The 57,671-nt window shown below is 70.7% G+C and carries 45 protein-coding genes and 3 pseudogenes (2 of these 48 only partly in view); 35 read left to right on the forward strand and 13 right to left on the reverse strand.

Annotation, left to right across the window (positions count from 1 at the left end; genetic code table 11):
• The 11 genes from rpsB to ACWD4G_RS13490 all read left to right on the forward strand — a co-directional run.
• Nucleotides 1-57, forward strand: the end of a protein-coding gene (gene rpsB, locus ACWD4G_RS13440) for a 30S ribosomal protein S2 (protein ID WP_451292818.1). The gene continues 846 nt to the left of window position 1, outside the view; 57 of the gene's 903 nt are visible here — the last part of the coding sequence; its start codon lies beyond the left edge, outside the window; the stop codon is at nt 55-57.
• Nucleotides 58-216: 159 nt separating this feature from the next.
• Nucleotides 217-1,053 carry a translation elongation factor Ts gene (gene tsf, locus ACWD4G_RS13445; RefSeq protein WP_451292819.1) on the forward strand — a complete coding sequence of 279 codons (837 nt, stop codon included), beginning with the start codon at nt 217-219 and terminating at the stop codon, nt 1,051-1,053.
• A gap of 194 nt (nt 1,054-1,247) precedes the next feature.
• The gene (pyrH, locus tag ACWD4G_RS13450) at nt 1,248-2,006 is read left to right on the forward strand and encodes a UMP kinase (protein ID WP_451292820.1); all 759 of its coding nucleotides are present in this window, start codon (nt 1,248-1,250) and stop codon (nt 2,004-2,006) included.
• Nucleotides 2,007-2,162: 156 nt separating this feature from the next.
• Nucleotides 2,163-2,720, forward strand: coding sequence for a ribosome recycling factor (gene frr / locus ACWD4G_RS13455; protein ID WP_149825702.1), 558 nt, complete (start codon nt 2,163-2,165; stop codon nt 2,718-2,720).
• The gene (locus ACWD4G_RS13460; RefSeq protein WP_451292821.1) at nt 2,720-3,868 is read left to right on the forward strand and encodes a phosphatidate cytidylyltransferase; all 1,149 of its coding nucleotides are present in this window, start codon (nt 2,720-2,722) and stop codon (nt 3,866-3,868) included. Before frr ends, ACWD4G_RS13460 begins: the two co-directional genes overlap by 1 nt.
• A 183-nt stretch (nt 3,869-4,051) precedes the next feature.
• On the forward strand, nt 4,052-4,501 hold the full coding sequence (locus tag ACWD4G_RS13465; RefSeq protein ID WP_451292822.1) for an SRPBCC family protein: 450 nt from the start codon (nt 4,052-4,054) through the stop codon (nt 4,499-4,501).
• Between the two features lie 192 nt (nt 4,502-4,693).
• The gene (gene rlmN / locus ACWD4G_RS13470; RefSeq protein ID WP_451292823.1) at nt 4,694-5,800 is read left to right on the forward strand and encodes a 23S rRNA (adenine(2503)-C(2))-methyltransferase RlmN; all 1,107 of its coding nucleotides are present in this window, start codon (nt 4,694-4,696) and stop codon (nt 5,798-5,800) included.
• Between the two features lie 279 nt (nt 5,801-6,079).
• Nucleotides 6,080-7,186 carry a thiamine ABC transporter substrate-binding protein gene (locus tag ACWD4G_RS13475; RefSeq protein ID WP_451292824.1) on the forward strand — a complete coding sequence of 369 codons (1,107 nt, stop codon included), beginning with the start codon at nt 6,080-6,082 and terminating at the stop codon, nt 7,184-7,186.
• 53 nt (nt 7,187-7,239) lie between these two features.
• Complete coding sequence (locus ACWD4G_RS13480) at nt 7,240-8,844, forward strand: ABC transporter permease (RefSeq protein ID WP_451292825.1); 1,605 nt, start codon at nt 7,240-7,242, stop codon at nt 8,842-8,844.
• Nucleotides 8,845-9,894 (forward strand): ABC transporter ATP-binding protein, encoded by a 1,050-nt coding sequence (locus ACWD4G_RS13485; protein ID WP_451292826.1) that lies wholly within the window; start codon nt 8,845-8,847, stop codon nt 9,892-9,894. It begins immediately after the preceding gene.
• Between the two features lie 11 nt (nt 9,895-9,905).
• Nucleotides 9,906-10,718 carry a maleylpyruvate isomerase family mycothiol-dependent enzyme gene (locus ACWD4G_RS13490; RefSeq protein WP_451292827.1) on the forward strand — a complete coding sequence of 271 codons (813 nt, stop codon included), beginning with the start codon at nt 9,906-9,908 and terminating at the stop codon, nt 10,716-10,718.
• Nucleotides 10,719-10,814: 96 nt separating this feature from the next.
• Here ACWD4G_RS13490 and ACWD4G_RS13495 read toward each other — a convergent pair whose 3' ends face one another.
• The 7 genes and pseudogenes from ACWD4G_RS13495 to ACWD4G_RS13525 form a co-directional block, all read right to left on the reverse strand.
• On the reverse strand, nt 10,815-11,519 hold the full coding sequence (locus ACWD4G_RS13495; protein WP_451292828.1) for an LAETG motif-containing sortase-dependent surface protein: 705 nt from the start codon (nt 11,517-11,519) through the stop codon (nt 10,815-10,817).
• Between the two features lie 218 nt (nt 11,520-11,737).
• A pseudogene (locus tag ACWD4G_RS13500) lies at nt 11,738-12,899 on the reverse strand (LOG family protein).
• A gap of 176 nt (nt 12,900-13,075) precedes the next feature.
• Nucleotides 13,076-13,483, reverse strand: coding sequence for a VOC family protein (locus ACWD4G_RS13505; RefSeq protein ID WP_451292829.1), 408 nt, complete (start codon nt 13,481-13,483; stop codon nt 13,076-13,078).
• 159 nt (nt 13,484-13,642) lie between these two features.
• Nucleotides 13,643-14,923: a hypothetical protein gene (locus ACWD4G_RS13510; RefSeq protein ID WP_451292830.1), complete on the reverse strand. Its 1,281-nt coding sequence runs from the start codon at nt 14,921-14,923 to the stop codon at nt 13,643-13,645.
• A gap of 575 nt (nt 14,924-15,498) precedes the next feature.
• Nucleotides 15,499-16,227, reverse strand: a pseudogene (locus tag ACWD4G_RS13515) (ABC transporter ATP-binding protein); the annotation flags it as partial.
• Nucleotides 16,228-16,427: 200 nt separating this feature from the next.
• Nucleotides 16,428-17,792: an aspartate aminotransferase family protein gene (locus tag ACWD4G_RS13520; protein WP_451292831.1), complete on the reverse strand. Its 1,365-nt coding sequence runs from the start codon at nt 17,790-17,792 to the stop codon at nt 16,428-16,430.
• 102 nt (nt 17,793-17,894) lie between these two features.
• Nucleotides 17,895-18,392, reverse strand: a complete 498-nt coding sequence (locus ACWD4G_RS13525) for an Lrp/AsnC family transcriptional regulator (protein WP_451292832.1) — start codon at nt 18,390-18,392, stop codon at nt 17,895-17,897.
• Nucleotides 18,393-18,558: 166 nt separating this feature from the next.
• Between ACWD4G_RS13525 and ACWD4G_RS13530 the strand changes: the two genes are divergently transcribed.
• The 13 genes from ACWD4G_RS13530 to ACWD4G_RS13590 all read left to right on the forward strand — a co-directional run bounded on the left by ACWD4G_RS13530 (nt 18,559) and on the right by ACWD4G_RS13590 (nt 34,361).
• Nucleotides 18,559-19,998: a gamma-aminobutyraldehyde dehydrogenase gene (locus tag ACWD4G_RS13530; protein WP_451292833.1), complete on the forward strand. Its 1,440-nt coding sequence runs from the start codon at nt 18,559-18,561 to the stop codon at nt 19,996-19,998.
• Nucleotides 19,999-20,021: 23 nt separating this feature from the next.
• The gene (locus ACWD4G_RS13535; RefSeq protein ID WP_451292834.1) at nt 20,022-21,563 is read left to right on the forward strand and encodes a glycoside hydrolase family 43 protein; all 1,542 of its coding nucleotides are present in this window, start codon (nt 20,022-20,024) and stop codon (nt 21,561-21,563) included.
• Nucleotides 21,564-21,978: 415 nt separating this feature from the next.
• Complete coding sequence (locus ACWD4G_RS13540) at nt 21,979-23,070, forward strand: substrate-binding domain-containing protein (protein ID WP_451292835.1); 1,092 nt, start codon at nt 21,979-21,981, stop codon at nt 23,068-23,070.
• Nucleotides 23,067-24,737 (forward strand): sugar ABC transporter ATP-binding protein, encoded by a 1,671-nt coding sequence (locus ACWD4G_RS13545; protein ID WP_451292836.1) that lies wholly within the window; start codon nt 23,067-23,069, stop codon nt 24,735-24,737. The genes ACWD4G_RS13540 and ACWD4G_RS13545 overlap by 4 nt, the downstream gene beginning before the upstream one ends.
• Nucleotides 24,730-25,683, forward strand: a complete 954-nt coding sequence (locus ACWD4G_RS13550) for an ABC transporter permease (RefSeq protein WP_451292837.1) — start codon at nt 24,730-24,732, stop codon at nt 25,681-25,683. Before ACWD4G_RS13545 ends, ACWD4G_RS13550 begins: the two co-directional genes overlap by 8 nt.
• Nucleotides 25,680-26,627 carry an ABC transporter permease gene (locus tag ACWD4G_RS13555; protein WP_451292838.1) on the forward strand — a complete coding sequence of 316 codons (948 nt, stop codon included), beginning with the start codon at nt 25,680-25,682 and terminating at the stop codon, nt 26,625-26,627. Before ACWD4G_RS13550 ends, ACWD4G_RS13555 begins: the two co-directional genes overlap by 4 nt.
• Nucleotides 26,624-27,847, forward strand: coding sequence for a M20 family metallopeptidase (locus ACWD4G_RS13560; protein WP_451292839.1), 1,224 nt, complete (start codon nt 26,624-26,626; stop codon nt 27,845-27,847). Before ACWD4G_RS13555 ends, ACWD4G_RS13560 begins: the two co-directional genes overlap by 4 nt.
• Nucleotides 27,848-28,013: 166 nt before the next feature.
• A complete protein-coding gene (locus tag ACWD4G_RS13565) occupies nt 28,014-28,751 on the forward strand; it encodes an MBL fold metallo-hydrolase (RefSeq protein WP_451292840.1) in 738 nt (245 codons plus the stop codon).
• A complete protein-coding gene (locus ACWD4G_RS13570) occupies nt 28,748-29,656 on the forward strand; it encodes an IclR family transcriptional regulator (RefSeq protein WP_451292841.1) in 909 nt (302 codons plus the stop codon). The genes ACWD4G_RS13565 and ACWD4G_RS13570 overlap by 4 nt, the downstream gene beginning before the upstream one ends.
• Nucleotides 29,656-30,885, forward strand: a complete 1,230-nt coding sequence (locus tag ACWD4G_RS13575) for a hypothetical protein (RefSeq protein ID WP_451292842.1) — start codon at nt 29,656-29,658, stop codon at nt 30,883-30,885. Before ACWD4G_RS13570 ends, ACWD4G_RS13575 begins: the two co-directional genes overlap by 1 nt.
• A 229-nt stretch (nt 30,886-31,114) precedes the next feature.
• Complete coding sequence (locus tag ACWD4G_RS13580; protein WP_451292843.1) at nt 31,115-31,777, forward strand: YceI family protein; 663 nt, start codon at nt 31,115-31,117, stop codon at nt 31,775-31,777.
• Nucleotides 31,778-31,860: 83 nt separating this feature from the next.
• Nucleotides 31,861-32,409: a hypothetical protein gene (locus tag ACWD4G_RS13585; RefSeq protein WP_451292844.1), complete on the forward strand. Its 549-nt coding sequence runs from the start codon at nt 31,861-31,863 to the stop codon at nt 32,407-32,409.
• A gap of 242 nt (nt 32,410-32,651) precedes the next feature.
• Complete coding sequence (locus ACWD4G_RS13590) at nt 32,652-34,361, forward strand: RNA polymerase sigma factor (protein ID WP_451292845.1); 1,710 nt, start codon at nt 32,652-32,654, stop codon at nt 34,359-34,361.
• Between the two features lie 141 nt (nt 34,362-34,502).
• Here the strand turns inward: ACWD4G_RS13590 and ACWD4G_RS13595 are convergent, their stop codons facing one another.
• Nucleotides 34,503-35,198 carry a glycerophosphodiester phosphodiesterase gene (locus tag ACWD4G_RS13595; protein WP_451292935.1) on the reverse strand — a complete coding sequence of 232 codons (696 nt, stop codon included), beginning with the start codon at nt 35,196-35,198 and terminating at the stop codon, nt 34,503-34,505.
• Between the two features lie 77 nt (nt 35,199-35,275).
• Nucleotides 35,276-36,501: pseudogene (locus ACWD4G_RS13600) on the reverse strand (adenosine deaminase).
• Between the two features lie 630 nt (nt 36,502-37,131).
• Here ACWD4G_RS13600 and ACWD4G_RS13605 point away from each other — a divergent pair.
• Nucleotides 37,132-37,839: a DUF4190 domain-containing protein gene (locus ACWD4G_RS13605; protein ID WP_451292846.1), complete on the forward strand. Its 708-nt coding sequence runs from the start codon at nt 37,132-37,134 to the stop codon at nt 37,837-37,839.
• 6 nt (nt 37,840-37,845) lie between these two features.
• On the opposite strand, the gene ACWD4G_RS13610 is transcribed toward ACWD4G_RS13605, so the two are convergent.
• A complete protein-coding gene (locus ACWD4G_RS13610; protein ID WP_451292847.1) occupies nt 37,846-38,424 on the reverse strand; it encodes an NADAR family protein in 579 nt (192 codons plus the stop codon).
• A gap of 225 nt (nt 38,425-38,649) precedes the next feature.
• On the opposite strand from ACWD4G_RS13610, the gene ACWD4G_RS13615 reads away from it, so the two are divergent.
• From ACWD4G_RS13615 to ACWD4G_RS13645, 7 genes are all read left to right on the forward strand, one after another.
• Nucleotides 38,650-40,242, forward strand: a complete 1,593-nt coding sequence (locus ACWD4G_RS13615; protein WP_451292848.1) for a gamma-aminobutyraldehyde dehydrogenase — start codon at nt 38,650-38,652, stop codon at nt 40,240-40,242.
• Nucleotides 40,243-40,468: 226 nt separating this feature from the next.
• The gene (locus ACWD4G_RS13620; protein ID WP_451292849.1) at nt 40,469-41,713 is read left to right on the forward strand and encodes an ABC transporter substrate-binding protein; all 1,245 of its coding nucleotides are present in this window, start codon (nt 40,469-40,471) and stop codon (nt 41,711-41,713) included.
• A gap of 8 nt (nt 41,714-41,721) precedes the next feature.
• Nucleotides 41,722-42,921 carry an ABC transporter ATP-binding protein gene (locus ACWD4G_RS13625; RefSeq protein ID WP_451292850.1) on the forward strand — a complete coding sequence of 400 codons (1,200 nt, stop codon included), beginning with the start codon at nt 41,722-41,724 and terminating at the stop codon, nt 42,919-42,921.
• Nucleotides 42,921-43,859 carry an ABC transporter permease gene (locus tag ACWD4G_RS13630; protein ID WP_451292851.1) on the forward strand — a complete coding sequence of 313 codons (939 nt, stop codon included), beginning with the start codon at nt 42,921-42,923 and terminating at the stop codon, nt 43,857-43,859. The genes ACWD4G_RS13625 and ACWD4G_RS13630 overlap by 1 nt, the downstream gene beginning before the upstream one ends.
• Complete coding sequence (locus ACWD4G_RS13635; RefSeq protein ID WP_451292852.1) at nt 43,860-44,660, forward strand: ABC transporter permease; 801 nt, start codon at nt 43,860-43,862, stop codon at nt 44,658-44,660.
• 46 nt (nt 44,661-44,706) lie between these two features.
• Complete coding sequence (locus ACWD4G_RS13640) at nt 44,707-46,134, forward strand: NAD(P)/FAD-dependent oxidoreductase (RefSeq protein WP_451292853.1); 1,428 nt, start codon at nt 44,707-44,709, stop codon at nt 46,132-46,134.
• 205 nt (nt 46,135-46,339) lie between these two features.
• Nucleotides 46,340-46,792 (forward strand): hypothetical protein, encoded by a 453-nt coding sequence (locus ACWD4G_RS13645; protein ID WP_451292854.1) that lies wholly within the window; start codon nt 46,340-46,342, stop codon nt 46,790-46,792.
• A gap of 111 nt (nt 46,793-46,903) precedes the next feature.
• Here the strand turns inward: ACWD4G_RS13645 and ACWD4G_RS13650 are convergent, their stop codons facing one another.
• Together ACWD4G_RS13650 and gabT are read right to left on the reverse strand one after the other, a co-directional pair.
• Entirely contained in the window at nt 46,904-47,614 is a 711-nt protein-coding gene (locus tag ACWD4G_RS13650; protein ID WP_451292855.1) for a phosphatase PAP2 family protein, read from the reverse strand.
• A gap of 374 nt (nt 47,615-47,988) precedes the next feature.
• Nucleotides 47,989-49,338: a 4-aminobutyrate--2-oxoglutarate transaminase gene (gene gabT, locus ACWD4G_RS13655; protein ID WP_451292856.1), complete on the reverse strand. Its 1,350-nt coding sequence runs from the start codon at nt 49,336-49,338 to the stop codon at nt 47,989-47,991.
• A 283-nt stretch (nt 49,339-49,621) separates the two neighbouring features.
• On the opposite strand from gabT, the gene ACWD4G_RS13660 reads away from it, so the two are divergent.
• From ACWD4G_RS13660 to ACWD4G_RS13670, 3 genes are all read left to right on the forward strand, one after another.
• On the forward strand, nt 49,622-52,048 hold the full coding sequence (locus ACWD4G_RS13660) for an ATP/GTP-binding protein (protein WP_451292857.1): 2,427 nt from the start codon (nt 49,622-49,624) through the stop codon (nt 52,046-52,048).
• Between the two features lie 176 nt (nt 52,049-52,224).
• Nucleotides 52,225-53,901, forward strand: a complete 1,677-nt coding sequence (locus tag ACWD4G_RS13665) for a PucR family transcriptional regulator (protein WP_451292858.1) — start codon at nt 52,225-52,227, stop codon at nt 53,899-53,901.
• A 426-nt stretch (nt 53,902-54,327) separates the two neighbouring features.
• On the forward strand, nt 54,328-55,791 hold the full coding sequence (locus tag ACWD4G_RS13670) for an aldehyde dehydrogenase family protein (RefSeq protein WP_451292859.1): 1,464 nt from the start codon (nt 54,328-54,330) through the stop codon (nt 55,789-55,791).
• A gap of 144 nt (nt 55,792-55,935) precedes the next feature.
• Here ACWD4G_RS13670 and ACWD4G_RS13675 read toward each other — a convergent pair whose 3' ends face one another.
• A protein-coding gene (locus ACWD4G_RS13675; protein WP_451292860.1) for a glycoside hydrolase family 3 C-terminal domain-containing protein crosses the window boundary here: on the reverse strand, nt 55,936-57,671 show its 3' portion. 1,183 nt of this gene lie beyond the right edge of the window; 1,736 of the gene's 2,919 nt are visible here — the last part of the coding sequence; its start codon lies off the right edge, out of view; its stop codon occupies nt 55,936-55,938.

Below are 57,671 nucleotides of genomic sequence, written 5' to 3' on the forward strand. Positions count from 1 at the left end.
GCTCCTGCCGAGGCTCCCGCCACCGAGGCTCCGGCCGCGGACGCCGAGCAGGCCTGACCTTCAGGGTCGTAGGGCTGTCGACATGACGGCGGGTGGCGCCGAGCGCGCTACCCGCCGTTCACCCACAGCCCGTAGATCTTCGGCGGGCGCCCGCCCTACGCGCGGCGGCGGACGCCGACTTCGAGACTTCGAACTCCGAGAAGAGATTCACAGATCATGGCGAACTACACCGCCGCCGACGTCAAGAAGCTCCGCGAGCTCACCGGCGCCGGCATGATGGACTGCAAGAAGGCGCTGGACGAGGCCGAGGGCAACGTCGACAAGGCCGTCGAGGCCCTGCGCATCAAGGGCCAGAAGGGCGTCGCCAAGCGCGAGGGCCGCTCCGCCGAGAACGGCGCCGTGGTCTCCATCATCGCCGACGACAACTCCTCCGGCGTCCTCGTCGAGCTGAAGTGCGAGACGGACTTCGTCGCCAAGGGCGAGAAGTTCCAGGCCGTCGCCAACAAGATCGCCGAGCATGTCGCCGCCACCTCCCCGGCCGACATCGAGGCCCTGCTCGCCTCCGAGATCGAGGCCGGCAAGACCGTCCAGGCGTTCGTCGACGAGGCCAACGCCAACCTCGGCGAGAAGATCGTCCTCGACCGCTTCGCGCAGTTCGCCGACGGCTTCGTCCTCGCGTACATGCACCGCACGATGCCCGACCTGCCCCCGCAGATCGGTGTCCTCGTCGAGTTCGACAAGCCGAACGCCGATGTGGCCAAGGGCATCGCCCAGCACATCGCCGCCTTCGCGCCGAAGTACCTCGCCAAGGAGGACGTGCCGGCCGAGGTCGTCGAGTCCGAGCGCCGTGTCGCCGAGGAGACCACCCGCGCCGAGGGCAAGCCCGAGGCCGCCCTGCCGAAGATCGTCGAGGGTCGCCTCAACGGCTTCTTCAAGGACGCCACGCTGCTCGGCCAGCCGTACGCGCTCGACAACAAGAAGTCCGTCCAGAAGATCCTGGACGAGGCCGGTGTCACCCTGAAGCGCTTCACGCGCATCAAGGTCGGCATCTGAGTCCGTTACGCGACGGGCGCCCGGCCCCGATAGGGTCGAGTGCAGTCGTCCGCGCACGCCGCCACGCGCGCGCGTGACGCGCGACGGACGACAGCAGATCTGACGAGGAGGCCATTGCCGCGCATGGGATGCGAACACCACCCATCGGCAATGGCCTTCTTCGTATGTGCGACACGTAAAGAGGCGAGATCTCCATGACCACCAAGCCCGAGAAGAGCGACGACGGCAAAGTACGCGGCCGGTTTCTGCTGAAGCTGTCCGGAGAGGCGTTCTCCGGGGGCGGTGGCCTCGGCGTCGACCCCGACGTGGTGCACGCCATCGCCCGGGAGATCGCCGCGGTCGTGCGCGACGGCGCCGAGATCGCGGTCGTCATCGGCGGCGGAAACTTCTTCCGCGGCGCCGAACTCCAGCAGCGCGGCATGGACCGGGCCCGCTCGGACTACATGGGCATGCTCGGCACGGTCATGAACTGCCTCGCCCTCCAGGACTTCCTGGAGAAGGAAGGCATCGACAGCCGGGTCCAGACCGCCATCACCATGGGCCAGGTCGCCGAGCCCTACATCCCGCTGCGTGCCGTCCGCCATCTGGAGAAGGGCCGGGTCGTCATCTTCGGCGCCGGTATGGGCATGCCGTACTTCTCCACCGACACCACCGCCGCGCAGCGCGCCCTGGAGATCGACGCCGAGGCGCTGCTGATGGGCAAGAACGGCGTGGACGGGGTCTATGACTCCGACCCCAAGACCAACCCCGACGCGGTCAAGTTCGACGCCCTCGGCTACGGCGAGGTCATCACCCGGGACCTCAAGGTCGCCGACGCCACCGCCATCACCCTCTGCCGTGACAACAAGCTGCCCATCCTCGTGTTCGAGCTTCTCAAGGAGGGCAATATCGCGCGGGCCGTCAAGGGTGAGAAGATCGGCACACTCGTGGGTGATCAGGGAAGCCGGGCCTGACCGGGTCCTTCCCCTGCCCGGGGGACGGAGCCTGACCGGGGGATGGACAATGTCCTGCCGGTCGGGAACCGTGCAGGTACAAGACGCGACGCAGCCGGCCGCCGACGTGACCAGAAGACAGCAGCCGGGCCTACTCAAGACACGCAGGAGCAAGTGGTGATCGAAGAGACCCTCCTCGAGGCCGAGGAGAAGATGGAGAAGGCCGTCGTGGTCGCCAAGGACGACTTCGCCGCGATCCGCACCGGTCGTGCGCACCCGGCGATGTTCAACAAGATCGTGGCCGACTACTACGGCGCGCTGACGCCGATCAACCAGCTGGCCTCGTTCTCGGTGCCGGAGCCGCGCATGGCCGTGGTGACGCCGTTCGACAAGACCGCCCTGCGCAACATCGAGCAGGCGATCCGCGACTCCGACCTCGGCGTCAACCCGAGCAACGACGGCAACATCATCCGGGTGGTGTTCCCCGAGCTGACCGAGGAGCGCCGCCGCGACTACATCAAGGTCGCCAAGACCAAGGGCGAGGACGCCAAGGTCTCGATCCGTTCCGTGCGCCGCAAGGCCAAGGACGCCATCGACAAGCTCGTCAAGGACGGCGAGGTCGGCGAGGACGAGGGCCGCCGCGCGGAGAAGGAGCTCGACGACACCACCGCGAAGTACGTCGCGCAGGTGGACGAGCTGCTCAAGCACAAGGAAGCCGAGCTGCTCGAAGTCTGATGAACGACTCTTCCTGGGGGGCGCCGTCACAAGCCGGGTACTGGGCGCCGACCGACCGGGGGCCCGTCCACGGCGACCGGGGACCTGTCCAGGGGCATGCCCCGGCGGGTCCCTCGTACGATGCGCCGCCCGCCGGGCATCCGATGCAGACTCAGCCCATGCCCATCGTGCCCGACGTACCCGCGCATGGCGGGAACCAGGACGACGACCGGGGGGCCGTTCGGCAGGCCGGCCCCCCGTTCCGCGACGAGAGCCCGTCGGCGCACCCCTACGGGGAGGCGTCGCAGAAGCCGGAGCCCATGGCCGACGCCCCGCAGCCCGCCCCGCAGAAGAAGAGCGCGGGGCGTGATCTGGGTGCCGCCATAGGGGTCGGGGTCGGGCTCGGCGCGATCATCGTGGCGTCGCTGTTCATCGTCAAGGCCGTCTTCGTCGGCGTCATAGCGGTCGCCGTGGTCGTCGGTCTGTGGGAGCTCACCTCGCGCCTGCAGGAACGCAAGGGCATCAGGGCGCCCCTCGTGCCGCTGGCCGTCGGTGGGGCCGCGATGGTCGTCGCCGGGTATGTGCGCGGACCGTCGGGGGCCTGGGTGGCCATGGCGCTCACCGCGCTCGCCGTCCTGGTGTGGCGGATGACGGAACCACCGGAGAACTACCTCAAGGACGTCACCGCGGGCGTCTTCGCGGCGTTCTACGTGCCGTTCCTGGCCACGTTCGTCGCACTGATGCTCACCGCCGACGACGGCCCGCAGCGCGTTCTCGTCTTCCTGGTGCTCACCGTCGTCAGCGACACCGGGGCGTACGCCGTCGGGTGGCGCTTCGGCACGCACAAGCTCGCGCCGCGCATCAGCCCCGGGAAGACCCGTGAGGGGCTGCTCGGCGCGATCGCCTTCGCCATGGTCGCGGGCGCCCTGCTCATGCAGTTCGTCATCGACGGCGGCAGTTGGTGGCAGGGACTGCTCCTCGGTCTCGCCGTCGCCGCCAGCGCCACCCTCGGTGACCTGGGCGAGTCGATGATCAAGCGGGACCTGGGCATCAAGGACATGGGCACCTTGCTGCCGGGCCATGGCGGGATCATGGACAGATTGGACTCCTTGCTGCCGACCGCGCCGGTGGTCTGGCTGTTGCTGGTGTTGTTCGTGGGGTCCGGCTGAGCGGTCGAGTGCGTGATGTGAGCGGGCCCCCGCCCCTGGAGTACAGGGCGGGGGCCCGCTGTCGTCGTTCTCGGGGTCGGCCCGGTTCTCGGGTCGGTCTGCCGTGGACCTTCGGGCGGACGGGTGGGACGATTTTCGTGGAGGCCCTGACAGGGGGGATCACCCTGAAAGGGGGCGGGCTTCATGTCCGACTTCCGTGAATCGATCGTCATCGACCGCAGCCCGGAGGAGGTCTGGGCGTACATCACCGAGTTCTCACACGTCCCGGAATGGCAGGAGAGCGCGGTCGCGACGGAGCAGCTGGACCCCGGCCCGGTGGGCGTCGGCTCCCGCGTGCGCATCACCCGGCACATCGGCGGACGGGACATGCCGATGACGCTGCAGCTCACCGAGTTCGAGCCGCCGAGGGTCTGGGGGCTCCAGGGCATCGACGGCCCCGTGCGCCCCCATGTGCACGGCGAGATCACCCCGCTCGACGACGGCCGCCGCTCCCGCGTGACCATGGAGGTCGGCTTCGACGGCAAGGGCGTCGGCAAGGCCCTCGTCCCGCTCGTCGTCCGCCCCAAGATGCGCAAGGAACTGCCCCGCAACGAACAACACCTCAAGGAACGCCTGGAACACCCGGTCGCCTAGCGCCTCCGGCACGCGCGGTCGCTCGGAGCCTGGCGGTTCGCGTGCCGCCCGGAGCCTGGCGGTTCGTGCGTCGCCGGGAGTCTGGCGGTACGCGCGTCGCCCGGAGCCTCTGGAACACCCGGTCGCGCGGCGCCCGTGGGGCATGGCCGTGGCCGTAGGTCACCCCAAATGATCTGCGACACTTGATGGGCCATGCCTAAGCCCGGAGAACTCACATTTGTCGCGCCGCGCGGAGCCAAGAAGCCGCCGCGGCATCTTGCCGATCTTTCGCCCGCGGAGCGGAAGGAAGCCGTCGCCGCGATCGGGGAGAAGCCGTTTCGTGCGAAGCAGCTGTCGCAGCACTACTTCGCGCGGTACGCGCACGCTCCCGAGGAGTGGACCGACATCCCCGCGGCGGCGCGCGGCAAGCTTCAGGAGGCGCTGCTTCCGGAGCTGATGACGGTCGTACGGCATCTGTCGACCGACGAGGACACCACGCGCAAGACGCTGTGGCGGCTGTTCGACGGGACGCTCGTCGAGTCCGTGCTGATGCGGTACCCGGACCGGGTCACCATGTGCATCAGCTCGCAGGCGGGGTGCGGGATGAACTGCCCGTTCTGCGCGACCGGGCAGGCGGGGCTGGACCGGAACCTGTCCACCGCCGAGATCGTCCATCAGATCGTCGATGGCATGCGGGCCCTGCGGGACGGCGAGATTCCGGGTGGGCCCGCCCGGCTCTCCAACATCGTCTTCATGGGGATGGGCGAGCCGCTCGCCAACTACAACCGGGTCGTCGGCGCCATCCGCCGGCTCACCGATCCCGAGCCGGACGGGCTCGGGCTGTCGCAGCGCGGGATCACCGTGTCGACGGTCGGGCTGGTGCCGGCCATCCACCGGTTCGCCGACGAGGGCTTCAAGTGCCGGCTCGCCATCTCCCTGCACGCCCCCGACGACGAGCTGCGCGACACCCTCGTACCGGTCAACACCCGGTGGAAGGTGCGCGAGGTGCTGGACGCCGGATGGGAGTACGTCGCCAGGTCCGGGCGGCGGCTGTCCATCGAGTACGCGCTGATCCGGGACATCAACGACCAGGCGTGGCGCGGTGACCGGCTGGGGCGGCTGCTCAAGGGCAAGCCCGTGCATGTGAATCTGATCCCGCTCAACCCGACGCCGGGATCGAAGTGGACCGCGTCGCGGCCCGAGGACGAGAAGGCGTTCGTCGAGGCCATCGCCGCTCATGGGGTGCCGGTGACCATCCGGGACACCCGGGGGCAGGAGATCGACGGGGCCTGCGGTCAGCTCGCGGCTACCGAGAGGTAGTCCGAGAGAGACCGAGGTCGTCCGGGAGACACCGGGCAGGGGTCAGGAACCGGCCACGGGGTACTCTGACCTCCGTACGCATATCTTCATATTCCGACAGGGGAGCGCCACAGCGCTGAGAGTGCGGCAATCGGGCCGCAGACCCTCTGAACCTCGCCCAGGTCATTCTGGGTAGGAAGTTCGGTCATCACTCAAGCTGTTGCGCCCTGCCCGGGAAGCCTCGGTTCGTCCGACGGTCCCAGGCAGGGCCGCGTCTCTTCCTGGTCACCTCCAGGAGGAATGAATTCAGTGGGCATCACCAAGAGAGCAACGGTGAGAGCGACGGTTCTCGTCGTCGGCCTCGGACTCGTCTCGTTGTCCGCCTGCGGTTCGTCGTCCGACGACAGCGCCGGGTCGGGCGGCGGCTCCAAGACCGTCACCGTCGTCAGCCATGGGTCCTTCACCTACTCCAAGGACGTCATGCGGGCGTTCGAGAAGGAGTCCGGCTACAAGGTCAAGGTCCTCAAGAGCGGGGACGCCGGGCAGGCCGTCAACCAGGCCATCCTGACCAAGGACAACCCCCAGGGCGACGTCTTCTTCGGCGTCGACAACACCCTGCTCTCCCGCGCCCTCGACAACGGCCTCTTCCAGCCGTACGAGGCGAAGGGGCTCGACAAGGTCGGCGCCGAGTACCAGCTGGACAAGGACGAGCACCGGGTCACGCCCGTCGACACCGGTGACATCTGCGTCAACTACGACAAGGCGTACTTCAGTGAGAAGAAGATCGATCCGCCGACGTCGTACGACGATCTGATCAAGCCCGAGTACAAGGATCTGCTCGTCACCGAGAACGCCTCCACCTCCTCGCCGGGGCTCGGGTTCCTGCTCGGTTCGGCCGCCGAGTACGGGGACGACGGCTGGGAGAGCTACTGGGAGAAGCTCAAGGCCAACGGTGTGAAGGTCGTCGATGGCTGGGAGCAGGCCTACTACCAGGAGTTCTCGGGGTCCACCGACGGCAAGAAGGCCGGGGGCGACCGGCCGCTCGTCGTGTCGTACGCCTCCTCGCCGCCCGCCGAGGTCGTCTTCGCCGATCCGAAGCCGGAGACCGCGCCCACCGGGGTCGCGGAGGGCACCTGCTTCCGGCAGATCGAGTTCGCCGGGCTGCTCGGCAACGCGAAGAACACCGAGGGCGGCAAGGCGTTCATCGACTTCCTGATCTCGAAGGAGTTCCAGGAGGACATGCCGCTCAACATGTTCGTGTACCCGGTGGCCGAAGGGGCGTCCGTGCCCGCGGAGTTCACCGAGTACGGGCCGGCGGCGAAGGACCCCGAGACCATGGCCCCGGAGAAGATCGCCGAGAACCGTGACGACTGGGTCAAGTCGTGGACGTCGCTCGTACTGAAGTAACCAAGGGGCCGCACTCCCGAACCCGTACGGGGAACGCGGCCCGGCTGGGGCTGATGGTCCTGCCGGTCGCGTTCTTCGGTGTCTTCTTCGCCTACCCCGTCGTCGCGATCGTCGAGCGGGGGCTGCATGTCGGCGGGGCCTGGCAACTCGGGCGGATCGCGGAGGTGTTGGGGGACTCCGGGATTCGGCATGTGCTGTGGTTCACCACCTGGCAGGCGCTTGTCTCGACCGCGCTCACGCTGCTGATCGCGCTCCCCGGCGCGTATGTCTTCGCGCGCTTCGATTTCAGGGGCAAGCAGGTTCTGCGGGCGGTCGTCACCGTGCCGTTCGTGCTGCCGACCGTCGTCGTCGGTACGGCCTTCCTGGCGCTCGTCGGGCGGGGCGGGTTGCTGGACGAGCTGTGGGGCGTACGGCTGGACACGACGGTGTGGGCGATTCTGCTCGCGCACGTGTTCTTCAACTACGCGGTGGTCGTACGGACCGTGGGCGGGCTGTGGGCGCAGCTCGACCCTCGGCAGGAGGAGGCCGCCCGGATGCTGGGGGCGTCCCGGCCGAGGGCCTGGCGGACGGTGACCCTGCCCGCGCTCGCGCCCGCCGTGGCGGCCGCCGCGCTCATGGTCTTCCTCTTCACCTTCACCTCATTCGGTGTGGTGCAGATCCTCGGGGGTCCCACCTTCTCCACGCTCGAAGTGGAGATCTACCGGCAGACCTCGGAGATCTTCGATCTGGCCACGGCCGCCGTGCTGACGATCGTGCAGTTCGTCGCGGTCGGGCTGATCCTCGCCGTGCACGCCTGGACCGTACGGCGGCGGGAGACCGCGCTACGGCTGGTGGACGCCTCGCTCACGGCGCGAAGGCCGCGTGGGGCGGGACAGTGGGCGCTGCTCGCCGGGGTCCTCGTCACCGTCGTCGTGCTGATCCTGCTGCCGCTGGGTGTGCTGGCGGAACGGTCGTTCGACGCGTCGGGTTCCGCCTTCGGCTACTACGAGGCGTTGACCAGCGACGACAGCGGGGTCTTCCTGGTCGCGCCGATCGAGGCCGTCGGCAACTCGCTCACCTACGCGCTCGCCGCGACCGGCAGCGCCGTGCTCGTCGGAGGGCTCGCCGCGGCCGCTCTCACCCGGAGGGCCGGTCGGCTCGTACGAGGGTTCGACGCGCTGCTGATGCTGCCGCTCGGGGTCTCCGCGGTGACCGTCGGCTTCGGCTTCTTGATCGCGCTGGACGAGCCGCCGCTCGACCTGCGCAGTTCCTGGATTCTGGTGCCGCTGGCCCAGGCCCTGGTGGGCGTGCCCTTCGTCGTACGGACCATGCTGCCGGTGCTGCGGGCGGTGGACGAGCGGCTGCGGGAGGCGGCGGCCGTGCTCGGGGCGTCGCCGTGGCGGGTGTGGCGCGAGGTCGATCTGCCGATGGTGCGACGGGCGCTGCTCGTCGCCGCCGGGTTCGCCTTCGCCGTGTCGCTCGGGGAGTTCGGGGCGACCGTGTTCATCGCGCGGGCCGACAATCCGACGCTCCCCGTCGCCGTCGCCCGGCTGCTCGGGCGGCCCGGCGACCTCAACTACGGCCAGGCGATGGCCCTTTCGACGATTCTGATGGTGGTGTGCGCCGTGGCCCTGCTGGTGCTGGAGCGCCTTCGCACCGATCGCACGGGGGAGTTCTAGATGTCGGCGAACGGGCTGCTGAGGCTTGAGGGCGCGACCGTACGGTTCGGTGCGCGGCCCGTGCTCGACTCGGTCGATCTGGAGGTCGCCGAGCACGAGATCGTGTGTGTGCTGGGGCCGAGCGGAAGCGGGAAGTCCACACTGCTGCGAGCGGTGGCGGGGCTCCAACCCCTCGACGCCGGGCGGGTGTTCCTCGACGGGCACGATCAGTCCGGTGTGCCCGCGCACAAACGTGGTGTCGGACTGATGTTCCAGGACCATCAGCTGTTCCCGCAGCGGGACGTGGGCGGCAATGTGGCCTTCGGGCTGCGGATGCGCGGCGCCTCCAAAGCCGAACAGGGCGTACGGGTGGAGGAGTTGCTGGAGCTGGTCGGGCTGCCGGGGGCCGCGCGCCGGGCGGTCGCCGCGCTCTCCGGGGGTGAACAGCAGCGTGTCGCGCTGGCCCGCGCGCTCGCTCCGCGCCCCCGGCTGCTGATGCTCGACGAACCCCTCGGCCAGCTGGACCGCTCGCTGCGGGAGCGGCTGGTCGTCGAACTCCGGGAACTCTTCGACGAGTTGGGGACGACCGCGCTCGCGGTCACGCACGACCAGGGGGAGGCGTTCGCGCTCGCCGACCGGGTCGTGGTGATGCGGGACGGACGGATCGCCCAGTCGGGGACGCCGTTGGAGGTCTGGCAGCGGCCGGCGGACGAGTTCGTGGCGCGCTTCCTGGGCTTCGACAACGTGGTCGAGGCGACGGTCACCGGCCGGGCCGCCGACACCCCGTGGGGCAAGGTGGCGGTTCCGGAGGGGGCGGTACAGGGGCCGGGTGCGCTGTTGGTGCGGCCGGCCGGGGTACGGCTCGTGGACGCGGCCGAGGGGCTGCTGCGCTGCACGGTGGCCGGGCGCACCTTCCGGGGCACCCATGTCGCCGTACACCTCCAACCGGAGGGCGCCCCGCGCCTGGAGGCGGCGTGCGCGCTACGGGACGCGCCGGAGCCCGGGGACGAGGTCGGCGTGCTCTTCGACGCGGCCGAAATCGTGGTGCTGGGAGACGTTTCGGGCGTCTAAGGTGCGCAGCCATGACGATGCGTACCCAGGAACCCCAGGCCCGGCACGACCGCTACTGCGCCGAGATCGAGGTCCAGGTCCGACAGCTGAGGGACGTCGTGACCTCCGGCGCCGACCTGTCCACGACCGTGCCGACCTGCCCCGACTGGTCGCTGGAGGAACTCGTACGGCACACCGGCGGCGCCCTGCGCTGGGTCGAGACGAACGTACGGACCCGGGCGAAGGAGGAGGTGCCGGAGGAGAGGGTCCCGTCGTACGAGGGGCCCGGGGCGAAGGGGGACCCGGCCGCCCTGGACGCCTGGCTCGCGGAGACCGGGGAGCTGCTGGTCACCACCCTGCGTGAGGCGGGGCCCGGGGCGCCGGTGTGGTCGTGGGGCTGGGAGGGGACCGCCGGGTTCTGGGCCCGCCGGATGACCCATGAGCTGGTCGTCCACCGGGCCGACGCCACGCTCGCCGCCGGGCTGCCGTACCAGGTGGCGCCGGACATCGCCGCCGACGCGATCGACGAGTGGCTGGAGATCCTGGAGTACGGGCAGCGGATCGGGCGCCCCGAACTGGTGGAACTGCGGGGGCCCGGGCGCAGCCTTCACCTCCACGCGACCGACACCCCGGCCGAGCTGAACGCCGACTGGTTCGTCGAGCTGACCGACGATGTCGTGCGCTGGAGCCGGGGCCACGAGAAGGCGACGGTCGCCCTGCGCGGCCCGCTCACCGAGGTGTTGCTCGCCTTCTACCGCCGACTCCCGCCGGGGGAGGGACAGTTGGAGGTGCTGGGCGACCGGGGGCTGCTGGACTTCTGGCTGGAGCGGGCGACATTCGGGTGAGCCGGTGGTGAAGGGCCTTTGAGTGAGCCGGTGGTGAGGACCCGCGGCCCGCGCCTCTCTCCGGAGGCGCGGGCCGCGGTCGTGCTCAGGAGCCGGTCAGCGGGAGGCTCCGCGGCGGCGCATGCTGTAGTGGACGGCGCCGGCGCCCAGGAAGACCAGGGCGGCCGCGATCGCGGCGATGGGGCCGGTGTGGGAGTCGGCACCGGTGTCGGCGAGGTTCGACCTGCCCTCCGGGGAGGGGATGTTGTTGTCGTCCGATCCGGCGGGGACGGCGTTGCCGGTGGGTGACGGGCTCGGGGAGTTCTTGGTCTCGGACGGCTCGTCCTCGCCCTGGTAGTCGCCCTTGCCCTGGTTCTCCTCGGGTTCCGCCGGGCTCGCCGCGTCCGCGGGCGGGGTCTCCGTCTGCGCGCAGGCCGTGTCGGGGGCGACCAGGATGGGGAGGTCCTCGTCGACGTACTCCTCGGCCGTGATGTGGATGCGGTACTCGGCGTTGGGTTCCCAGTCCTCCTCGAAGGTGATGGTGACACCCTCGGCGGTGGAGTTCTCGATGGACTGTTCGCCGACCATGCGCAGGTCGGCGCCGTTGTTCTCCAGGTAGACGCTCACCTGGGCGGTGACGCCCAGCGGGTCGACATCGGTGACGCGGATGACGCCCTTGTCGCCGTCGCACTCGGCCACGGCGGAGAAGTCCTTGATGCTGCAGGCCATGGCGTTGCCCGCGACGCCCAGGACGAGGGCGGCGGAAGCGGTGGCGATGCCGAGGCCACGCGCCGTACGCGTGATACGGGGGGTTATGGACACGTTTGCCCTTCAAAAGAGGCACATGGGTCAGGGGTGACGGAGGCGCACGCTGAAACAGCGGCTTCCCCATGTGCCTCACAGGTTTATAAGCGCGCGATAAGTACTGTCAATCCGAAGACATGTCCGAGCAGTTGGCTTTGCCCACTGATTAACCACGTGTGCGTTTGACGCCTGTTCAGCAATCTGTTCAGGGATCTGATCGGGAATCCGCGCGGCCGTCACTTCCCCAGTCGTTCCAGGGCCTCCGGAGCCTCCTCGATACGGTCGACGAGCGCGATCCGCGGCTCCATCGAGCGGCCTCGCGCCAGGGACCGGAGGAGGGGCCAGGCCGGCAGCTTCTCCGTCCAGTGGGCGCGGTCGACGAGGACCATGGGGGTCGGCTCGCCCCGGAACTCGTAGTAGTTGGGCGTGGCGTTGTCGAAGATCTCCTGGACCGTGCCCGCCGCGCCCGGCAGGAAGACGACACCGGCGTCGCAGCGGGCGAGGAGGCCGTCCTCGCGGGTGGCGTTGGCGAAGTACTTGGCGATGTGGGAGGCGAAGGGGTTCGGGGGTTCATGACCGTAGAACCAGGTGGGGATGCCCACGGAGGTGCCGCCCTTCGGCCAGCGGGAGCGGACCTCGAACGCCGCGGAGGCCCACTCGGTGATCGACGGGGTGAACTTCGGTGCCGAGGCGAGGAGTTGGAGCGACTCCGCGAGCATCTCGTCGTCGTAGGGGGCCGCGTACGCGCCGAGATTGGCCGCCTCCATCGCGCCGGGGCGGCCGCCGGTGGCGACCGTGAGACCGGCGCGCGCCAGCTCACGCCCCAGGCGCGCGGCACCGGCGTACTCCTCCGTGCCGCGTGCCATCGCGTGGCCGCCCTCCCCCACGCTCGAATCAACTCGCGCGGGAGGTACCCCCATCCCCCACCACCCGTGCGCCGGAGAGCAGTTCGTCGAGGGCGTCGGAGATCGAGTCGTCGTGGACGGCACGCAGCATCGAGGCGTGGATGTCGCGGTCCGCCTTGGTGCGCTGGAACCAGTCGTACGCGAGCGCGTCCGGCGTCGCCTCGTAGCCGCCGTCCGCCAGCGACGCGAACAACTCGTCCGGCGAGTAGACCAGACCGCGGTACGGGTCGAACGGCAGGCCCGGTATGGGTGGGAAGACCAGGGCGCCGTCGGTGCGGAGCTTCGTCGCCGCCCGCTCGCGCATCGGGCAGCCCAGGAAGACGGCGCCGGCCGTGTCGGTGGCGAGCAACTCGCGTGTGCGGTCCGTCAGATCGACGGCCTGGACGCGGTACCCGGCGAGGGAGCGGGGGGTCGCGACGGTCGCGTCGAACTCCTCCAGGGTCTCGATCTCGTGGTCGCCGTGGTGGGCCGCGTGGGCGGGCATGGTGTGCAGGGTGCCTATGCTAGGGCTGGCCGGACTCTGGACCGTGGGTCCACTGGATTGTCTGTTTGCGCGCGTGCGTTGTGGCTGGTCGCGTAGTTCCCCGCGCCCCTGAAAGGGGCTTGGAGCTGTGCCCCGCCCTTTCAGGGGCGCGGAGGGCCGGGGGAATTTGAGTGAGCCCCCAGGCCTCAACCCTGGATCGCCTTCGGGTCCATCCATACGACCTCCCAGGTGTGGCCGTCGAGGTCGTCGAAGGAGCGGTTGTACATGAAGCCGTGGTCCATGGTGTCGGCCGCGGGGGAGCCGCCCGAGGCGAAGGCCTTCTCGACCAGCTCGTCGACCTTCTCGCGGCTCTCGGCGCTCAGGCCCAGCATCACCTGGCTGGTCTTCGTCGCGTCGCCGATGTCCTTCTTGGTGAACTCCGCGTACCGCTGCTTGGTGTGCAGCATCGCGACGATCGCGTCGCTGATCACGAAGGAGGCCGTGGTCTCGTCGCTGAACTGCGTGTTGAGCGTGAAGCCGAGGTCCGCGTAGAACTTCTTCGAGGCTTCGAGGTCGTTCACGGGCAGGCTTACGAAGATCATCTGCTGGTACATGGGGTCACTCCCGTAGCCATCGGTCCGTCGTCGGTCGCGGTCCGTTCGGAGGGGTGGACCGGGGGCGGCCGCGGAACTCATCGCCGTCCGCCGATTTTTCGCGCGATTTTTTTCGTACGAGTTCTCCGGCGCCCTGGGAACGGGCCTCCCGTACGGCCGTCAGGCGCCCAGCGGCAGCGCCGCCAGCTGGGCGACCGTCCAGGTCAGTGGGCCGAAGACGGCGAGCAGGGCGCCCACGCGGAGTGCCGCGGCCCGGCGGGGCAGCGCGCTGGGCGCCCCCATCCGCAGCAGCGCGGCCGTGGTGTCCACGCGCGACCGCCGGGCCTCGACGGCGGCCGTGGCGAGCGTGAGGACCGCGCAGCCGGCCACCACGAGCGCGCCCAGCAGGGTGAGCGGGCCGACCGTGGGGCGTGCGCCGGAGGACAGCGTCACCATGGCGTACGCCCCCGACGCGACGGCGCACACCACCCCGAGGGGGCGCCCGATGCGCCGGGCCTCCTCCTGGAGGACCCGCCCGGCGAGCAGCCGTAGCGCGCCCGGCCGTACGGACTGCAGGAGCCGTCCGGTGAGATGGGTGAGCCCCGGGCCGGTGAGGGCCAGGCCCAGCGCGGTGAGCAGCCAGCCGCCGAGCACCCCGGCGGGGCTGTCCGCGAAACCGCCGGGGAGCGCGAGCCCCGAGCCGGAGTCGGAGCGTCCGGCGTAGGTCTCCACAGCGAGGCCCATGGCCAGGACGGCGACACCCCAGGGCAGGCCACCGGGGGCGGGGCGCGGGGCCGGGGGTTCCGCCGGCTCGGCCGGGTCGGGCTCCTCGTCGTAGGGCCCGTCCTCCTCGAAGCGCGTCGCGCCCGCCGGGGACGCGGCCCGCCGGCGGATGTCGAAGGTGTCGTACGCCATGAAGCGCGACCCGGGTCCGGCCGGTCGGGGCCGGGTGCTCTTGGGGCGCAGGAGCAGCGCGGTCGTGACCGAGGCGACGACCGGGACGACGGCGAGCAGGGTGAGGGCGGCCGGGAGGGGGAGGGTCCGGTCGGCGGCGAGGATGTCGGTGGCGGCGCCGTCGAACGGCATACCGGTCAGGTCGCCGCGCAGATGGAGGAAGAAGAGCAGGGCGAGGAGGGAGCCGAGGACGGTGGACAGGGCCGTCGTCGTCGCGGAGATGGCCATCAGCCGGGCGGGGCCGAGGCCGATGGCGGCGAGGCCGGGGCGGGGGCGGGTGCCGGGGTCGGTGCGGGCGACGGACACCGCGAAGTAGACGGTCGCGGCGGCGGGCGGGACGCACCAGGCCAGCCGGAGCACCGAGCCGGCCGGGGCGGACGGGTGGGAGAGGGCGTGGCCCAGGGCGCAGAGCAGCAGGAAACCGGTGCCGCCCGAGGCCGCGGCGACCAGCAGCCGGCGCAACTGGACGATCGGGTGGGCCCGACGGGCTAGACGGAGAGCGAGCACGCGGCCCGGCCTCCCCCCTCGGCACCCCGGCCTTCCCCGGCGGCGGCCCGGCCCTCCGCGTGACCACTTCGGCCCTCTTCGGTGGCGGACCGGCCTCCTGCCGGAGCACGCAGGCCTTCTCCGGAGGCGCCCCCGCGTGCTCCGGCAACGGCCCGGCTGTCTCCCTCACCCGCCCGGCCTTCCCCGTCGGCACCCGGGCCTTCCCTGGTGGTGCCCCGGCCTTCTCCGGCGGTGACCCGGCTTCCTGCCTCGGTGCCCGGGCCTTCTCCGGCGGTGGCCCGGCGTCGTGTCTCGGCTCCCCGGCCTCCTGCGCGGGCGCCTTGGTCCTCTCCGGTGGCCCGGGCGCCTGGTTCGGGGCCCTGGTCTCCTGCCTGGGTGGTCCGGCCTTCTGTGGCAGGGGTTCGGTTCTCTGTGGTGGTGGCGAGGCGTCGTCCCTGGGTGCCCGGGCCTTCTCCGGTGGTGGTCCGGCGTCGTGCCCCGGCTGCCCGGCTTCCTGCGCGGGCGCCCCGGCCCTCTCCGGTGGTGGCGCGGCCTCCTGCCTCGGTGTCTCGGACTGCTCCGGGGGCCCGGCCCCCTGCCTCGACGGTGGAGCGGGCCCCCCTGCCGGCGGCGGAGGGCAGATGGACCGTCTTCACGCAGCGGCCGTCGAGCAGGGCCACCGTGCGGTCGGCCAGGGCGGCGATCTCGCTGTCGTGGGTGGCGAGGACCACGGTGATCTCGTGCGAGCGGGCGGCCGTGGTGAGGGTGCGCAGGACATGGGCGTGCTCGGCGCGGTGGAGGGCGGCCGTCGGCTCGTCCGCGAACAGCACGGTCGGCTCGGCGACCAGCGCGCGGGCCACGACCACGCGCTGGCGCTCGGACTGCGCGAGGGCGTACGGGCGCTTGCGGGCTGCGTCACGGATGTCCAGGCGCTCCAGCCACTCCAGGGCGGAGGCCTTGGCGGCCCGGCGGCCAGTGCCGCGCAGCATCAGCGGCAGCGCGGTGTTCTCCCAGGCGTTCAGCTCGGGGACGAGGACCGGCTCCGGGTCGATCCAGCCGAAGCGGTCGAGACGCAGCCGCTCCCGGGTGAGCGGGCCCATGGTGTGCACCGGGGTGCTGTTGAACCACACCTCGCCCCGGCGCGGCACCAACTGCCCCGACAGACAGCGCAGGAGCGTGGTCTTGCCGCTGCCGCGCGGGCCGGTGACGGCGAGGATCTCGCCCTCCCGCACGCCCATCGACACGCCTTGCAGCGCGGGCGAGCCGTCGTGCGCGTAGGTCAGACCACGTGCCCAGAGCACGTCGTTGTCCGGCGGGGCCACCATGGGCGTACACCTCGGTTCGGATCAGGAATTGCCGTGGGGAGTCCCCCGTCCGGGGGAACGAAGGCAGGGCCGATCGGTTACAGGGCACGCTAGGCAGGCAGGGTGGCACGGGTCGGACAGCACACGGCCCGGAACGCACCCATCTCACTCGAACGGGTGCATCCCGGGCCGTTTCAAACGTCGGCTGCGGCAGAGGTTGGCTACAGCAGAGTCCATGCCTCCGTGAGGGTCGCGCGGAGGATCTGTTCGATCTCGTCGAAGGTCGACTGGTCGGAGATCAGCGGCGGGGCGAGCTGGACGACCGGGTCGCCGCGGTCGTCGGCACGGCAGTACAGGCCGTTCTCGTAGAGCTTCTTCGACAGGAAGCCGTAGAGGATTCGCTCGGTCTCCTCCTCGTCGAAGGACTCCTTGGTGGCCTTGTCCTTGACGAGTTCTATGCCGTAGAAGAAGCCGTTGCCGCGGACGTCGCCGACGATCGGCAGGTCGTGCAGCTTCTCCAGGGTCGCGCGGAACGCGGTCTCGTGGCCGAGGACGTGCTGGTTGAGCTTCTCGCGTTCGAACAGGTCGAGGTTGGCGAGGGCGACGGCCGCGGAGACCGGGTGGCCGCCGAAGGTGTAGCCGTGCAGGAAGGTGTTGCCGCCCCGGTAGAAGGGCTCGGCGACGCGGTCGGAGACGATGCAGGCGCCTATCGGGGAGTAGCCCGAGGTCATGCCCTTGGCGCAGGTGATCATGTCGGGTACGTAGCCGAACTTGTCGCAGGCGAACATCGTGCCGAGCCGGCCGAAGGCGCAGATCACCTCGTCGGAGACCAGCAGTACGTCGTACTGGTCGCAGATCTCGCGCACCCGCTGGAAGTAGCCGGGCGGCGGCGGGAAGCAGCCGCCCGCGTTCTGCACCGGCTCCAGGAAGACGGCGGCTACGGTGTCGGCGCCCTCGAAGAGGATCTGCTGCTCGATCTGGTCGGCGGCCCAGCGGCCGAACGCCTCCGGGTCGTCGCCGTGGATCGGGGCCCGGTAGATGTTGGTGTTCGGCACCTTGTGCGCGCCCGGCACGAGCGGCTCGAAGGGGGCCCGCAGTGCCGGTACGCCGGTGATGGCAAGGGCGCCCTGCGGGGTGCCGTGGTAGGCGACCGCGCGGGAGACGACCTTGTGCTTGGCCGGCTTGCCCCGGAGCTTGAAGTACTGCTTGGCGAGCTTCCACGCGGTCTCGACGGCCTCGCCGCCGCCGGTGGTGAAGAAGACCTTGTTCAGATCGCCGGGCGCGTAGTCGGCCAAACGTTCCGCCAGTTCGACGGCCTTCGGGTGGGCGTAGGACCACACCGGGAAGAAGGCCAGCTCCTGCGCCTGCTTGAACGCGGTCTCCGCGAGTTCGACGCGGCCGTGGCCCGCCTGGACCACGAAGAGTCCCGCGAGTCCGTCGAGGTACCGCTTGCCCTTGTCGTCGTAGATGGAGGTGCCCTCTCCCCGGACGATGGTGGGGACCGGGGCGTTCTCGTACGAGGACATGCGGGTGAAGTGCATCCACAGGTGGTCGTACGCGGTCTTGCTGAGGTCCTTGGGGCTCACGGCTTTTCCGTCCTCACGGTTGTCGGGTCCGCATGGTCATCGGGTCCTCGCGGTCGGCGGGTCGGCCGTTGTCGGGTCGGCCGGTGGCCGGGGGTCTCGCGGTCATCGCGTTCCCCACATGTACGTCTGCTTCTTGAGCTTGAGGTAGACGAAGCTCTCGGTGGACCGCACGCCGGGGAGGGTGCGGATGCGTTTGTTGATCAGCTCCAGCAGGTGGTCGTCGTCCTCGCAGACCACCTCGGCCATCAGGTCGAAGGAGCCGGCCGTGATGACGATGTACTCCACCTCCTGCATGGCGTCGAGCGCGTCCGCCACGGGGTCGAGGTCCCCTTCGACGTTGATGCCGAGCATCGCCTGGCGCCTGAAGCCCACGGTGAGCGGGTCGGTGACGGCGACGATCTGCATCACGCCCTGGTCGAGCAGCTTCTGCACGCGCTGGCGCACGGCCGCCTCGGAGAGGCCGACCGCCTTGCCGATCGCGGCGTACGGCCGCCGGCCGTCCTCCTGGAGCTGTTCGACGATGGCGAGGGAGACGGCGTCCAACTGCGGGGTGCCGCTCTTCTGGTCTGTGTTTCGACTGGCCACCAGCTCACTGTGCACGACGTCTCGATAGTTCCGCAAGGCTGAATCGATGAAATTCGTTGTCTATGGCATTGTGATCTGCGGATTTCGCAGCACACGGGGTGTCGGGGGTGTTGAAAACGTGGAGGGGCGGATTAGGGTGGGTGTCTCAGGTACTGGACACCCAACATCTGGAGGGCCGGCAGTGAGCACCGAGCTTCGTCGTCTGCGCAACTACATCGCGGGCGAGTTCCGGGACGCCGCCGACGGACGGACCACGGAGGTGGTCAACCCCGCGACCGGCGAGGCGTACGCGACGGCGCCGCTGTCCGGTCAGGCGGACGTCGACGCCGCGATGGCGGCGGCCGCCGAGGCCTTCCCCGGCTGGCGTGACACCACGCCGGCCGAGCGCCAGAAGGCCCTGCTGAAGATCGCCGACGCGTTCGAGGAGCGCGCCGAGGACTTGATCGCCGCCGAGGTGGAGAACACGGGGAAGCCGGTGGGCCTCACCCGCTCCGAGGAGATCCCTCCCATGGTCGACCAGATCCGCTTCTTCGCGGGCGCGGCGCGGATGCTGGAGGGGCGTTCGGCCGGGGAGTACATGGAGGGGATGACGTCGATCGTCCGCCGTGAGCCGGTCGGGGTCTGCGCCCAGGTCGCGCCGTGGAACTACCCGATGATGATGGCGGTGTGGAAGTTCGCCCCCGCCATCGCCGCCGGTAACACGGTGGTGCTGAAGCCCTCCGACACGACTCCCGCGTCGACGGTCCTCATCGCCGAGATCCTCGGCGCGATCCTCCCGAAGGGCGTCTTCAACGTCATCACCGGTGACCGGGAGACCGGGCGCATGATGGTCGAGCACCCGACCCCGGCGATGGCGTCGATCACCGGCTCGGTACGGGCGGGTACGCAGGTCGCCGGGTCCGCCGCCAAGGATGTCAAGCGGGTCCATCTGGAGTTGGGCGGGAAGGCGCCGGTCGTCGTGTTCGAGGACACCGATATCGCCAAGGCCGTCGAGGACATCTCGGTGGCCGGGTTCTTCAACGCCGGGCAGGACTGTACGGCCGCCTGCCGCGTCCTCGTCCACGAGGCCATCCACGACGAGTTCGTCACCGCGCTCGCCAAGGCCGCCGCCGACACCAGGACCGGGCTGCCGGACGACGAGGACGTGCTGTTCGGGCCGCTGAACAACCCCAACCAGCTCAAGCAGGTCCAGGGCTTCATCGAGCGGCTGCCGGCGCACGCGCGCGTGGAGGCCGGGGGCAAGCGGGTCGGGGACAAGGGTTACTTCTTCGCGCCGACTGTCGTCTCCGGGGTCAGGCAGGACGACGAGATCATCCAGAACGAGGTCTTCGGACCGGTCATCACCGTGCAGTCCTTCTCGGACGAGGACGAGGCCGTCCAGTGGGCCAACGGCGTCGAGTACGCGCTGGCCTCTTCCGTGTGGACCAAGGACCACAGCCGGGCCATGCGGATGTCCAAGGCCCTTGACTTCGGGTGCGTCTGGATCAACACGCACATTCCACTGGTCGCGGAGATGCCGCACGGCGGATTCAAGAAGTCGGGGTACGGGAAGGATCTTTCGGCCTACGGGTTCGACGACTACACGCGGATCAAGCATGTGATGACGTCGTTGGACGGCTGACGGTTCGAGAGGGGCTGGAGCAGGTGTCGAGTGTGCCCGGCGCGGGGGCGGCCTTCAGCAATCCGGTGATACCGGGGTTCCATCCCGATCCGAGTGTCTGCCAGGTGGGCGAGGACTACTACGTCGTCTGTTCCAGCTTCGAGTACTTCCCCGGCGTGCCCGTCTTCCACAGCCGGGACCTGGTGCACTGGACCCAGATCGGCAACGCGCTGGACCGGCCGGAACAACTGCGCCTGCCCCTCGACTCCCGCTCCTCGGGAGGGATCTACGCGCCGACGCTGCGCCACCACGACGGCCGGTTCTGGCTGATCGTCACCAATGTGAGCGGGGACGGCAATCTGCTGTTCACGGCCACCGACGCGGCGGGCCCCTGGTCCGATCCGATCCGGCTGCCCGGGGTCCACGGCATCGACCCGGATCTCGCCTGGGACGACGACGGCACCTGCTGGTGCACGGTCGCCGGTGTGAGCCAGGTCCCCATCGACCCCCACACCGGGCGGACGCTCGGTGCGCCGCGCCGGCTCTGGTCCGGCTCGGCGGGGGCCAAGGCTCCGGAGGCGCCGCATCTGTACCGGATCGGCGACTGGTGGTACCTGCTCATCGCCGAGGGCGGCACCGAACGCTGCCACGGTGTCTCGATCGCCCGGAGCCGCACACCCGGGGGACCGTTCGAGCCGTGCCCCGGCAATCCGATCCTCACCCACCGCGGCACCGACCACCCCGTCCAGAACACCGGTCACGCGGATCTCGTACGGGGACCCGACGGCTCGTGGTGGATGGTGCTGCTCGGGGTGCGGCCGGGCGGCGGCAGCCCCGGCTGGCACGTACTCGGCCGGGAGACTTTCCTGGTGCCGGTCGAGTGGGTGGACGGCTGGCCGGTCGTGGGCGAACTGTCCCTCACCATGCCCGCACCCCCTTGGCCGTTGCGGCCCGGCGCCGTCGTGCCGGGCCGGGACGACTTCGACGCGGACGAGTTGGCCCCCTGCTGGATCTCACCGCGCCGGCGAGTGCCGGAGGACTGCGGGACCACGAAGCGGCCGGGCTGGCTCACCCTGCGGGCGTGCGGCGGGTCGCTCGACGATGCCGATGTGACGTTCGCGGGGCGCCGGCAGCAGCATCTGTCCTGCCGGGTGCGGGCCCTGGTCGATGTGGCGGAGGGAAGCGGCGGGCTGGCCGTACGACTCGACGAGCGGCACCACTACGACATCGAGGCCGGCTCCGGCGCAGTGCGGGTGCGGGCCCGTGTCGGTGACCTGAGCACGGTCGTGGCGACCCGGCCGACACCGCCCGGGCCTGTGGTGCTGTGCATCGAGTCGGCCGCCGTGCCGACCGTGGACGACCCCCGCACCGGGCCCGACACCGTCTCGCTCGGCGTCGAGGAGGAGGACGGCACCTTCGTCCCGCTCGCCTCACTCGACGGCCGGTATCTCTCCACAGAGGTCGCCGGCGGCTTCACCGGCAGGGTCCTCGGCATGTACGCCGCGACCGGCACGGTCCACTTCGACTGGTTCGATTACGAGCCGTTGGAAGCCGCGCGAACCGTGGACTCCGCTGGAAACCATTGAAGGCGCCGGAGGCATAGCTCCGTTCGCTGACGCCGAGGCCGACTCGGTGCCGGTTCCGTTCGTATGCCCGTGTCGGGTAGCGCACCCTCTTCCGCCGGTCCGGTGACCGGGGCGGGCTGCCGCGCGCTCCGACGGCCTTCGGCCACGCCCCGCTCGGCCTCGGAGCGGGTGTGTTGTGCAATGCGAAATTTTGTGTTGCAGACGTGGTGCGCGGGCTCGCGGACCTCCTACGTTCCCCTCTCAACAGACCGGTCCTCACCGGGCGAAGCGTCCTCCCACGCCGGAACAGTGATGTTCCGGGATGTTCCGGCGCGCGATCCCGGCGTACACCCCCTCCCCACCCCCCTCCCCAACTCACCCGTCATCCGGGCCGCTTCGACGACCCGGACACCGTTCGAGGGATTGAGGAACTTCGATGGGTACTCCGATGAACGCACGCTCCGTACGCGGTGCCATACGTGGTGCCGTGGCGGTCGCCGCCTCCCTCTGCGCACTGACCGCGCTCACCGCATGCAATGTCGAGTCCGGCGCCGGCAGCGCCGCCGCCGACAAGAGCGCTTCGCCCGCGCGGGCCAAGGACCTCAAGGTCGGCTGGTCCACGATCTATCTGACCCCGTCCTGGATGCAGCAGACCCTGAAGATGCTTCAGACCGACGTCGACAAGCTGAAGTCGGCGGGCAAGGTCTCCTCGTTCAAGACGTTCAACGCCAACGGCGACACCTCGCAGCAGATCGCCCAGATCCGCGCGATGATCCAGCAGAAGTACGACGTCATCCTCGTCGACGCGGGCTCCTCCACCGCCCTCAACCCGGCCCTGGAGCAGGCCGTCGCCGCCGGGATCACCGTCGTCGCCTTCGACTCCCTGCCCACCAGTACCAAGGTGATCCGGGTCGGCACCGACCAGAAGGCCTGGGGATCGATGATGGCCGAGTGGCTGGCGAAGAAGCTGGACGGCAAGGGCAGCGTCATCGCCATGAACGGCCCGGCCGGAGTCGCCGTCAGCGAGGAGCGCTGGTCCGGCGCCGAGACCGTGTTCAAGAAGTACCCGGACATCGAGATCGTCAGCAATGTCCACAGCGAGTACAACCTCGCGCCCGCCGCCCAGGCCTTCGCCTCCGCCTACTCCGCCCACCCCGACATCGACGGCGTCTTCTCGCAAGGCGGCGCCCTCTCCGCCGCCGCGCTGCAGACCCTCGTCAAACAGGACAAGAAGCTCGTCCCGATCACCGGTGAGAACTACAACGGCTTCCTCAAGCTGTGGCAGAGCAAGCAGAAGGAGGGCTTCTCCTCCCTGGCCACCGCCCAGCCCAACTACCTCTCCGTGATCGCCCTGGAGGCCGCCGTCGCCGAACGCGAGGGCGTCGACGTACCCCAGGACATCACCGTCCCGCTGCCCGAGATCACCGACGACAACCTCGCCGAGTACGCCAAGGCCGACCAGCCGGACGACTCGTACCCGATCAACGACATGCCCCAGTCCGAGATCGACAAGCTCATCGGCAAGTGAGGGGGAAGACGACCGTGGCGCCGCTGCTGAGCGTGGAGAAGGTGTCGAAGTCGTTCGCGGGCAACCGGGTGCTCACGGATGTGAGTTTCGAGGTGGAGCCGGGGGAGGTGCTGGCCCTGGTCGGTGAGAACGGGGCCGGGAAGTCCACCGTGCTCTCCCTCGTCACCGGGCTGCTGGCGCCCGACACCGGTCGCGTCGTCTTCGACGGCGCCCCCGTCGCCCGGGCGTGGTCTCCCCACCGCGCCCGGGCCGCCGGGATCGGCTCCGTCCACCAGGAACTCAGCCTCAACCCGCACCAGAGCGTCGCGGAGAACGTCTTCCTCGGCGCCTGGCCCAGCCGTCGCGGTCTGGTCCGGGCCGGTGAACTCGCCGCCCGGGCCCGGCCGTTGCTCGCGCGCGTCGGCCTCGACGTCGACCCGCGCACCCCGGTGGGCCGGCTTCCGCTCGGCAGCCGCCAACTCGTCGAACTGGCCAAGGCGCTCGCCGGTGAACCCCGGCTCCTCATCCTCGACGAGGCCACCTCCGCGCTGGACGAGGACCAGGTCGCCGCCGTCTTCCGCGTCGTCCGCGCACTCCGAGACCAGGGCGGTTCGGTGGTCCTCGTGACCCACCGCATGGCCGAACTCCTCGCCATCAGCGACCGGTTGACGGTCCTGAAGGACGGGGCCGTGATGGCGACGAGGGAGCGGCGGCGGACGGATCACGACGACATCGTGCGGTTGATGGTGGGGCGAGAGCTGTCGGATCTGTTTCCGGAGAAGAGGCGCGGTGAGGCGCGGGCGACGGCCGGCTCGGAGGGGGCGCGTGTGGAGGGGGCGCTTGCGGCGGGCGTGGCCGCCTATTCCGGTGCCGCCGATTCCGGGCCCCTCCTCCGCGTACGGAATCTCACCGTCCCCCGCGCCTGTTCCGGTATCGACCTCGATCTCCTCCCCGGGCGGATCACTGGGCTCGGCGGGCTCCAGGGGCAGGGCCAACGGGAGGTGCTGCGGGCCCTGTTCGGGCTGGTCCGGCACAGCGGGGAGGTGCTGCTCGACGGCCGTCCGGTCCGCCTCTCCTCACCCCGGGACGCGATCCGGCACCGTATCGCGTACGTCCCCGAGGACCGCAAGACGGAGGGCGTTCACACGGTGCGCAGCGTCCGCGCCAATCTCGCGCTGCCCAACATGCGTACCCTCGCCCCGGCGAGCCGCCTCACCACCGTCTCCCGCACCGCCGAGACAGCCCTGGTCGAGGACCTGATCCAACGGCTGCGGATCAAGGCGGCCTCCCCGGCGCAGGAGGCCCGCCGGCTCTCCGGTGGCAACCAGCAGAAGGTCGCGCTGGCCAAGTGGCTGCCCACCGAACCCCGTGTACTGCTGCTCGCCGAGCCCACCCGGGGCATCGACATCGGCACCAAACGGGAGATCTACCACCTCCTGCGCCGCCTCGCCGACAACGGCCTCGCGGTACTCGTCACCTCCGGAGACACCATGGAACTGGTCGGTCTGTGCGACGAGGTGGCCGTCCTCTACGAGGGCAGGGTCGTCGATCGGCTCGACGGCGCCGATCTCACGGAGGAGCGGCTGGTGCGGGCGTCCGTGATGGGAACGGCCGGCAGCGAAGAGACACGCACCGCCGGCCCCGGCGACGCAGGCACCCCCGGCCCCGGGAGTGTGATCCATGCGTGAGCGTCTCGTGGTCGTCGCGCGCGGCAACGCCGATCTGCTCTCCCTCGCCGCCCTTCTGCTGCTCCTCCTCGTCGCCTATCAGCACTACGACTCCAGCCTGCTCACCCCGGCGTCCGTCACCATCCTGTCGGCCCAGTTCCTGCCGCTGATCCTGGCGGCGGCCGGACAGACGACGGTGATGCTGCTCGGCGGGATCGACCTGTCGCTCGGGGCGGTGCTCGCGCTCGCGATGGCCGTGTTCGCGACGTACGACGCCCAGGGCGCGGGCGGGGTCATGGCGGCGATGGCGCTCGCGCTGTGCGTGGCCGTCGCGGCGGGCGCGGTCAACGGGGCGCTGGTGGCGTACGCCGGGCTGCCGCCGATCGTGGTGACGCTGGCCGCGTCCTTCCTGTGGGGCGGCGTCACCCTGGTCGTGCTGCCGCAGCCCGGCGGCCATGTCCCCGCCGGGCTCGTGGACGCGTACAACAACGGCTGGTACGGCATCGCCCTCCCGGCGGTCGCCCTCGCCGTCGTCCTCGGTGGGTGGAAACTGCTGCGCACCACCCGGCACGGGCTCGCCCTCTACGCCGTCGGCGGCAACGAACACGGCGCCTACGCCAGCGGGTTGCCCACCCGGGGCGTGAAGATCGCGGGGTACGCGCTCGCGGGCGCGTTCACCGGGCTCGCCGGGATCGGGCTGGCGATCCAGACGGGTTCGGCGGACCCGACGATCGGCGCCCCGTACACGCTCAACGCCATCGCGGCGGCCGTGCTCGGCGGCATCAGCTTCTTCGGCGGGGTCGGGCGGATGCGGGGCACGGTCCTCGGCGCGCTCGTCATCGGCCTGCTCACCAATCTGCTGCTGTTCACCGGGATCTCGCCGTTCTACCAGCTCATCCTCCAGGGCGTGATCCTCGTCGTGGCGCTCGCCCTGAAGACATATCTGACGAGGGAGGCGGCCGTATGAGCGGCCTTGTGTCCGTGGCCGTGCTGCGGAGCAGCCGGGCGGCCTGGGCGTTCGCGGTGCTCGCGGTCACCTGGCTCGCGGCGGTCCTCTTCGCGGACGGCTTCGACAGTGTCTCCAACGTCCGCTATCTGGTGCAGACGGCGTCGTTCCTCGGCATCGTCGCGGTCGGCCAGACCCTGGTCGTGATGATGAGCGGCATCGATCTGTCGGTGTCCGGGGTGGTCGCCCTGTCGGCGGTGGTGTGCGCCCAGGTCGCCTCCGGGACCGGCGGCGGCGCGACCGGTGTCGCGGTGGCGCTGCTGCTGAGCGCGCTGGTGGGCGCCGTCAACGCGGCCGGGATCGTCTGGCTGAGCGTGCCGCCCATGGTGATGACCCTCGCCACCGGCACCATCCTCGCCGGGGCCCTGCTCGTCTACACCGACGGTTCCCCCAGCTCGGCCCACCTCCCGCTGCTGGACACGCTCGCAGGCGGCCGTCTGCTGGGCGTCCCTTGGGCGTTCGTGCTGTGGCTGGCCGTCACGGCCGTCGCGTTCTGGCTGCTGCACCTGTCCCGCACCGGCCGTCACGCCTTCGCGCTCGGCGCCGGCGAGGACGCGGCCCGCGCCTCCGGCGTACCGGTCGTCAGCACGGCGTTCACCGCGTACGTCGGCTGCGCGCTGCTCGCCGGGGTCGCGGGCCTGGTCCTGCTCGGCTTCACCGGGACCAGCTCCCTGACCATGGGCAACCCCTACCAACTCCTCTCCATCGCCTCCGTCGTCCTCGGCGGCACCTCCATCCTCGGCGGTCGTGGCCATCTCCTCGGCACGGTCGGCGGCGCCCTCCTCCTCACCCTTCTCACCGCCCTGCTGACCTCCTGGAACCTCTCGGAGGGCATACGCCAGGTCGTCCTCGGCGTACTGATCATCGGCCTGCTGCTCGTCTACGCGAGGGAGCGACGGGCATGACGGGGGAGGAGGGGACCGCCGACGAGGCCGGCCGCGACGCCGTACGCGACCTGCTCCGTGACCTCGTGCGCATCCCCAGCGTCAATCCCCGTGACCGGGACGGGGGCGGCGACGGGGGAGACGGTGGGGGAGGCGATGGGGGCGAGACGGCCGTCGCCGAGTACGTACGGGACTGGCTCGCGCGGCACGGCGTACGGGCCGAGCTGCACGAGGTGCTGCCCGGCCGCCGCAATGTCGTCGCCGTCGTACCGGGGCGGAGCGAGTCCGTCGTGCTGCTGGAGTCGCACCTCGACACCGTCGAGACGGAGGGGATGACCGTCGGGCCGTACGAGGGGGAGGTGCGGGGCGGCCGGCTGTACGGGCGGGGCGCGTGTGACGCCAAGGGGCCGTTGACCGCGTTCCTGCTGGCCGTCGCCGAACTCGCGGCCTCGCCTGAACCGCCGGAGCACACGGTCGTGCTGGCCGGGGTGTGCGACGAGGAGCACGCCTATCGGGGTGTACTGCACCTCGTGGACGCGCTGGCGGACCGGGACGTCGTCGGGGCGGTCGTGGGGGAGCCGACCGGGCTGGTCCCGGCGGTCGCGCACAAGGGGGTCGTGCGGTACACCGTGCGCACCAACGGCCGGGCCGGACACAGTTCGCGGCCGGAGGAGGCCGTCAACGCGATCACCTTGATGGCACCGGTCATCGCCCATCTCGCCGCCACCCCGCCGACCGTCGCCCCGCATCCGCTGCTCGGCCCCGCCACCCGTACGGTGACCCGGGTCCGGGGCGGCACCGGGCCCAACACCGTTCCCGGTGTCTGCGAGGTGGACGTCGACCGGCGCACGCTGCCCGGCGAGGACCCCGAGGGCGTCTGGCGGCGGGACCGGGCCGAACTGTCCGCGCTGGACGCGGAGGTGGACCCTCCGTTCACCGTCGATCCGGCCCTGGACACCTCGCCCGACGCCCCGATCGTCACCGCCCTCTGCCAAGCCCTCGCCGACCACGGCCGCCCTTCCACCGCCCGGGGCATGCCGTTCGGCACGGACGCCAGCAAACTCGCCCGCGCCGGCATCCCGTCCGTCGTCCTCGGCCCGGGCTCGGTGACCGACGCCCACGCGGCGGAGGAGTCCGTGGACCTGGCGGAAGTGGCGCTGGCGGCGCGGGTGGTGGTGGCCGCGGTACGGGCGATGGGGGCCGTGGGGGAGAGGGCCGAGGCGCGGGGGTGGACGCGGTGACGCGGGGCGGGGCGACCCGGGGCGTGGACGCTGCCGGCCGGCTCGCGTCCGACCGGTCACCTCGCGCTCACCGGCGGCGTTGTGGAGGGCGGGGCCGAGTCGTCGTGTCGTCGGTCGGTCTCCCCACCCCCGTCGTCGGCAGTACCGGAAGACCAGGAGGGCCGTCATGCGGCTGACCGAACATGTGACGCTCGTCGCCAGTGGTGCGTACGGGTTCGATCTGAGCGACCCGTTGGACTGTCACGTCTATCTCGTGCGGGGCGCCCGGCACAGCGCGCTGGTGGACGCGGGAGCCGGCCGGTCCGCCCACGCCATCGTGCGGGCCGTACGCGCCGAGGGCGCCGAACCCGCTCATCTGCTCCTCACCCACGGTCACGCCGACCACTCGGGCGGGGCCGCGGCGCTCGTCGAGCAGGTGCCCGAACTGCGTGTGCTGGCCGGGGCCGCCGCCGTCCCGTGGATCGCGGCGGGGGACGAGCGGGGCGTCAGCCTGGACCGGGGCAAGGCGGCCGGGTTCTATCCCGCCGACTACACCCTCACGCCCTGCCCCCGCGTCGAGGCCGTCGACGACGGCGAGGAGATCGACCTCGGCGGCGGTGTCGTCCTGAGGGCCGTCGCCACCCCCGGGCACGCCGACGGCCACACCTGCTACCACCTGCGCACCCCCGACTACCGGGCCCTCTTCTCCGGGGACTGCGTCTTCACCGGCGGCCGTGTCTCGCTGCAGAATCTGCACGACTGCCGGGTACCGGAGTACGCGGCCAGTCTGACCAGGCTGGCCGAACTCGATGTGGACGCCCTGTTCCCCGGCCACCACGAGGTGTCGCTCGCCCGCGCCGGGCGGCATCTGGCCGCCGCCCGCGACACCGTGGCCCGCGGACTGCTCCCGAGGAGTACGACATGACCGACGCCCAGGGAACCCCGGTCACGCACGACACCCCGGCCGTGCCGGAAACCCCGGCCGTGAAGGGGACTTCGGCCGCGAACGGGACTTCGGCCACCCCGTCGTCGGGCCCGGCCTCCCGCCGCAACCAGTCCTCCTCCCTGCGCCGCGCCCTCACCGTCCTGGACCACATCCGCGACCACGCGGGCACCGGCCGGGGCATCTCGCTGACCCGGCTCGCCGACGAACTCGGCATCAACAAGAGCACCGTGCTCCGGCTGACCGCACCGCTGATGGAGGCCGATCTGCTGGCCCGCGACCGGGAGACGGGCTGGTTCCGGCTCGGCCACGGCACCCTGCGGCTCGGCCAGGCCTACCTCTCCTCCCTGGACCTGCGGACCGTGGCCACGGAACCGCTCAGGCTGCTCCAGCACGCTGTGGGGGAGACCTGCCACCTCGTCGTCTACGAGGCACCGGACATCGTCTACATCGACAAGGTGGAGAACGAGACCAACGTCCGTATGGCCTCGCGTGTCGGCAGCCGGGTCCCCGCCTATCGCACCGCCGTCGGCAAGGCCATCCTCGCCTGGCAGGACGAGGAGGCGTTCAAGGTGGTGGTGGCCGCCGGGATGCCGCCGGTCACCGCCCACACGGTCACCGACGCCCAGCGGCTGCGGGCCGAACTCGACCGGGTCCGCCGCCTCGGCTACGCCATCGACGACCGCGAGAACGAACCCGAGGTCCGCTGTGTCGCCGCACCCGTCTTCGACCACACCGACGCGGCCGTCGGCGCGGTCAGCGTCTCCGGCCTCACCACCCGGATGACGCCCGCCCGCGTCCGCGAGGTCGGCCCCATGGTCGTCCGCACCGGCCTGGAGATCTCCCACGTCCTCGGCTCCTCCAGGGGCCGGGACAGGGGGCACTGATGGAGACGTCCACGTACACCTTCGTCGAGGATCTGCGCGCCGAGGGCGTCGACGCCGTGCTCGACCGGGTCCTCGGGGCGTACGGCTGCGACACGCTCACCGTCGCCGCCGCGTACCACCGCGCCCGTGATGTCACCCCGCACGGCCCGGCGCGGGTGACCCTGCGCCGCGACGGCGTCCACCTCGTGCCCCCGGCCGACCTCTTCGACGGGCTGCGGCTGGTCCCGCCCGTGCAACCGGGCGCCGGGGACGAGCCGTTGAGGGAGGTGCGGCGGCGTACGGCGGAGCGGGGCGCGGCATTGCACGGCTGGACCGTCTTCCTGCACAACACCACCCTCGGCCTCGCCCACCCCGACGTCACCCAGCGGAACTGCTTCGGCGACCGGGCCGCCCCCGCCGACCTCTGCCCGGCCCACCCCGACGTCCGCGCGTACGCCGTGGCGCTGGCCCGCTCGGTGGCCCGGACCGGTGTGGACGCGGTGGTCGCCGAGTCCCTGCACTACGGCACCTTCGGCCATGGCTACCACCACGAGCGCGACTTCGTGGGGCTGGGCCCACTGGAGGACTTCCTGCTGGGCCTGTGCTTCTGCCGGCACTGCTCGACGTGCGCCGAGTCGGCGGGAGTCGACGTGGGCGCGGCCCGGGCCGAGGCCGCCCGTACGGTGGGCCGGGTCCTCGACGGAGGGGGCGCGAGCGGAGTGGAGCTGAGCGTCGACGCCCTGCCGGAGCCGGTCGCCGCATACGTCAACGCCCGTACCGGTACCGTCACTTCGCTGGCCGCGACGGTGGCGGACGCGGTGGCGGCCGAGGGCTCCCGGCTGGTCTTCCTCGATCTGACCGGTGCCGTCAAGGGCTACGCGGACGGCCGCCCGACCGGTGCCCCGGCCGTCGACGAGGCATGGCGGACCGGTGTCGACCCGGCCGCGCTCGGCGCCGTCGTCCCCGCCTACGCCGTACTCGCCTACGCCCACGACCCCGCGCGGATCGCGGCCGACACCGCCGCCTACCGGGCCGTACTGCGCGACGACTGCTCGCTACGGGCCGTGCTGCGCCCGGGAGTTCCGGACACCGAATCGGCCGAGCATCTGGCGGCGAAGACCGTGGCGGCCGTCGGCCGGGGCGGCGCGGACGCCAGACAGGGCGGCGCGGACGCCGTGGACTTCTACCACTACGGGCTGGTCCCGTTCCCGGTGCTGGACCGTATCGCCGTGGCGCTCAAGGCCCGATGACGAGCCGATGACGAGCCGAGGGCGAACCGAGGGCGAGCCGATGACGCGCACAAGAAGGCGATTCTTCCCGCTTTTTGGGTGCCCGTCCGGTTGCCGGACGAATTACCGGGGAAATCGGCTGGATGGCCGAGGAAATCGGGCGAATTCCAGGGGGAATTCGTGGCGAGCATGTGACCGGCTTCGGTAGAACACTTGCGGCGATTTCTCTGGTGCCGTAGTTACGTGAATCATGAACCTGTTCAACCGTGCTGCGACCCTGCGCCGCTCGGCTCCCCCCACCGCCTCCCAAGTCCCCCACGACCGACGGGCGTTCACCCACTCCGCTCCGCCGGACCCCGCCCTCGGGGTGCTGACCGGGGAGTGGATGATCGACCAGGCGCACAGCCGGATCGGCTTCTCCGTGCGCCATGCCCTGGTCACGACCGTGCGCGGCGCGTTCACGGAGTACCAGAGCCGTCTCTACTTCGACGGTCGCGATCCGTCCCGTTCCGGAGCGGAGATCGTCATCGCCACCGGGTCCATCGACAGCGGTGTGGAGCAACGCGACGCCCATCTGCGGGGCCGTGACTTCCTGGACTCCGCCAACCATCCCCGAATGCGTTTCGTCAGTACGGCGGTCCGTGTCGTCGGCAACGATGTCTACCGGATGTCCGGCGAGCTGACGATCAAGAGCATCACCCGTCCCGTCGATCTCGAACTCACCTATATCGGCCATGTCACCGACCCCTTCGGATATGAACGAGTCGGATTCGACGGGACGACCACCATCAATCGTTCCGAATGGGGGCTGACGTACAACCAGCGGCTGGCGGAGGGCGGTGCCATGGTGAGCGAGAAGGTACGCCTCCAGTTCGACATCGCCGCCATCCGCTCGATCCCCGGCAACAACTGACACGATCCCGGGCGTTGGGTGCCCCCTTCGGCTGCGTACGCCCCGCTTTTGAACACGTTCAACGCGGGGCGTACGCTCCCCTCATGAGCGACAGAGCCGCCCTGCTCAAGGGCATTCGCGTGTGGCTGGTGTTCTTCGTCGTCTGTCTGGTGCTGAGCGGTGCCACGGCCTTCCCGCTGGTCCATGAGCTGCGCTGGACCGAGGAGTTGCTGCGTGCGCTGTCCGCGGGGGAGCACCTGCCCGGGCTCATGGAGTGGATCGAGCGGGTACGGGCCGGGCTGGACGAGGCCGACGCCGAGTACCCCTTCCTCCTCTACGGCACGGACTGGCTGGCCTTCGCCCATCTTGTGATCGCGGTCGCCTTCTACGGCCCGTACCGCGACCCCGTCCGCAACATCTGGGTCGTCGAGTTCGCCATGATCGCCTGCGCCGGCATCATCCCGCTGGCCCTGATCTGCGGCCCGATCCGGGACATCCCCTTCTGGTGGTCGGTGATCGACATGTCGTTCGGGGTGTTCGGGGTGATCCCGCTGTATGTGGTGTGGCGGCGGATCAAGCGGCTGGAGGCGCTGACGGCGCCGGTCGCAGCGGCGCCGGAAGCGGCCGCTGCGGGCGGGGTCGCGACGGGCTGAGCGTCACCGAAAAAGTGTTATCGCGCCCGCCCCCGTCCCGTCTCCCAGGGCAACCCCTGTTCCCCACACACAGGAGTGAGCCGTATGGGCCGTATGGGATGTATGGGATGTATGTGCCGCCTGGGTCGTATGAGCGGTGTGATCTCCGCCTCGCGGGTTCCCCATGTCATGTGGATGGCTGAGAAGGTACGGACGACAGCCGAGTGATCAGGGTGAGACCAGCGGGACCGGAAGGAACGTACGTGGACGGGCGGCAGTGGCGCTCCACCATCGCGGCCGCGCAGGCGGGTGACCGGCGGGCCCTCGACGAGCTGGTCGAGGGCTGGTTGCCCCTCGTCTACAACATCGTCGGCCGCGCCCTCAACGGCCACGCCGATGTCGACGACGTCGTCCAGGAGACGATGCTCCGCGCTGTCGACAACCTCGGGACGCTACGCGATCCGGACAGTTTCCGCTCCTGGCTGGTCGCCATCGCGATGCGCCAGATACGCGACCGGGCGCGCAGGCGCACGACCGACCCGCTGGGCGAGGACACCGGCGACGGGCAGGGCGCCGCCGACTTCGCCGAACTGACCGTGCTGCGGCTCCAGTTGGAGGGCCAGCGCAGGGAGGTCGCGGAGGCGGTCCGCTGGCTCGACGACGAGGACCGGCAACTGCTGTCCCTGTGGTGGCTGGAGGTCGCCGGCGAACTCACCCGGCGCGAGCTGGCCGCCGCCGTCGGCATCAGCCGGCAGCACGCCGCCGTCCGGGTGCAGCGGATGAAGGCCCGGCTGGAGACCGCGCGCGGTATCGTCCGCGCCCTCGACTCCTCCTGCGACGACCTGCGTCTGGTCACCGTCCGCTGGAACGGGCGCCCCGACTCGGTCTGGCGCAAGCGCATCGCCCGGCACATCCGGGGCTGCGCCCGCTGCGACGGCCAGCGCGGCGCCGACGCGATGGTCGTCCCGGCCGAGCGTCTCCTCGTCGGTATCGCCCTGGTCCCGATCCCCGTCGGCTTCACCCTGTCGCTGGCCTTCGGCGGCAAGACGGCGGTGGCCGCGACCGCCACGGCCGCCGCCTCGACCTCGGTGGGCTGGTCCGCGAAGGCGCTGGGCGTCCTCACCAAGCCCGCCGTCGCGGTGACGGCGGGCGCGACGATCGTCGCCGGGGGCGCGTATGTGGTGACCCAGCCGCCGGGCGAGCGGCCCGTTCAGGCGGCACCGACAGCGGCCAGCACCGCCCGCCCACCGGCCGGCGCCGAGCCGTCCGGCCCGTCCCCGTCGCCCTCCGCCTCACCCTCCCGCTCACCGAAGCCGTCCCCCTCCGCCTCCCCGACGAAGAAGACCGACCTGTACGGCAGTGTCGTCGACGCCGTGGACCGGGCACCCGACCCCGACACCCCGCCCGGCGCCCTGCCGCACCGCGCCGAGACCACCCTCACCAGCACCGGCGGCACACGGACGGTGATGAACCACCGGGGCGACAATGTCACCTTCTCCGGCAAGGGCTACATCCTCGTCCGCTGGCAGATCTCACCCCAGTACCGGGCGGGCTCCCTCGTCATGCCCACCTGGACCGGGCTGAAGGGCAAGCTCTTCCATGTGGCCTCCGGCGGTGGGCGCCGTATGGACGACCCGATGTCCGCCGACGGCAGGACGACCGGCATGGGCGGTCCCGACACCGGATACATCGTCCTGCCGGACGGCACGCAGCAGATGTGGCAGAACGAGTACTTCCATCTCAACGGCACCGTCACCCTCACTCAGAACGAACGTGGCGCCGACTACGGGATCACCGTCGCCCCGACGACCTGGGACGCGATCACCGAGGACATCACGTCCGGTCCGCCCGACGGGGCCATTCGGTATGGGCTGGTCCGGGACAATGGGGAGGATTCGGCGCCGGTGCCGCAGTACGTTACGCGTGAGACGCCGGGGGACTTGGCTGCTGTGGCTCAGGGGTCGGAGGTGTAGCGGGGGCGGGGTGCTGCGGCGCCTAGTAACTCGGGACGTGTTGTTTGTTGGCGGGTGCGGGTTGTGTGTGGCTTGTCGCGCTCACGCGGCGGAGCCGCATATCGACACAGCCCCGCGCCCCTTTTGTGCTGGCCGGTGGTGCTAAGTCGCCCTGGCGGCCATCCGCATCGTGCACAGCGCGTCGACTCGGTTCGTGGTGATTGAGTCGACGCCCATCTCCACCAGCTTCCGCATCGATCTGCGCGTGTCCGGGGTCCAGACCGAGACCAGGTAGCCGTCGCGGTGGGCGCGGTCCGCCAGCTCTCTGCTCATCAAACCGAAGCGGTAGTTGAGCCAGCGGGGGCGGACGGCGTTCAGGAGGGCGGGGCGTGGTGGGGCGAGGGTTGTCCAGGTGAGGGCGATCTCGGCCGTCGTCGACGCCGCCCTGACCGCGAGCATCATCTCGGGGCCGGCGCTGTAGTACGCCCGCTCCTCGGCGCCGCACTCCCGTACGACGTCCACGATGCGCCGTACCGTCCGGCGGTCCGCCGTGCCCGGCAGATCGACCATGACCCGGGTGCCCTCGGTCACGCGCAGCGCGTCCACCAGGGTGGGCACCCCGTCGGCGGTCAGCCCGCGCAGCTCCGCCGACGACAGCGAGGCCAGCGGACGGTCCAGCTCCCACAGCCGGTTCAGCGTCGAGTCGTGGAGCAGGACCGGCACACCGTCCCGTGTCGTCCGTACGTCGAACTCCACGGCGTCCGCGCCCAGTTCGAGCGCGCACCGCAGCGAGTCGAGGGTGTTCTCGCGATGCCGGTACGGGGCACCGCGATGGGCCACGGCTGTCAGGGCGCGCAGGGAGCCGCCGGTGGCGTTGGAGTCGATGGCGTTCATGGCGTTCATGGCGTTCATGGGAGTCGTGGGGGTCGTGGCGTTCATGGGGTGAGCCATGTCGATGTGTAGGTGTCGATCTCGTCTGACAGGCGGGACTTGTCGGGCTCGTCGAGGAAGGACGCCTCAACGGCGTTCTTGGCGAGTGCGGCGAGCCCCTGCTCGTCGAGGTTGAGGAGGCGGGCGGCCACCGCGTACTCGTTGTTGAGGTCGGTGCCGAACATCGGCGGGTCGTCGGAGTTGATGGTGACCAGGACCCCGGCCCGCGCGAACTCCTTTATGGGGTGCTCGTCGAGGGTGCGGACCGCCCGCGTGGCGATGTTCGACGTCGGGCAGACCTCCAGGGCGATGCGGTGCTCGGCGAGGTGGGCCAGCAGCTTCGGGTCCTGGGCCGAACTGGTGCCGTGGCCGATGCGCTCGGCGCGCAGCTCGTTGATCGCGTCCCACACCGTCTCGGGGCCGGTGGTCTCACCGGCGTGCGGCACCGACCGCAGCCCGGCCGCGATCGCCCGGTCGAAGAACGGCTTGAACTGCGGCCTCGGTACGCCGATCTCCGGCCCGCCGAGCCCGAACGACACCAGTCCCTCCGGCCGCAGCCGGTCGTCGGTCGCGAGCCGCGTCGTCTCCTCGGCGGCCTCCAGCCCGGCCTCGCCGGGGATGTCGAAGCACCACCGCAGTACGGTCCCGAACTCGGCCTCCGCCGCCTTGCGCGCGTCCTCGATCGCCTCCATGAAGCCCCGCTCGTCGATACCGCGACGCGTCGACGAGTACGGCGTCACCGTCAGCTCGGCGTACCGCACCTGCTGCCGGGCCAGGTCCCGCGCCACCTCGAACGTCAGCAGCCGGACGTCCTCCGGGGTGCGGATCAGATCGACGACCGACAGATACACCTGGATGAAGTGCGCGAAGTCCGTGAACGTGAAGTAGTCCGCGATGGCCTCGGGGTCCGTCGGCACCTTGGAGTCGGGGTGACGGGCGGCCAGTTCCGCGACGATACGGGGGGAGGCGGAGCCGACGTGGTGCACATGCAGCTCGGCCTTGGGCAGACCGGCGATGAAGGTGTGCGCGTCACGGGCGCCGGAGACGCCGGGCGCGGCGGATGCGCCTGGCGTGCCCGATGCGCCGGATACGCCGGATACGCCGGGTGCGCCGGGTGCGCCGGGCGTGGTGCGGTGGTCGGTCAAGGTTCCTCCCCGGGAACTGCGTCCGCCCCGGACCGAGGTCGTCGTCGGGGGACGCGGGTGATCGGCTGATCGATGACTCGGCTCATCGTATGCGGCGCCCCCGACCAGGAAGCCAGGGCCTTAGCATGACCGAACGTACGCCCGACAGAAGCAGCACAGAGGGGGACCAGAGGATGCCGTCCGACGGGACACCGACTCCACAGACACCCCCGCCCCCGCTGCCCGAACCCCACGGGGCGACGGAGCCGGAGGACGTGAAGCCGGTTGGGCACGCGGGGATGCGAGGGCCGCAGGACGCGAAGCCGGTGGGGTACGCCGGGACGCCGGGGCCCGAGGACGCCGAGCCCGGGAAGAGCGAGGGGACAGCAGTGCCCGAGGACGCCGTATCAGGGGTCGCGTCAGCGCCTGAGGACGCCGTATCAGAGCCCGAGGGCGTCCTCATGGCCGCGAAGGTCTCGCTGGACAAGCCCTCCGGTGCGGACCTCCATGACCAGGTGACGGTCACTCCGGGGCCCGGGCCCGTGCCGCCCGGCGCGTCCAGTCCGACGGCGGGACCCGTGCCACCCGGCGCCCCGACCCCGACACCCCCCTCGGCATCCGCGTCGCCGCATCCCTGGGCAGCCCCCACGCCCTTCGCGCCCCCGGGCTCCCCGCAGCCCGCCGCGACGCCCGCTGTCGTCACGTCATCCACCCCCCATCCGTTCGCTCCTCCCGGCGTGCCTCAGCCGCCGGCCACCCATGCCTCGCCTCCTGCCCATCCCTTCGCCCCGCCCTCAGCCGGTGCGCCCGCCGAATACAACCGCAACCCCTTCGCCCCGCCCCCCACCGACGCGGCACCCCCCAGCAACCCTTTCGCCCCACCCGCGGCCCACGCCGCCGCCCCCGTGCCGGGTGGCCCCTTCGCTCCGCCCGCCCCGAACGCCGCCTTCCCCCGGCAGTTCATCCACGGTTCTCCGGGGGCTCCCGTCCCGCCGCCGCCCATCAGCCCTGAGGGGCCGGGGCAGCTGCCGTACGGCTATCCCCAGTATCCGGGCGGTCCCGCCCACGGCGGTGTCGGGCATCCCGTCCCCGGCTACGGCTGGCCCGGACTCACGCCCCCGCCGAGCAACGGGATGGGGATCGCCTCGATGGTGCTGGGCATCTGCGCGTCGGTCCTGTTCTGTCTGTGGCCGCTCGCGATCGTGCTGGGGGTGCTGGCCGTGATCTTCGGGGCCATCGGCAGGGTCAAGGCGCGCCGGGGCGAGGCCACCAATCCGGGGCACGCCCTGGCGGGGATCATCTGCGGCGCGGTCGGCGTGCTGTTGGGCATCGGCTTCATCGTCCTCATCCTCGTGGCACCCGACGGCAGCGGCGGCGACTCGGACCCCGACTCCTTCGACGACGGCTACTCCACGTCCCTCTCCCTGGTGCTGCCGCGCCGGTAGTCGGCCTCAGACTCCGGTCTCGGCCCCGGCCCCCGTCCGCAAGCGCTCACGCGCCGCCATCAGCGCGAAGCCCAGCAGATTCGGACCCCGCCACCGCGCGGGGTCCATGGCGCGCTCGTCGTCCGCCGCGAGGCCGATGCCCCAGACACGGTCGAGAGGGCTGGCCTCGACGAGCACCCGGTCGCCCGTGCCCAGCAGAAACGTCCGCAGATCGGCATGGGCGGCGAACTTGTGCACGCTGCCCTCGACGACTATCGCGAAGCGCTCCCGCTCCCAGGTGGCGTCGTCGAAGCCGCGTACGAGGCGCCCGATCTTCTTGGCCTGGGCGGGGCTCGCCGCCGCGACGGCCTTGCGCTCGGCCTCCGTGTCCCCGAACAGGCGGGCCTTCGACGCCATCATCCAGTGCTCGGCCGTCGCGTACTCCACCCCGTCCACCGTGAACGGCGACGGCCACCACTGACTCAGACAGCTCGCGCCCACCCGGCCGTCGGGCAGGGGCCGATGCCCCCAGAAGTGCAGGTACTTGACCCTTGTCCCCGTCCGGACCTCCCCGATCAGGGCGTCCCAAGAATCGATCTTCAGCATGCCGACGAGTCTGGCACCCACCACTGACAATCCGTCCCCGTTTTTCGAGTCGACCGGATACCTGGTCGAAGGATTCCGTCGCGTAACCAAAAGGAAACAACGGAATCACTTGTTGATGGCCTGCTGCTCTGTCAGGATCGGCACTCAAATCCAGCTGTAGCTACGTCACCCGCCCCCATCGGCGTCCCCGACCGGGGGCCTGGGGCCCCGGCGGAGGAGAGCGACATGCAGAACCCGGGCACCGCCACCCCGGACCAGGCCCTCGCACCGGACCAGGCCCTCGTCAAGGACCAAGCCCTCGCGAGGGGCCGGAGCGTCCCCGTCCAGGAACGCTTCGCGGACGGCGCGCAGTACATCGCCGGACGCCTGACGAAGGGCACGTCCGGCCGCACCCACACCGTGTTCGACCCGGCCACCGGTGAGGGCGTGTACACGTACGAGCTAGCCGGGCCGGACGACGTCGACGCCGCCGTGGCCGCCGCCCGCGCCGCCTTCCCGGGCTGGGCCGCCGCGACGCCCGGCGAGCGCTCCGACGCGCTGCACCGCTTCGCCGCCGTACTCGCCGAGCGGGCGGAGGAGTTCGCGCGGGCCGAGTCCCTGCAGTGCGGGAAGCCGCTCAAGCTCACCCGGGAGTTCGATGTACCGGGGACGATCGACAACACGGCGTTCTTCGCCGGTGCCGCCCGTCATCTCCAGGGGCAGTCGGCCGGCGAGTACTCCGGCGACCACACCTCCTACGTCCGCCGGGAGCCCATCGGTGTCGTCGGTTCCATCGCGCCCTGGAACTATCCGCTCCAGATGGCCGCCTGGAAGATCCTCCCGGCGATCGCCGCGGGCAACACGATCGTCCTGAAGCCCGCCGAACCGACCCCGCTCACCTCGCTGCTCTTCGCCCGGGCCGCCGCCGACGCCGGGATTCCGGACGGGGTCGTCAACATCGTCACCGGTGTCGGCAAGGAGGCCGGGGAGCACCTCGTCGGGCACCCGGACGTGGCGATGACCTCCTTCACCGGGTCCACGGCCGTGGGAAAGCGGGTCGCCGAGATCGCCACGGCGACCGTCAAGCGCATCCATCTGGAACTGGGCGGCAAGGCGCCCTTCGTCGTGTTCGACGACGCCGATCTGGAAGCCGCCGTCAACGGCGCGGTCGCGGGCGCCCTCATCAACACCGGCCAGGACTGCACGGCCGCCACGCGCGCGTACGTACAGCGCCCTCTCTTCGAGGAGTTCGTCGCCGGAACGGCCTCCCTCATGGAGACGGTTCGCCTGGGTGACCCCTTCGCGCCCGGCACCGATCTGGGGCCGCTGATCTCGCACGGCCAGCGCGACCGGGTCGCCGGGTTCGTGGAGCGGGCACGCGCGTACGCGCGCGTGGTGACCGGCGGAGCGGCACCACAGGGGGAGTTGGCCTCCGGCGCCTACTACCGGCCGACCCTCATCACGGACGCGCCCCAGGACAGCGAGATCGTCCAGGCGGAGATCTTCGGCCCCGTACTCGTCGTCCTGCCCTTCGACAGCGACGACGACGGCATCCGGCTGGCGAACGACATCCCGTACGGGCTCGCGGCCTCCGCGTGGACCCGGGACGTGTACCGGGCCAACCGCGCGACGCGTGAGATCAGGGCCGGGTGTGTGTGGATCAACGACCACATCCCGATCATCAGCGAGATGCCCCACGGCGGATACCGGGCATCCGGCTTCGGCAAGGACATGTCCTTGTACTCGTTCGAGGAGTACACCCAGATCAAGCACGTAATGTTCGACAATACGGCGGTCGCCCGGAAGGACTGGCACCGCACGATCTTCGGCGACCGGTAGTCAGGACCGGCAGGATCGTCACGGGCCCACCCGAGGCGGCCCCCCTCCCGCTCAGGACGGGACGGTCGGCACGGGGCGGACGGTATGCGTCCGTCGGCCCGGGTCGGTCAGTCCGGTCAGTACGGGGTCTGTCAGCTCAGGGACCGGTCGGCCGACCACCGCCGGTCCCCGCCATCCACCCGACGGGGCACCTCCCGAAAGGGCACTCCCGAAAGGCACCACGCGCATGGAGCAGTACGAGCCCGACCGCCTGTCCCCGGCCCAGGTGGCCGCCATGCGGCGCGGCCTCGCGGGCGGCAGGGCCGTACTCGGCCGCCGTTCGCTGCTGCGCGCCGGCACGGGCGGCGCGTTCGCGCTCGCCGGGCTCGGTGCGCTGAGCGCCTGCGGCATCCCCGCCGCCAAGAACACCTCGGGCATCTCCTCCGAGGACCACTCGGCCGAGGAGAAGGAGGTCGACTTCTCCAACTGGACCGAGTACATGGACGTCGACGACAGCGGCAAACACCACCCGAGCCTCGACCAGTTCACCGCGCGTACCGGAATCAAGGTCGACTACACCGAGGACATCAACGACAACGTCGAGTTCTTCGGCAAGATCAAGCCGCAGCTCGCCGCCGGACAGGACACCGGACGCGATCTGATCTGCGTCACCGACTGGCTGGCGGCCCGGCTGATCCGCTTCGGGTGGGTCCAGAAACTGGACGCGTCGAATCTGCCGCACGCCTTCATGAACCTCTCCCAGCAGTTCCGCAGCCCCGACTGGGACCCCGGACGCGCCTACTCGTATCCCTGGCAGGGGATATCGGCCGTCATCGCCTTCAACAGGAAGGCTCTCGACGGCGAGGAGGTCCGGTCGGTCTCCGACATGCTCGACAACCCCAGGCTCAAGGGGCGTATCGGCTTCCTCTCCGAGATGCGCGACAGCATCGGGATGACACTGCTCGACATGGGCAAGGACCCCGCGAAGTTCGGCGACGACGACTACGACGCCGCGATCGCCCGCCTCCAGAAGGCCGTCGACCAGGGGCAGATCCGCCGCTTCACCGGCAACGACTACACATCCGACCTCACCAAGGGCGACCTCGCGGCCTGTATCGCCTGGGCCGGTGACGTCGTCCAGCTCAAGGCCGACAGCCCGGACGTCGACTTCGTCATCCCCGACAGCGGCTATATGACCTCGTCCGACAATCTGCTGATCCCCAACAAGGCCCGGCACAAGACCAACGCCGAACGGCTCATCGACTACTACTACGAGCCGAAGCCGGCCGCCGAACTCGCCGCGTACATCAACTACGTGTGCCCCGTCGACGGGGTGAAGGCGGAGCTGGCCAAGATCGACCCGGAGGCCGCGAACAACCCGCTGATCATCCCCGACGCGGCCATGGCGGCCAAGTCCCACGCCTTCCGCTCCCTCACCCAGAAGGAAGAGACGGCGTACGAAGAGAAGTTCGCGAAGTTGACAGGGGCGTGACGAGGACGATGACCAGCAAGAAGACCACAGGGAACGGCATCAAGACCACAGGGAACGGTGGCGGGGACGTACGCCTCTCCGGGATCGGTAAGAGCTACGGCTCCTTCACCGCCGTCCATCCCCTCGACCTCACCGTGCCGGAAGGTTCCTTCTTCGCTCTGCTCGGGGCCTCCGGGTGTGGGAAGACGACCACGCTGCGGATGATCGCCGGGCTGGAGGAACCTTCCTGCGGAACCGTGTCGCTGGGGGAGCAGGACGTGACGCGCCTGCCGCCCCACAAGCGCCCGGTGAACACCGTCTTCCAGTCCTACGCCCTCTTCCCGCACCTCGACATCTTCGAGAACGTCGCCTTCGGACTGCGCAGGCGCGGCATCAGGTCCGTGAAGAAGCAGGTCGAGGAGATGCTGGAACTGGTCCAACTCGGCGAGCAGGCACGCAAGAAACCGCACCAGCTCTCCGGTGGCCAGCAGCAGCGCGTCGCCGTGGCCCGCGCCCTCATCAACCACCCCAAGGTGCTCCTCCTCGACGAGCCCCTCGGCGCCCTCGACCTCAAGCTGCGCCGCCAGATGCAGCTGGAGCTGAAGCGCATCCAGACCGAGGTCGGCATCACGTTCATCCATGTCACCCACGACCAGGAGGAGGCCATGACCATGGCCGACACGGTCGCCGTGATGAACGCCGGCCGCGTCGAGCAACTCGGCTCCCCGGCCGACCTGTACGAGAACCCGAGGACCACCTTCGTCGCCAACTTCCTCGGCACGTCCAACCTCATAGAGGCCGAGGTCGACTCCAGGAGCGGCGAGGAGATCGTGCTGAAGGCGGGTGCCGATCAGCTCGTCCTCCCGGGGGCGAGGTGCGGTGCGCCCACCCGCACCGGCGGCAAGGTCCTCGTCGGGATACGCCCGGAGAAGATCACCCTCACCCACGCCGACGACGCAGGGGGCATCCCGGCCGGCCGCAACCGCGTCACCGGCAAGATCGCCGCGACCAGTTTCATCGGGGTCTCCACCCAGTACGTGATCGACAGCGCGGTCTGCCCCGAGTTCGAGGTGTACGCGCAGAACATCGACCGCGACGCCCGGCTCGTCCCCGGCGCCGATGTCGTCCTGCACTGGAACCCCGCTCACACGTTCGGCCTGGACGCCGCTCAGGACATCGACGCCGGTGCGGAGGGCTCCGTCGGCGCAGAGGAAGGGGCGGCGGTCTGATGGCGACAGCGCTCACCGAAGCCGAGGCGCCGCCGCCCCTCGCTCCGACGCCCACCACCGGGAAACCACCGCGCAGGAGAGGCCGCTGGACGCCGTATCTGCTGCTGGCGCCCGGTCTCGTCTGGCTGCTGGTGTTCTTCGCGATGCCGATGATCTACCAGGCCTCCACGTCCGTGCAGACGGGCTCCCTGGCGGAGGGCTACCGGGTCACCTGGCACTTCGCGACCTACTGGGACGCGCTCGGCGAGTACTACCCGCAGTTCCTGCGCTCGGTCCTCTACGCGGGCTCGGCCACGGTCCTGTGTCTGCTGCTGGGCTATCCGCTGGCGTATCTGATCGCGTTCCGCGCCGGGCGCCTGCGCAATCTGATCCTGATCCTGGTGATCGCGCCGTTCTTCACCAGCTTCCTGATCCGTACGCTCGCCTGGAAGACGATCCTGTCGGACGGCGGCCCGGTCGTCGGCGCCCTCGACGCCCTGCACGTCCTGGATGTCACCGCCTGGCTCGGACTCACCGCCGGTGACCGTGTGCTGGCCACCCCGCTCGCGGTGGTCTGCGGCCTCACGTACAACTTCCTGCCGTTCATGATTCTGCCGCTCTACACCTCGCTCGAACGCATCGACGGACGGCTGCACGAGGCCGCCGGGGACCTCTACGCGACGCCGTTCACCACGTTCCGCAAGGTCACGTTCCCGCTGTCGCTGCCCGGTGTCGTCTCCGGCACCCTGCTGACGTTCATCCCGGCGAGCGGCGACTACGTGAACGCCGAACTCCTCGGCTCCACCAACACCCAGATGATCGGAAACGTCATCCAGAGCCAGTTCCTGAGGATTCTCGACTATCCGACGGCGGCGGCGCTCTCCTTCATCCTCATGGCCGTGATCCTCCTCATGGTCACGGTCTACATTCGCCGGTCCGGGACGGAGGATCTGGTCTAAATGGCCTTTCTGAAATGGCTGCGACGCCATCTCGTCGTCATCGCCGGGCTGTTGACACTCGGATATCTGCTGCTCCCGAATGTCGTCGTCACCGTCTTCTCCTTCAACCAGCCGAAGGGGCGCTTCAACTACGAGTGGCAGAAGTTCTCCACGGACGCCTGGGCCGATCCGTGCGGGGTCGCCGATCTGTGCGGTTCGCTGACGCTCAGCCTGCAACTCGCGGCCTGGGCGACGCTCGGCGCGACCGTGCTCGGCACGATGATCGCCTTCGCGCTGGTGCGCTACCGCTTCCGCGCGCGCGGTGCCGTCAACTCGCTGATCTTCCTGCCGATGGCGATGCCCGAGGTCGTGATGGCCGCCTCGCTGCTGACCCTTTTCCTCAATCTGGGTGCACAGTTGGGATTCTGGACGATCCTGATCGCCCACATCATGTTCTGCCTCAGCTTCGTCGTCGTCGCCGTCAAGGCACGCGTGATGTCGATGGACCCCCGGCTGGAGGAGGCCGCGCGCGATCTGTACGCCGGTCCCGTCCAGACCTTCCTCCGCGTCACCTTCCCCATCGCCGCCCCCGGAATCGCGGCGGGCGCGCTGCTCGCCTTCGCGCTCTCCTTCGACGATTTCATCATCACCAATTTCAACGCGGGCTCCACCGTCACGTTCCCCATGTTCGTCTGGGGTTCGGCACAGCGCGGTACGCCCGTGCAGATCAATGTCATCGGTACGGCCATGTTCCTCGTCGCCGTACTGTTCGTGATGGCCGGAATGGCCGTCGGAAACAGAAGAAGGCGCCAGAAGGCGTAGATCCCGACAACTCTGTATCTCGATAACTCTGTGGGGAGTTGAAATCATGGCCCCGAGCGCCATGAGCCGTGGCAACGACTGGACACGATCCCTCTCCGAAGCGCGGCCGGTCCCGTACTGGCTCGAAGACCCCGGCAAGCCCCACCCCGAACCCGCGCTCACCGGCACCGAGACCTGCGATCTGCTGGTCGTCGGCGGCGGATACAGCGGACTGTGGACCGCGCTGATCGCCAAGGAGCGCGACCCACGACGGGATGTCGTCCTGCTGGAGGGCCGCGAGGTGGGCTGGGCCGCCTCCGGCCGCAACGGCGGCTTCTGCGCCGCCTCGCTCACCCACGGCCTGGCCAACGGCCTCGCCCGCTGGCCCGACGAGATCCACAAACTCCAGGAGCTGGGCGCCCGCAACCTCGACGCGATCGAGGCGGCCGTCGCCCGCCACGACCTCGACTGCGACTTCGAACGCACCGGCGAGATCGACGTCGCCACCGAGACCTACCAGGCATGGGAACTGCGCGACTGGTACGAGCGGATCGAACGCGAGGGCCTCGCCGACGGCATCGAGTTCCTCGACGCCGACGCGGTCCGCGAGCAGGTCGCCTCCCCCACCTTCGAGGCCGGCCTCCACGACCGCCGGGGCGTCGCCATGCTCCACCCCGCCAAACTCGCCTGGGGCCTCAAACGCGCCTGCCTACACCTAGGTGTCCGCGTCTACGAGCACACCCCCGCCCTCACCCTGAAGACCTACGGCGCCGGTATGGCCGTCCGTACCCCGTACGGCCGAGTCCGGGCCCGCCAGGTGGCCCTGGGCACGAACATCTTCCCGAACCTGGTCAGACGGGTCCGCGCGTACACCGTCCCCGTCTACGACTACGCCCTGATGACCGAGCCGCTGACCGCCGGGCAACTGGCGTCCCTCGGCTGGAAGGGCCGCCAGGGCCTGGGGGATTCGGCCAACCGGTTCCACTACTTCCGGCTCTCCGCCGACAACCGCGTCCTGTGGGGCGGCTACGACGCGATCTACCCGTACGGCGGTCGCGTCCGCGCCGAGTACGACGACCGGCCGGAGACCTACGCCAAGCTCGCCGGGCACTTCTTCACCTGCTTCCCGCAGCTGGAGGGCGTCCGCTTCACCCACGCCTGGGGCGGCGCCATCGACACCTGCTCGCGCTTCTCGGCGTTCTTCGGCACCGCCCACCACGGCAAAGTGGCGTACGCGGCCGGATACACGGGGCTCGGCGTCGGCGCGACCCGGTTCGGCGCGGAGGTCATGCTCGATCTGCTGGCCGGGGAACGCACCGAGCGCACGGAGTTGGCCATGGTCCGCAAGAAGCCGCTGCCGTTCCCGCCGGAGCCGTTCGCCTGGACCGGTATCGCCCTCACCAAGTGGTCCCTGGCCCGCGCCGACTCCCATGCCGGGCGCCGCAACCTGTGGCTCAAGGCCATGGACCGGCTGGGACTGGGCTTCGACAGCTGAGGGCGCGTGACCGAGGCGCGTGAGGCATTCGTGATCAAGGGGCGTGCGCCGTGCCGCGATGGGCGTACGCCCTGCTCGATCGCCCGTATCCGATTCACCCCAGGAAGTGGAGAGAAACCGCGTAATGCTCGGCCCGAACCCCTGTCTGTGCTCCTGACGCGAAAACCGCGTCCATCGGAGCTCTACAGAGAGGAAGGTCCCTGTCATGACTGGGGCCAAGACGGCGGTCGACTGGCTGGCATCCGTATCACCTGATCCCGAGGCCTGCCGCTGGGAGTGGGAACGCAACCCCCTGGGGGTCGCGCTGCTCCCGGCGGGCAAGGCGTGGGACGTGCTGATCCTGCCGGGTGAGCTGGGCTATCCCACGCTCGACGTCCTGACCCGCATCATCGACCAGCCGGGGCCCGTGCTCGTCGACTTCGGCGACGACCGCATGGGGTTCTTCGTGCCCCCGGGCACCGCGTCCCGCTGGCTCGGCACCGGGGTGCGCAGCGCCGGGCACGGCACCTGGATCGTGGTGCCGTACCCCGGCCGGCAGACCGGCGGAGTCCGCTGGCTGGTGCCCCCGGACGGCACCGGCACCCTCAACGACCCCGCGCTGCTCGAACTGGCGATGCACGAGGCGGCGGCCTCCCTGGCGACGGACGAGGAAAGCTAGCGCCGGGGCCGAGGACCGCCGGCGGGTCCCTCGGCTGCGGTAAGTCGTGACGACGGCCGTCCCCCGGCCGTGCCGCGCTCTCGTCGGCCGCCCGTGCGGCCGACGCGGACGTCATCCGGAACGACGAGCCGGCCACCACCACAGCGAGAACAGCGCCATCGCGCACACGCACCAACTCGCCACGACGTCCAGGGGCCAGTGGTAGCCCTGGCGCACGAGGCCGAAACCGACCCCGATGTTGACGACGACGGCGGCGACGACAAGGGCGCGGCGTACGAGGACGCCGCGCAGCCACGGCAGCAGAAGCAGGACGGCACCGCCGTACGCGATCGAGGCGGTCGCCGTATGACCCGAGGGGTAGAAACCCGTGCCCGGCCCCATGATCGGCGGGCCCGAGCGGGCGATGAGCTCCTTCAGCGGGACGACCCAGAGCGGTACGGCGGCCATGAGGAGGGCGACGACCGCGGGAGCCCGCCACCAGTGGTCCCTACCGGTGGCACGAGCGCGCCATCCCGCGTACACGAGGACGACCGCCAGGACCGGGACGGCGACGGTGATGTTGCCGAGGTCGGCGAGGAACTGGGTGGGGGCGCCCCGGCGGACCAGTACGTCGCTGAGGTGTTCGTCGACGCGGGCCAGTGGACCGTGGGCGACGACCTGCCAGGTGATCACCCCGAACAGCAGTGCCGGGAGGGCGAGGAGGAGGAAGAGGAGCGGGGAGCCCGGGAAAGCCGGGGAGTCCGGGAAGCCCGGGAAAATGGTCGGCCGCCCCGGAGCAGGGGGGGTTGCTCCGGAGCGGCCGTCCGGATCGGTGTGCCGCACGCCCCGGGGGGTTTGGGGCGGGCGGCCATCCGATCGGTGAGGAGATCCGGAGCCGGAAGCTCCGGGTGTGTGCGCGAGGGCACGACCAAGGCGAAGCTGGGGAGGCCCCGACTTGGCGTCGCCCACAGTCCCCTGTGGGCGGGGTGTATCTCTCATCTGCATCAGAACCTACGGCAGGGGACGCGGTGACGACAGACGGAATCGCGACCCGTCATGCACCTTGCACACCTTCTTCACGCGCTCTGCCGCTCGTCCACCGGGAGCGGAATCCGGCAGGGGTTCCGGTTCCGGGAAGTAGGGGACGTCAGAGGCGGATGAGGGATTCCGGATGCGGCGCGGGCAGATGAGGGAACGAGCCAATGGCGCATTCCGACTCAGATCCGGGCGAACGCCTGCTCGATGATGTCGAGGCCCTCATCGAGCAGGTCGTCGCCGATGACGAGCGGCGGCAGGAAACGCAGCACATTGCCGTAGGTGCCACAGGTCAGGACCAGCAGCCCCTCCTGATGGCAGGCCCTGGCCAGCGCGGCGGTCGCCTCCGGGGCGGGCTCCTTCGTCGTACGGTCCTTGACCAGCTCGATGGCGATCATGGCGCCGCGTCCCCGGATATCACCAATACTGCATCGGTCGTGGTGGGCGAACTTCTCGGCCATGGCGGTGAGCCGCGCCTTCATCGTGGCCTCGATGTGCTTCGCCCGGGTGTTGAGGTCGAGTTCCCTCATGGTCTCGATGGAGCCGAGGGCGCCCGCGCAGGCGACCGGGTTGCCGCCATACGTACCGCCGAGGCCACCGGCGTGCGCCGCGTCCATGATCTCCGCGCGCCCGGTGACGGCGGCGAGCGGCAGACCGCCGGCGATGCCCTTGGCGGTGGTGATCAGATCCGGGACGATCCCCTCGTCCTCACAGGCGAACCACTGCCCGGTACGGCAGAAGCCGGACTGGATCTCGTCCGCGACGAAGACGATGCCGTGGTCGGAGGCGAACTTCCGGATGGCCGGAAGGAACCCCTTGGCGGGCTCGATGAAGCCGCCCTCGCCGAGGACGGGTTCGATGATGATCGCGGCGACGTTCTCGGGGCCTACCTGCTTGGTGATCTGGTCGACGGCCTGGGCGGCGGCCTCGGGCCCGGCGTTCTCCGGCCCGGTGGGCCAGCGGTATCCGTAGGCGACCGGGACGCGGTAGACCTCGGGCGCGAAGGGCCCGAAGCCGTGCTTGTACGGCATGTTCTTGGCGGTGAGCGCCATCGTGAGGTTGGTGCGCCCGTGATACCCGTGGTCGAAGACGACCACGGCCTGCCGCTTGGTGTACGCGCGGGCGACCTTGACGGCGTTCTCGACGGCCTCGGCGCCGGAGTTGAACAGCGCGGACTTCTTGGCGTGGTCGCCCGGCGTCAGCTCGGCGAGGGCCTCGGCGACCGCCACATAGCCCTCGTACGGCGTCACCATGAAACAGGTGTGCGTGAAGTCCTGGAGCTGGGCGGCGGCCCGGCGGACCACGGCCTCGGCACTGGCGCCGACGCTGGTCACGGCGATACCGGAACCGAAGTCGATCAGCCGGTTGCCGTCGACGTCCTCGATGATGCCGCCGCCCGCGCGCGCGGCGAACACCGGCAGCACGGAGCCCACGCCCTGCGCGACCGCGGCGGTACGACGGGCCTGCAACTCCTGCGACTTCGGGCCGGGGATGGCGGTGACGACGCGGCGCTCCTGGGGAAGTGCGGTCATGTGGGGCTCCTGGGGTTTCGCGTTCGCTTCTCTCTTTTCTCGCAGGCTAGGACCGGGGACGGATGGTGGGCATGCTCCATGTGGGCGTTGTTGACGACGCGGGTTGTCCTCGGTGGACATGGCGCGTCGACGAGGCGTCGGCGGAGGTGAACCGGGGGGTGCGGAGGCCGGCGACCGGCCCCCGCACCGGGCACCCGGCCACGTAAACGGTGAACTCCCCTTGCGGGGGCGTTAGATTGGCTCGCTGATGGTGGACGGAACGGCTGGTCAGGGGGCAAGCGCGATGAACAGCGACGGGACGCGGGACGCGCGGGGGACACATGCGAATCCTGTACCGCCCCCTGCGGGGCCTCCGCGGATGCCGCCGCGGCCCGCGCACGCCCCCGGGCAGCAGGCCGCACAGCCCTCCTCCGCTGTGCCTGCACACGCCCCCGGGCAGCAGGCCGCACAGCCGTCCTCCGCTGTGGCCGCGTGGCTGAACGAGGAGCGGCCCACCGCGAAGCCCGGCATCTGGCGCTTCGGATACCGGCTGCCGAAGGCCGCCCGGCCGACGGAGCGGCTCGCGCCCGTCACGGTGATCGGCATGCTGGTCCCGCTGGTCGTCGGACTGCTGGTGTGGTCACTGTGGCGGCAGGGCGCCTTTCCGTACCAGTTCGCCCTGCTGCGGCTGCTCACCCCGAACGACTGGTGGTGGGGCGGCACCATCGCCTCCGCGAAGACCAATCAGGGTGTCCAGGCCCGGGTGGTCTACGACGGCGTCTTCTTCGCCGTCCTCGCCTGCGGCATGGGCCGCCTGGGCAGCTGGCCCGAGGTCGCGCGCCACTTCGTCGGCCGCCGACCGCAGCCGGCCCGCGCGCTGCTCGCCCTCCTGTGCGGGCTCGGCGCCCTGAGCCTCGTCTTCCCCTGGGCGTTCGGGGTCGGCTGGGACGAGCTGCCGGTCGTCACGTCCGTCTTCTCGCTCATCGTCCTGGTCTACGGGAGCTGGGAGCCGTTCACCTCGGCCCTGTTCGTGTACAGCCTGTACGCCCTTATGGCGCTGCTGGTTCTGTGGCCGTTCGCCCGGCTCGGCGACTGGCGGGCGTATGGGAAGGAACGACTCGCCGCCCGCCGGACCCCGGTCGCGGGGGCCGCCCCGGCCATCGAGCAGCCGCCCTCCCAGTGGCCCGAGCTGCGGGCCGCCGGGCAGTACCGGATCGCCGACCTGCTCACCGCCGAAGTACTCGCCGGGCGGATGAACGACGTGGACTGTGCCCGTATCCGGCACGGCTGGACCCGGGCCCGGAGCCGGGGAAACACGGCCGCCGTCACGGACGCGGTGCTGCGCCACGGCGCGGCCGCGCTCATCCATCCCTCCGGCGTCCGGGATCTGCCCGGCCGCACCGCCCGCCACGACCTGCTCACCCGGCAGGTACGCATCGGACAGTGGGCAGAGGCCGAGCGGACTCCGCTCGCGTACGGCGGGGTGGGCGCGGCCCTCGGGCCGGAGACCCTGGGCACCTCGATGCTGGTCGTCGGCCCGTCCGGAGCCGGGAAGACCCGGCATGTCACCGCCCCGGTCGTCGAATCCCTCGCCCTTCAGGCCCTCACCGGCAGCTGCGCGGTCGTCGTGGTGTGCGCCGCCGGCACACCGGTCGGCACGGACTCCACGTACGACGTCGTCGTGCGGATCGGCGACCCCGCCTCGGTGCACGACCTCGATCCGTACGCCGACTCCGACGATCCCGACGAGGCGGCCTGGTTCCTCGCCGAGGCACTGGCCGGCGATCTCGACACCATCGGTGCCCAGCGCGCGGTGACCGCCCTGGTCCAGCTGCTCGGCCCCTACCGGGCGGCGTACGGCCGCTTCCCCGTGCTGCCCGTGCTGCGGGAACTGCTGGAAGGGGTACCGGCGACCCTGGACGCCCTGCGCGAGCGGCTGGCGGACGACCGCCACACCACCATGCGGCGCGAGCTCGAAGCCCGGATTCGGCAGACCGGTACCCCTGGCGATCCCGGCCCGGTACTCGCCGACCGGCTCGCCCTGCTGGACCGGCCGGCCTTCGCCGACTTCTTCGGGGCGAGCGGCGACACGATCCGCCCGTTCTCGCTGCGCGCCGTCGCGCACCACCCCCTGAGGGTCCGGATCGACCTGCCCGAACACGGCCACGAAGAGGCCTCCCGACTGATCGCGAGGCTCGTCCTGGCGCACTTCACCGGTGTCGTACGGGACGGCTCGCGGGACCACTTCGCCTGTCTGGTCCTCGACGACGCCACCGGCACCGTCACCTCGGAGTCGCTGCGGCGTATCCAGCGGCTGCGTTCGCAGAACGCCGGCGTCGTGCTCTCGTTGCGCACGGTCGCCGATGTGCCGGAGTCCCTGCACGGGCCGCTGTACGCGTCGGTCGGCTGCCGTATGGCCCTGTCCGGGGTGACGACCTGGGACGGCAGTCGGTTCGCCGACGCCTGGGGTACGGAGTGGGTCGAGACCAAGGATGTCGCCCAGCACACGGTCTTCGCCGACCAGCCCATGACCCGCGCCCTCCACGCGCTGCGCAAGCTGGTCACGGGCAAGGCGGTGACCACGGAAGCCGTCACCGTTCGGCAGGTCGAGCGGGAGCGTTGGTCCGCGTCCGAGTTGGCGCATGGGGTGCCGCCGGGGCATGCGGTGTTGTCGTTGACCGATGTGAGGGGGGAGCACGCGCCTCCGCTGCTGCTGGATCTGCGGGGCTGAGTCCGGACAGGGCCGGGAGGCGGCTTCGGTCGGCAGGGAGCTGAGCAGGGCCTTCGGCGGGCCTCTTCGGATCGTACGGTGAGGCAGAATCGGTGCAGGTCGTTGATACACGGCGGCCAAAGACCGCGACGGTCGATCGCGAAGATCGATCACGGAGATCTGGATCTGTAGGCCTCATGACCCCGACGCTCGCCTCGCTCGTCCACCACTCCGCGCTCAAACTGACCGTGCGGGCGGGCGGGGACCGTCTGGACGTGCCGGTGCGGTGGGCGCATGTGAGCGAACTCGCCGACCCGGTGCCGTACATGGAGGGCGGCGAGCTGCTGCTGATCACCGCGTTGAAACTGGACGCGGAGGATCGGGAGGCGATGCGGCGCTATGTACGGCGGCTGGTGGGCGCGGGGGTGGTGGGGCTCGGCTTCGCGGTCGGGGTGAACTACGAGGAGATCCCCGACGCGCTCGTCGACGCCGCCGAGAACGCCGGGCTGCCGCTGCTCGAAGTACCTCGGCGTACGCCCTTCATCGCCATCAGCAAGGCCGTTTCGGCCGCCATCGCCGCCGACCAGTACCGGGCGGTCACCGCCGGCTTCGCCGCGCAGCGCGAACTCACCAAGCAGGCGCTGAACGACGGCCCCGAGGGGCTCCTCGCCGCGCTCGCCGGGCAGGTCGACGGGTGGGCCGCCCTCTACGACGCCTCCGGTGCCGTCGTCGCCGTCGCGCCCGACTGGGCCGAGCGGCGGGCCGGGCGGCTGCTCGCCGACGTCGAACGGCTGCGGGACCGGGCCGCGCCGGCCAGCGCGGTCGTCGGCGGTGAGGACCGCGTCGAACTCCACTCCCTCGGCACCGGGCGCCGGGCGCGGGCCGCCCTCGCCGTCGGGACCGCCTCCGCCCTGGGCACGGCCGAGCGGTACGCCGTCCACTCCGCGATCGCCCTGCTGACCCTCACCACCGAGCGGTCGCGGTCCCTGCATGCCGCCGAGCAGCGGATCGGGGTGGCGGTGCTGCGCATGCTGCTCGCCGGGGAACCGGACCATGCGCGGGCCGTTGCCGGGGAGCTGTATGGGGGGTTGTTGGACGCGCCGTTCCGGTTGATCCTGGCGGAGCCTGCGTCGGGGGCGGGTGTGGGCTCGCGTTCGGTATCGGGTTCGGGGTCGGCTTCGGGGGGTCGTGCGGCGGGGGCCTCCGGGGGCGGGGAACCGATCGGGCGGCTCGCCGAGGTCGTCGAGGCCGCCGCCGCGAGGGCGGGGGAGGCCGTGCTGGTCGTGCCCGAGGGGGAGCGGCTTGTCGTGCTCGCCGTGGACGGGGGTGCGGCGGTGGCGGCTTGTGGGGAGTTCGCGCTGGCCTTGGAGATGTCGCGGGTACGGGAGTCGGAGTCCGGGGGGTCGGCTGCCTCCGCTTCCGCCTCCGCTTTCGGGGACGTGGAGGAAATCGTCGTCGGGTTGTCCGGTCCTGTCGGGCCCGTCGCCGTGGCCGCCGCGTACAAGCAGGCCGAGCAGGCGTTGTCCGTGGCTCGGCGGCGGGGGCGGTGTCTGGTTGAGCATGAGGAGGTGGCTGCCGGGTCTGTGCTGCCGCTGCTTGCCGATGACGCCGTGCGGGCCTTTGCCGATGGGATGCTTCGGGCTCTGCGCGAGCATGACGCCACCGGGCGTGGGGATCTTGTCGACTCGTTGCGGGCGTGGTTGTCGCGGCATGGGCAGTGGGATGCGGCGGCTGCGGAGCTGGGGGTTCATCGGCATACGTTGCGTTATCGGATGCGGCGGGTGGAGGAGATTCTGGGGCGGTCGCTCGATGATCCGGATGTGCGGATGGAGTTGTGGTTGGCGTTGAAGGTGAGTGGCTCCGCCGGGGAGTGAAGGGGGTTCGCTCGCCCCGCCGCCCCTACCCGTCCCGTCACCAGGGGCGCTGCCCCTTCGACCCCGTGTCTGGGGCTGCCGGCCCCAGGCCCCCGCCAGGGGTGAACGGGTGGCTTGGGCGGGTGGGGCGTCGACCCGTCCGTCGTGGCTGGTCGCGCCCACGCGGCGGAGCCGCATATGAGTACAGCCCCGCGCCCCTTTCAGGGGCGAAGCCCCGTCCCCAGCTCGCCAGTCCGGGCCCAGCCCCCATCCCGCAATGCCAGCGCACCGCTACCTCTCCAAGCCGACCTGCCCCGCACCCCCGCCATTCCGGCGCACCCCCGACCCCGACTCATACGTGACGGCCAAGCGACCATTCGTCCGGTCGGTCCTACCGTGGTGCCCGGATACGAACACGCAGCAATCAGTGAAGGGCCGGGAACGATCATGGGCGTCGCGTATGGCTTCTGGCTTGCCGGTCGGCAGGTGGTCGGTGAGGGTACGTTCGATGTCACCTCGCCGTGGGACGGCCGGCTGGTCGGCAGGGTGAGTGTGCCGACGGACGCGCAGGTCGAGGAGGCGGTGGCCGCCGCGTACGCCGTGCGGGACGAGTTCGCGGCGACCCCGGCGCATGTACGGGCCGCCGCGCTGGACCACGTCAGCAGGCGTCTCGGCGAGCGGGCCGAGGAGATCGCCCGGCTGATCTCCGCCGAGAACGGCAAGCCGATCAAGTGGGCCCGGGGCGAGGTCGGCCGCGCGGTCTCGGTGTTCCGGTTCGCCGCCGAGGAGGCCCGGCGGTTCAACGGCGGCGAGGCGCAGCGGCTCGACACCGACCTCGGCGGTCGGGGACGGCTGGCCTTCACACGCCGGTTCCCCAAGGGCGTCGTCCTCGGTATCGCCCCCTTCAACTTCCCCCTCAACCTCTGCGCCCACAAGATCGCCCCGGCCATCGCGGCCGGCGTGCCGATCATCCTCAAGCCCGCCCCGGCCACCCCGCTCGCCGGACTGATCATCGGCGAGCTGCTCCAGGAGGCCGACACCGCCACCGGTACCCCGCTCCCCGCCGGTGCCTGGAGCATCCTCCCCGTCGCCAACGACCGGATGCCCGCCCTCGTCCAGGACCCCCGGCTGCCGGTCATCTCCTTCACCGGCTCCGAGAAGGTCGGCTACGCGATCATGGACTCGGTGCCGCGCAAGCACTGCACCCTGGAGCTGGGGGGGAACGGTGCGGCCGTCGTGCTGGGAGACTTCGCCTCCGACGCCGATCTCGACTGGGCCGCCTCCCGTATCGCCACCTTCTCCAACTACCAGGGCGGCCAGTCCTGCATCTCCGTGCAGCGGGTGATCGCGGACGCGTCCGTGTACGACCGGCTGCTGCCCCGTATCGTCGCCGCCGTCGAGGCCCAGGTCACCGGTGACCCGAGCGACGACAAGACCGATGTCGGGCCGCTCGTGAGCGAGGACGCCGCCCAGCGCGTCGAGTCGTGGGTGAAGGAGGCCGTCGAGGCGGGGGCGACCCTGCTCACCGGCGGCGACCGCGACGGCGCCTCCTACGCGCCGACCGTCCTCACCGACGTACCGGCCGACGTCACCCTCTCCTGCGAGGAGGTCTTCGGGCCCGTCCTCACCGTGCAGAAGGCTGATGGGGAAGACGCTGCCTTCGCCGCCGTCAACGAGTCCAAGTACGGGCTCCAGGCGGGTGTGTTCACCCACGACCTCCAGACCGCCTTCCGCGCCCATCGCGCGCTGGAGGTCGGCGGCGTCGTCATCGGTGACGTTCCGTCCTATCGGGCCGACCAGATGCCCTACGGCGGCACCAAGCAGTCGGGGGTCGGGCGGGAAGGCGTCCGCTTCGCGATGGACGACTACACGTACGAGCGGGTCATGGTCCTCACCGGGCTGGAGCTGTGAGGACGGCGCGACTTTTCCTCGCAGGCTCTAGCTTGTGACAATCATTTTCAGGTAATCTCGGGGCAGATCCCGGGATGAAGGGGCCCGGCACCGATGCCTTCCGGTGCCGGGCCCCTTCTGTTGTGTCGGCCTGGTTCCGGACCCTCAACCGGAGAAGCCGACGCGCGCGAGCCGGAGCGGGCCGCGCAGCTTGAGATGGACGTCGTGCACTCCGGCGGCCTCGACGCCGGTGCGGAGGGTGGTGTAGGAGTACGGGTCCCGCGTGGGGGAGTCGAGCGTCAACGTCGCCAGGACCGGGCCGCCGAGCAGGGAGAACTCCACGCTGCCCGCGCCGGACACCTCCATCTCGACCTCGCTGACCCCCGGGCCGAAGTCGCAGTTGAGGAACAGCAGTTCACCCGATCCGCCACCCAGCGGCGTCACCGCGTCCCCCGACACCTTCGTGCGGTCCACGATCTCCGTGCCGCGCTGTTCGTCGAAGTCCGCCGCGCCGAGGCCGAGGTCGAGAACCGGGCGCGGGGCGATCGGGGCGCCGGCGATCTCCACCGTCGTACGGAGACGGATGTCCTCACTCGATGCTCCGGCCAGCAGTTCGTACGCGCCGCGCTCCAGATGCCATCCGCCGTGTGCCACGTCCCAGAACTCCAGGGCGGAGAGCGGCAGTTGGAAGGTCAGTTCGGTCGCCGCGCCCGGGGCCAGGGTGATCCGGCGGTGGCCGAGGAGTTCACGGCGGGGGCGGAGGACCGAGGGGTCCACGGCCCTGACGTACAGCTGGGCCACCTCGTCCGCCGGCACCCCGCCCGTGTTGGTGACCGTGAACGACACCGCCAGTTCGCCCTCACCCACTCGTGTGTCGAGGTTTTCGTACGCGAACTCCGCGTACGACAGGCCGTGGCCGAACGGGAACAGGGGCTCGCCCTCGAAGTAGAGATACGTCTGGCGGGCGCCGATCACGTCGTAGTCGAGGAGGTCCGGGAGGTCCGCGTCGGAGGCGTACCAGGTCTGCGGGAGGCGTCCGGCGGGGGAGACGTCACCGGCGAGGACACGGGCCAGCGCGGTGCCCGCGGCCTGGCCGCCGTGCGCGGTCCACAGGGCGGCGGGGAGACCGCCGTGGTCGACGGCGTACGGATAGGCCGAGACCAGCACCAGAACGGTGTTCGGGTTGGCGGCGCGGGCCGCGCGCAACAGGCGCTCCTGGTGGGCGGGGAGGGCGAGGCCGGTGCGGTCCTCGGTCTCGCGGCCGTTGATGTGCGGGTCGTTGCCCGCGACCACGAGGACGACGTCCGCCTCGGCGGCGACCCGTGTGACCGATTCCTCACCCCGTTCGCCCACGATGAGATCGAAGATTTCCGGATTGGCGTCGGCAACCTTCACACCGTCGGCGGCGACAGTGACATACCGGCCTGTCCCCGTGTGCTTGAGGAGGTGACCGTTTCCATGGGGTTCGAGGAGGAATGTCTCCTGGACCGCCCAGCCGCCCGGCTGATCGGCGGAGGCACGCAGATATCCGTCCTCGGCGACCGAGAGGTAACGGCCGTCCGGCGCGCGGAGCGTGAGCACGCCGCCGAGCGCCCCGGCAGGGGTCGCCTCGCCCACTTCACCCTCGGGGCCCGCGCTCCGCGCGCCCCCGCTGAGCGCCCCCGCGCCCCAGTCGATCAGCGCGAACTCCGTGCCCGTCGCGTCCGTCGTCAGCGCCGGCAGGTCCGTACGGCCCGCGAGCAGCGCCGGGTCGAGGGCGCCCTCCGCCCCGCGTACCTCGCCGTCGGCGTCGGCCGCCTCCGGTACGGACAGATACGCCCCGCTCGACGTGCGCAGCCGTACGCGGTCCACGCCCTCCGCGAAGGTCACACGGTCGGCGCCGAAGCGGTCGTACAGGCCCT

This window comes from Streptomyces sp. NPDC002643, from assembly GCF_053592555.1.

Bases quoted from the DNA above. Each gene is read 5' to 3' on its own strand.
- tsf (WP_451292819.1), top strand. From the start codon at position 217: ATGGCGAACTACACCGCCGCCGACGTCAAGAAGCTCCGCGAGCTCACC.
- pyrH (WP_451292820.1), top strand. From the start codon at position 1,248: ATGACCACCAAGCCCGAGAAGAGCGACGACGGCAAAGTACGCGGCCGG.
- ACWD4G_RS13460 (WP_451292821.1), top strand. From the start codon at position 2,720: ATGAACGACTCTTCCTGGGGGGCGCCGTCACAAGCCGGGTACTGGGCG.
- ACWD4G_RS13465 (WP_451292822.1), top strand. From the start codon at position 4,052: ATGTCCGACTTCCGTGAATCGATCGTCATCGACCGCAGCCCGGAGGAG.
- rlmN (WP_451292823.1), top strand. From the start codon at position 4,694: ATGCCTAAGCCCGGAGAACTCACATTTGTCGCGCCGCGCGGAGCCAAG.
- ACWD4G_RS13475 (WP_451292824.1), top strand. From the start codon at position 6,080: ATGAATTCAGTGGGCATCACCAAGAGAGCAACGGTGAGAGCGACGGTT.
- ACWD4G_RS13480 (WP_451292825.1), top strand. From the start codon at position 7,240: ATGGTCCTGCCGGTCGCGTTCTTCGGTGTCTTCTTCGCCTACCCCGTC.
- ACWD4G_RS13485 (WP_451292826.1), top strand. From the start codon at position 8,845: ATGTCGGCGAACGGGCTGCTGAGGCTTGAGGGCGCGACCGTACGGTTC.
- ACWD4G_RS13490 (WP_451292827.1), top strand. From the start codon at position 9,906: ATGACGATGCGTACCCAGGAACCCCAGGCCCGGCACGACCGCTACTGC.
- ACWD4G_RS13505 (WP_451292829.1), bottom strand. From the start codon at position 13,483: ATGTACCAGCAGATGATCTTCGTAAGCCTGCCCGTGAACGACCTCGAA.
- ACWD4G_RS13540 (WP_451292835.1), top strand. From the start codon at position 21,979: ATGGGTACTCCGATGAACGCACGCTCCGTACGCGGTGCCATACGTGGT.
- ACWD4G_RS13550 (WP_451292837.1), top strand. From the start codon at position 24,730: ATGCGTGAGCGTCTCGTGGTCGTCGCGCGCGGCAACGCCGATCTGCTC.
- ACWD4G_RS13555 (WP_451292838.1), top strand. From the start codon at position 25,680: ATGAGCGGCCTTGTGTCCGTGGCCGTGCTGCGGAGCAGCCGGGCGGCC.
- ACWD4G_RS13560 (WP_451292839.1), top strand. From the start codon at position 26,624: ATGACGGGGGAGGAGGGGACCGCCGACGAGGCCGGCCGCGACGCCGTA.
- ACWD4G_RS13565 (WP_451292840.1), top strand. From the start codon at position 28,014: ATGCGGCTGACCGAACATGTGACGCTCGTCGCCAGTGGTGCGTACGGG.
- ACWD4G_RS13570 (WP_451292841.1), top strand. From the start codon at position 28,748: ATGACCGACGCCCAGGGAACCCCGGTCACGCACGACACCCCGGCCGTG.
- ACWD4G_RS13575 (WP_451292842.1), top strand. From the start codon at position 29,656: ATGGAGACGTCCACGTACACCTTCGTCGAGGATCTGCGCGCCGAGGGC.
- ACWD4G_RS13580 (WP_451292843.1), top strand. From the start codon at position 31,115: ATGAACCTGTTCAACCGTGCTGCGACCCTGCGCCGCTCGGCTCCCCCC.
- ACWD4G_RS13585 (WP_451292844.1), top strand. From the start codon at position 31,861: ATGAGCGACAGAGCCGCCCTGCTCAAGGGCATTCGCGTGTGGCTGGTG.
- ACWD4G_RS13610 (WP_451292847.1), bottom strand. From the start codon at position 38,424: ATGCTGAAGATCGATTCTTGGGACGCCCTGATCGGGGAGGTCCGGACG.
- ACWD4G_RS13615 (WP_451292848.1), top strand. From the start codon at position 38,650: ATGCAGAACCCGGGCACCGCCACCCCGGACCAGGCCCTCGCACCGGAC.
- ACWD4G_RS13620 (WP_451292849.1), top strand. From the start codon at position 40,469: ATGGAGCAGTACGAGCCCGACCGCCTGTCCCCGGCCCAGGTGGCCGCC.
- ACWD4G_RS13625 (WP_451292850.1), top strand. From the start codon at position 41,722: ATGACCAGCAAGAAGACCACAGGGAACGGCATCAAGACCACAGGGAAC.
- ACWD4G_RS13630 (WP_451292851.1), top strand. From the start codon at position 42,921: ATGGCGACAGCGCTCACCGAAGCCGAGGCGCCGCCGCCCCTCGCTCCG.
- ACWD4G_RS13635 (WP_451292852.1), top strand. From the start codon at position 43,860: ATGGCCTTTCTGAAATGGCTGCGACGCCATCTCGTCGTCATCGCCGGG.
- ACWD4G_RS13640 (WP_451292853.1), top strand. From the start codon at position 44,707: ATGGCCCCGAGCGCCATGAGCCGTGGCAACGACTGGACACGATCCCTC.
- ACWD4G_RS13645 (WP_451292854.1), top strand. From the start codon at position 46,340: ATGACTGGGGCCAAGACGGCGGTCGACTGGCTGGCATCCGTATCACCT.
- gabT (WP_451292856.1), bottom strand. From the start codon at position 49,338: ATGACCGCACTTCCCCAGGAGCGCCGCGTCGTCACCGCCATCCCCGGC.
- ACWD4G_RS13660 (WP_451292857.1), top strand. From the start codon at position 49,622: ATGAACAGCGACGGGACGCGGGACGCGCGGGGGACACATGCGAATCCT.
- ACWD4G_RS13665 (WP_451292858.1), top strand. From the start codon at position 52,225: ATGACCCCGACGCTCGCCTCGCTCGTCCACCACTCCGCGCTCAAACTG.
- ACWD4G_RS13670 (WP_451292859.1), top strand. From the start codon at position 54,328: ATGGGCGTCGCGTATGGCTTCTGGCTTGCCGGTCGGCAGGTGGTCGGT.